Source organism: Clostridium sp. UBA2485 (assembly GCF_002341865.1).
Taxonomy (GTDB): domain Bacteria; phylum Bacillota; class Clostridia; order Clostridiales; family Clostridiaceae; genus Clostridium_J.
In genome coordinates this window covers 1-43,441 of record NZ_DDOV01000040.1, presented here as the reverse complement: position 1 = coordinate 43,441, position 43,441 = coordinate 1, and the positions used below count along the sequence as shown (strand labels likewise).

Genomic DNA, 43,441 nt, shown 5'->3' with positions numbered 1-43,441 from the left:
GATGCTTTTAGTATTATAATTAGAACTATTAAATTCACAACTTTTTTCAATTCATAATTCACAATTGTGGATATTTCTCAGCAAAAGCTGAGAAATTTAAAATTATTTATTTTTGAAGTTATGCAGTAACTAACTAATAGTTGTAGCTTCTCCATAGTATTAGTTAAAAATCAGTTTAAGAAATTAATTCATAAAGAATTAATTTCCACCATAATTGTGAATTTTGCATTGTGAATTGTGAATTGAAATACTTAAGGATGTAGCTATATTGAGCTATACATTAATTTTTAAAGTAGTTTATCTATATATACGGAGGTATAAAATGGGGATATTTTCATTTTTAAAAAGAAGTAAAGAAGTACAAAAAGAGAAAAAGTCAAACTTTAATATTATAATATCACCTACAGTATTAAATGATGTTATAATCCTCTTAAACAAGCAGAATAAAACTGCTATAAGACTTGTAGCTACTGGCTTCTGCTGAAGTGGGAGTAAATTCGATGTTGTTCTGGATGAACAAAAAGAAAATGATTTAATAGTAGAACAGGATGGAGTAAAATTTGTTATCAATAATAACTATAAAAATATTATAGGAACTGCAGAAATAGTAAAAGTAGGCAATAAAATTACTGTGAAAAATCATTAATAAATATATCCAATATATATTTTACTTAGCCTAATTGAAAGAGTAATTTGTTAAAGAATTGCTTTTTTATTCTTTTATAAACATCATATTTACCATATGATAAATATGTATTATGTAATTTTTGAGACATTTTATTTATATAAAGAAGAAGTTTATATATTAGCATTTTTATTTTAAAGATAGTATATAAATAAGATATATCACAAGATACCATATTAATATATAGATTATTAACGTGGTATCTTGATTTATAACAATAGTTTTTATTTTATAAAAAAATGTTATTGGATATTCATATGTTTTTTTATAGATAAACTTTATTCAATGGAGAATTGTGGTGGAAATTAGTTTTGATCAAACTAATTTCTTTAATAGATTTTTTAAATACAAGTGACTGTGTCACATGAAAAGAAATCAATTGAGAACTTCTCTTATAAAAGAGAAGTATCAATAATTGTCCATTGTTAATCGTCAATTCTCAATTTCATATTAATGTAAACTCAAATAATTTAATAGCACAATTTTATGAATTCATAGATTAAATTTGGAACTGGTATATATAGTTCTAATATCAATGAGTTATATAACAATTTTCTTTAGAATGAAATTATCTTTCATTTATTTTTTTAAATACATGATTTTTAATTTCCTCTACATCCTTTTTTACATCTTCAACTATGTTCAATTTATCTGTCAATTTAGAAATTATCTCCTGATAACTTTTTTCCCGCTCTTCTTGTTTCAAATCTCTTTTTTCTTGCATTTTTAATATATAAAAAATAAGAACTATGCTTAAAGCACTCCATATTCCTTGTGTTGAAGCTAATTTTATAAAATCATCCATTTTTAACCTCCTATTTTATGCACTTAAATACTTTCTTAATGTTACTAAAGCTCTATTTTTAGCTCTATTTACAGACTGCCTAGATACATCCAAAATATTAGAAATTTCAGTTTCACTATAGTTTTGTATAAATTTTAATATTAATATGTTTTTTTGCAATTCAGTAACTTGACTTAGTAAATCTTTTATAAAAATAGAATTATGCAAGTCATACGACATTATAGGATCTTCACATATAGTTAAGTTTAACTCATCACTTTCTTTTAATAAAATTGATTGTTTTTTAGATAAGTATATATACTTATTTTTTAATGAGGAATGAATGTAAGATACAATGTATTTATCAGGAGATTTGCTACAAATTGTACTTAATGGGAGCTTGTACACTATTTCAATAAGAGATACTATTAGATCTTGTTCAGCATCATCATAGTTTAACAAGTTACTGTACTTTCTTATTAGGGGATTAAACTTATTAATTATTTCTAAAATACATTTAGAATCCCTATTTTTACATCTCCTTAATAATTCATATAGATTATTGTTCATGATTTATTCACCTACTTTATAGTCTTTTAAAATAAAAAGAGTAATAAAGTAGATTTTTGTAACTGTTTTCAACTGAAGTTTTTTAAAACAAAAAATGAAATTAAATTGCAAATACTACTATTAATATACAAAATATTATTTATTATTTGTAAAAAAGGTTAATAGATGATTAATAAAATGTCACAAAATCAAAGAAAGTATAGAAAATTTATGAATATAACAAGTGTTATATTCATAAAAAAATTAATAACTTTGGTATTAATTTAGAAAATATTTTTTAAATTTATATTAAAGTTATTAACAATATTACCCCTACAGTACAGAGGTTTCTTAGTGGATTTCCTTCATTTATGAATATCCTAGATAAATATGGAAAAACTATTTTAATATAAGTGGAATTTTATTTGTTAAAGATTTATATAAAGGAGAGAATCACATGGAGTATATATCGAGAATTGGAGTAAATACCCTTAGGAAAGAAGCATGGGATAAAGTTACTGGTGCTGCAAAATATAATGGTGATATAGCAACTCCTAATATTTTGCATGCTAAAATGCTTACAAGTCCTCATGCCCATGCCATTATAAAATCAATTGATACTTCAGAAGCATCAAAAGCTACTGGCGTTCAAGCTATAATCACTGGTGAGTATCATCCTGTACTAAGTGGTTCCGTAATTGAAGACAGGCCTCCTATTGCAAAAGACAAGGTAAGATATTTTGGTGAACCTGTAGCTGTGGTAGTGGCAAATAGTGAGGACGAGGCAATGAAAGCTGTAAAGCTTATAAAGGTTGTTTATGAGCCATTGCCTGTAGTAAATTCAATAGGCGATTCTATAGAACCATCTGCTACACTAATACATGAAAATCTGGGACAATACCATTGTACAGTTGAGGATGTATATCCTAAGCCTAATTCAAATATTGCTGACCATGTGAAGATTAGAAAAGGAAATATGAGCGCAGGATGGGAAGAAAGCGATGTTATTATAGAATCAAGTTTTTCACTTCCCCAATCTGACCATGTTGCTATGGAAACTCGAAATGCTAAAGCTCAAATACTACCAGATGGAAATGTAATAATATATACCTCTTCTCAAGCACCTTTTTCAGTGAAAAAGAGATTAAGTAAACTTTACAATATACCGGAAGGGAATATTATTGTTCGAGTTCCCTTAGTTGGAGGAGCTTTCGGTGGAAAAGCTACTGCTCAACTTGAATTTATAGCATATCTTGCCTCAAAAGCTGCTGGAGGAAGGATGGTTAAAATAGCGAACTCTCGAGAAGAAGATATAACTACATCACCATCTAAAATAGGAATTGAAGCTAAACTTAAAATAGGTACTACTAAAGATGGTTTAATAAAAGTTTTAGAGTGTACTTATCATGTAGATTGTGGTGCTTATGCTGATACTGGGCCACGTATGGCAAAAGCAATAGCTGTTGATTGTAGTGGTCCATATAACATTGAAAATGTATGGTGTGATGCATTCACAGTATATACTAATCATACATATGTTACATCTTATAGGGGCTTCGGTCATGCAGAATTCACTTTTTGTATTGAAAGAATGTTAGATAAAGTAGCAGCTTCAATAGGAATAGATCCTTTAGAATTGAGAATGAAGAATGCTATATATCCTGGAAATTTTTCACCAACTCAGGATAAAATTACATTAAGTAATACAGGAAATTTACCTAGTTGTATATCAAAATTAAAAGAGCTGATTAATTGGCAGGAAGGTACAAAGATAGAATTAGATAATGGCGTGATAAGAGCCAAAGGAGTGAGTTGCTTTTGGAAAACATCTGACTCACCAACCAATGCCTCATCCGGTGTGATTATTACTCTAAATACTGATGGTAGTGTAAATCTTAATTTCTCCGCTGTGGAAATTGGACCTGGAATGAAAACTACCATAGCTCAGATATTTGCAGAAAAGATGAAAATGGATATCAACAAAGTTTATGTAGTCATGAATGTAGATACTCAAACTTCACCCAAGCATTGGAAGACAGTTGCAAGTATGACAACTTTTATGGTAGGAAATGCAGCTATTGATGCTGCAGAAGATTTAATACGGCAATTACGAGAACTTGGAGCTATAGTGCTTAAATGTACTCCAAAAGACTTAGAGGTCGAAAATGAAAGGGTATATTTAAGAGATGATCCTGAAATATATGTGACATTTAAAGATTTAGTTTACGGATATGAATATCCTGGAGGAACATCTATAGGAGGACAAATGATTGGACGCGGTAGTTACATTATGAAACATTTGACCAAATTAGATAAAGAGACAGGAAAAGGTAAAGCTGGGGTATCATGGACGGTAGGTGCTCAAGCCGTTGAAATAGAATATGATCCTAAGAAATACACTTATAGATTATTAAAAGCTGCAACTGTTATTGATGTAGGCAAGGTAATTAATCCTAAAACTGCTAGGGGACTTATAATGGGTGGTATGAGTATGGGGCTAGGATTGGCTACTAGAGAAGAATTTTTATACAATGATGCTGGGATATTAGAAAATACTTCTTTACGAACTTATAAACCAATTCATTATGGAGAAAATCCCCAATATATAGTCGACTTTGTAGAAACTCCTCAAGTAGATGCTCCTTTTGGTGCTCGTGGTATGGGAGAGCATGGTATTCTAGGAGTATCAGCTGCTTTTGCTAATGCTATATCATTAGCAGCACAATCGGATTTTGATAAATTGCCAATATCGCCTGAACTAATATGGAAAACTAAGACTGGAGGTAAATATGATCCCCTTTGATTTTGAATATTATAAACCAGAAACCGTAGAAGAAGCTGCTAATTTATTTCATAAATTAAATTCTATAGGGAAAGAACCAATATATTATGGTGGAGGAACTGAATTTATTAGCATGGCAAGAGTGCATAATGTATATGCAGGAGCAGTCATTGATATTAAAGGTATTTTAGAATGTAATAAACAAGAATTGAAAAATGACGAATTAATAATTGGTTCTGCTGTAACACTTACTAATATTGCAGAATCAAATCTTTTTCCATTACTTAGTTTGACAGTTAAAAGGATAGCTGACCATACAATACAGGATAAGATAACATTAGGAGGAAACTTAGCTGGAACTATTATATATAAAGAAGCTATACTACCTCTTATGGTATCGGACAGTGAGATAGTAGTAGCAAGTATTAGTGGAAAAAGGCGTATTCCTCTAAAAGACATATTTAATAAAAGAATTGAACTTGCTAAAGGGGAGATTATTGTACAAGTAATTATAAAATCTAAATTTCTTTCGCTTCCGTGCATACATGTAAAAAGAACAAAAAATGAAAAGATAGACTATCCTTTAATTACAATAGCAGCATTAAAAAATAATAATAGAATCAATATTGCTTTTAGTGGATTACGCGAATATCCATTTAGAAATTACCTAATAGAAGACATTTTGAATAATAACTTGATTTCTGCAAATGAAAGAATAAATAAAATTATTAATAGCATATCTGATAGTATAATAAATGATCTTAGTGGTTCTTCTGAGTATAGAAAGTTTATGCTCCATACAATGCTATGTGAAGTATTAGAAGAGTTTAAGGAGAGTTAGTAAAAATGCTTGAGATATTAAATAATACTGTTTTAACACTGAATATAAATGGAGAAGATAGGCAAGTGATTGCTAAACCTTCGGATATTTTATTACATACTTTACGTCAAGAACTTGGTCTTACTAGTGTAAAGCCTGGCTGCGAAAATGGAGATTGTGGTACTTGTACTGTTCTGGTAGATAATTGGCTAATAAAAGCTTGTCTAATGCTTACTGTGGAAGCTGTAGGAAAGAGTATTCTTACTGTTGGAGGACTAAAAGATGCTCCTATTCAAAAAGCCTTTGTTGAAAATTGGGGATTTCAATGTGGTTATTGCACTTCTGGATTTTTAATGGTTTGCCATTCACTCTCAAAGATTCATCCCAATGCTGATGATACTGTAATAGAACAATGGCTTGAATCTAATCTATGTAGATGTACAGGATATGAAGAAATTGAAAGTGCCATAAAATCAATTTTAAATGGTAAAGTTTAAAAAATAGAAAGGAATTTATAAGAAGTAATTAAATATGAAAGTTGAGGGAATAATTTTAGCTGCTGGTTTATCAACGAGAGCTGGTACAAATAAGCTAATATTAGACATAGGTGGAAAGACTGTAATTGAAAGATGTATTTATGGAATGTATAGTTTATGTTCTAAAATTATAGTAATAGGTGGTAATAGGATAGAAGAAATAGAGGACATACTTAACAAATATCCTAAAGTAGAACTAATCTATAATTCTGATTATTTAGATGGAATGTTTAGCTCAGTAAAAAAAGGATTAATGAATATTAAAGAGGAGAAATTTTTTTTAATTCCTGGAGATTATCCGGTTATTAATAAAGAAATATATGAAGATATGCTAAAACTAGATGAAGATATAGTTATTCCAATGTATAAAGAAAAAAAAGGCCACCCACTATTAATGAAAAGTTATCTAATAGAGGAACTAATAAAATCTAAACATTATAATACATTAAGAGACTTTGTTAATATTAAAGGCTTTAAATCTATAAATGTTGAAGAACCTGGAGTATTAATGGATATAGACACCATGGAAGATTATAAAGAAATTCTTCTATATTTTCAAACAAGATATCAAAACTTTAGAGATATAATTTAAAAAATTAACTAGTGTAATAGATTTATCTAATCTATTACACTAGTTAATTTCATTGACATTAATATATTAATATCATGTAAGTACAACATATGAAGTTTTAAAAAGAATTTATTAAGTTATCTATTGGTGATTTTAAGTCTAAGTTTTTTAAAATATTAATATTTTCTTCGTTATTTGAAGAAGTGGTAATCAATAGATGAAAAGTTTTACCCTTTATCTTTATTGATTTGTATAATGCTTTTGGAGAATTATCTTTTAAGCATAAATAATAACTTTCTCCATTTATATTTTTTGTATCATTGCTAATTTTATATTTATTTATAGGATATTCTTGTGATATATCCATATTGTTTGAAGGAGTTTCTATAAATAAATTAACTTTTAATTGATCTTCATTTTTATCTTTAAAGAGTAACTCTAAGTTATCGATATCATCAATATTATAATCTCTAAAATATATTTTATTTGGTTCAAGAGAATTTCTATCTATATTAGACCAATATTCAGAAATGTTTAGAGAGGTTAATTTGAAATTACCTATACTAGTATCTACATTTAGATTAGGATAGTATTTGTTTAATGTACTTATACTATTATCAGTATTTGGATTACTATCTAATACTATATTGGATTTCATTATAACTCCTTTGTTATTATTTGGATCAAGCATATACTGATGATACTTTAAGATATCGAAAACTTTATTAAGCTTTTTTATATCCTCAGGGGAAGGAGTTGAAACTACATTATTTTCATTAGAATTAGAAATTTTATAAGTTGATTTTTTATTATTTATTATAAAATCAAAAAGTACATTGCTAGTATTTTTTAAATATTTAAAGTCTATTTCATCTAAAGTATCTTCTAAAGTGTGAACTTTATCCATACTCTCATTAGAAATATTTGTTGCTACAATATTCTTCCTTATAAAAGCATCATGATCACTTGAAGAATAAGAAGTACCAATTTTAGATTTATAACCATTTTTATCAAAATGATTTTTCAAATCTACCATTAATTCATTTTCTCTATTATCTGTAGTTGAAAAAATAGTATTAACATCATCTTTTATTCCTATAGATGTAATATTAATATTATATAATTCACTATAATCTTTAACTAAGGTATTAACGAAGGCGCTACTACCTTGAAGATTAGATTCTTCACCATTGAAAAAACAAATAACTATATCATGCTCAGGAGGATTTTCGCTATAATGTTCTTTTAGCTTTTTACTTAGATCAAGTAAGAGCGAAGTTCCGCTGGCATTATCTATAGCACCTTTAAATACTTTATCATCTACATTACCAATATGATCGAAATGGGCAGATAGAACTAATGCTTTACTACTATCTTTTCCTTTAATCATTCCAACTATATTATTAGCATGTACATCTTCCTTTAAAGATTTAAAGTTAATTTCAATCTTACTATCTCTATTCTTTTCTAAAAGCTCATAAGTTTTAGGGGAAATTTGTATTAGATTTATATTAGTATCATCTAGACTTTCAGAAGTATTGATGTTTCTCTTAAATACATTTGTTTTAAGAAATATTATCCCTTCATTGGACTGTATATCTTTAAGATTATTTACATTATTAACAACTAAAATTTTGTCATCATTATCATCAACATCAAAGGTAAAATCCAAATTTTTTTTCATATCGCTATAAATATTCTCTAGAAAGTCTTCTCCTCGTTTAAGAGAAAGCCTTTTACCATCTTTGAGGATTAGGTCTATATTATAAGTTTGTCCTTCTGGAGGATAATATACATGATTATAGGGAATGGCATAATTAGTATTGTCTTTATACCTTTCTACACCTATATTCTCTAGTAAAATACTTAAATGATCCTCAATTTTTTTATTTTCTTTTGTTCCCGTAAGTCTTCCTTTAAATTTAGAATTTGTTAAGTATTTAATACTTTTTTCAATTGAATAATATCTATTGTTTAAGGCTTTTAACCCCCATGTGGTTCCTAATGATATGGCTATAATTAATAAAATAAATGAAATATGTTTACCTTTCATCTATTGTCCTCCTTTTGTATATTTAAATATATTTTAACATTAAAAAGGCTAAATTTGATGAAGAATAAAAAATTAAAGTGGATTTATATACATAGAATAAATTTAATTGAAATTGAAAGTATAAAGCATAAAAATATTTAAAAGTACTTTTATTGGTATAGGAAAAAGAAATTGTATCTATTTGATTTACAAATAGTAAAAGGTAAGTTCATAGAAAGTTAATATAATAGTCATAAAACATTGAATTTTCAGTAAATTTTTAATAGAATTCTATATGGAGATATGGGGTAAATTAAATACCTTTTATTTATGGGGGGAAAGTTATGAAAAGCAAAAAGTTTTTATGTACAGCCCTTTCAATAGTTTTAACTTTAGGATTAATAGGTTGTGGGGCAAATACATCAACAGATAACAATACAACAGGAAAAAAAGTAGAACAAACAGAAGAGGTAGTTAAAAAGGATGGAAGTACAATGGTGTTTTCTGCTAATACAGATCCTACTTGTTTAAATCCATTTTTTCAACAAAATAGAATTACGTTCACTGTGAATAATGCCTTGTTTGATCCATTATTCATTGTAGATAAAGACGAGACAAGATATTATCTTGCAGAAAAGATGGAAGCGTCAGAAGATAAACTTACATATACAGTTAAATTAAAAGATAATTTAAAATGGCATGACGGGCAAAAAATCACTGCCGATGACATAGTTTTTACGGTTCAAGCTGTACAAGATGAAAAGAATGGTATTGCTGATAGAGAGTCTTTTGTAGTAGATGGAAAAAATATTGATGTAGTTAAAAAAGATGAATTAACCGTTGAATTTAAACTACCTCAAGTATTTGCTCCTTTTGATGCCAATTTAGGCTCATTAAGACCAATACCTAAGCACATATTTGAAGGAGAAAAAGATTTTGCAAAATCAGAGAAAAATAATATTCCTGTAGGTTCAGGTCCCTTCAAATTTAAAGAGTGGAAAAAAGGTGAGAGTTTAACCTTAGAAAGATTTACAGATTATCATGGAGGTAATCCTCATCTTGAAAGCATAGTTTATAGAATAATTCCAGATAAAAATATTTCTAAAATTGCTTTTGAAAATGGAGAAGTTAATGCAGCTTATGTAACAGAAGAAGAACTTGAAAAATTCTCTAATGATGATAGATTTAGTACAACTTCTTTTGAAGAAGGTATGTTAAGTTATATGATTTTTAATGAAAAAAATGAGAATCTAAAGAAAAAAGAAGTTAGACAAGCTATTAGCTATGCACTTAATAAAGAAGAAATATTAAAAGGGCAATTTAAGAATTTAGAAAATACAGCAGTGGCAGATTCAATTCTAGCACCTAGCACTAAATATTATACTGAAGATGTACCTAAATATGAACATAATATAGAAAAAGCAAAAGAGCTTATGAGAAGTGCTGGTGTTGAGAAAATGAAATTAAATTTTCAATATGATCGTGATAAAGATACGGTTATGATTATCCAACAACAATTAAAAGAAATAGGTATTGAGGTTGAACCAGTGCTTATAGATGGAAATGCTTTCTTTGGTAAGCTTGTAGGTGAACAAGAGAGAGATTTTGATTTAATATTAAATGGATATGTTATGGGGGTAGACCCTAACGGATATGCTAGTGCCTATACTACTGGTGCAATGTTTAATGCCATGAGTTATTCAAATAAAGAAATGGATGATTTATGGAAAGAAGGGGCAAAAGAAGCAGACGAAGGTAAAAGAAAAGAAATATATGAAAAAATACAAAAGGGTATAGCAGAAGATGCAACAATATACCCAATACAATATACAAAGTCATTAATTGCTATAAGTTCTGATTTTGGAGGAGTAGAAGAAGCTAAAACAGTACCTATATATATGTTTGAAGATTTATCTAAGCTTTACATGATAGAAAAATAATCTAAATAAACTTAGAATTAACGATGGACAATTGAGAAAAAATTAATTTTAATGGAATTACTCTTTTATACAGACTTTTTATTGACAGAAGTTATGAAGTAATTAAAGAATAACTATAATTTCTATATACTAAAAACATAAATAACTATAATTGTCCATTGTTAATTGAATAAAGAGATGGAGGAAAATACTATGAAGAAACATATATTCAAAAGAGTATTAGAAGCTATTCCTATGCTATTATTTATTTCCTTCATATCGTACATATTGATGAATTTAGCTCCAGGTGACCCAGCGCAGGGGTTTAGAACACCTCAAATGTCAGAAGAACAAGTAGCTATAATTAGGGCAAGCTTAGGATTAGATAAACCAGTTTTTATTAGATATTTTTATTGGCTTAAAAGCACTTTAAGCGGAAACTTAGGTTATTCTCTTATAACTCATCAGCCAGTAGCAAAGGAAATTTTATCAAGACTTCCTGCTACATTAGGTCTTATGGGAGCATCAATGGTTTTATCTATATTAATATCAATTCCGTTAGGAATGTATACAGCTCTTAATAAAAATAAATTTGTAGATAATTTTGTTAGTACTTTAAGCTATATAGGTATATCTATACCAAGCTTCTGGTTTTCAATGATACTTATAACTATATTTGCGTTAAAGCTTCGATCGCTTCCTAGTGTAGGTATGAGAACTATAGGTGTTAATTCTTTTTTAGATGTTTTAAAACACGGTATATTACCTACTGTAGTATTAAGTTTTCCTAATATAGCAGTTTTAACTAGATATGTAAGGTCAGCTACTATAGGAGAGCTTCAAGAAGATTATATTGTTACAGCTATGGCTAAAGGATTATCAAAGAGGGGAATTTTATTTAAACATGTTATGAAAAACTCGTTAATTCCTATAATAACTATATTAGGCATGAGCTTACCATCATTAGTATCTGGTGCTTTTATCACAGAAACAGTTTTTGGATGGCCTGGTATGGGAAGACTTGGAATTAATTCAATATTTTCAATGGATTATCCAGTAATTATGGCAATAACTATGATGACATCTATTATGGTGATTTTAGGTAATTTAATAGCAGATTTATTGTATATAGTAGTTGACCCTAGGATTAAGGTGGTGGGGCATAAGTGGTAAAAAGCAGATTTAAAACTAATTTTAAAATGCAAATGAGAAAAAATAAATTAGCACAGTTTTCACTTATATCTCTTTGTGTAATTTTTATATTTTCAATATTTGCCTTTTTATCTCCTTATGATCCCAATGAAATAGATATAGCAATTAAGTTTCAAGGTCCAAGTATTAATCACATATTTGGAACAGATGAACTTGGGAGAGATTATTTTACAAGGGCATTATATGGAGGACGAGTATCCATTATTGTGGGTATACTATCTATGGTTGTGTCTGTAATAATTGGCACTGTTGTAGGTGCTATAAGTGGATATGTAGGAGGTATTTTAGATTCAATTATAATGAGGCTAATTGATATGCTTATGTGTATTCCTGTATTTTTCTTAATATTAATTGCTAATGCTTATTTAAAGCCAAGCATAGTAAATACAATAGTGATAATAGGAGCTTTTGGATGGATGGGTATAGCGAGAATAGTAAGATCAGAAACTTTGTCTTATAAAGAAAGAGATTATGTTCTTGTTTCAAAATCCCTAGGAGCAAGTAATTGGTATATAATTAAAACCCATATTATACCTAATGTATTACCAACAGTTATAGTGGCATCAAGTATTAATATAGCTGACGCAATATTAACAGAGTCTGCACTTAGTTTTTTAGGTTTAGGAGTACAACAACCTATGGCTTCATGGGGGAGTATGCTTCAAGCAGCACAGGCTAGAATGTCAGATAAAGCCTATCTTGCAGTATTTCCAGGACTTTTAATATTGATAACTGTACTTAGTTTTAATGTTTTAGGAGATGTGCTAAGGTTAGCACTTGAACCTAAAATGAATGATATATAATTTACGTACAATTAAATATAGCAAAATAGCGTAACTAAAACATCATTAATCCCTCTGACAATAAAATAGTTAGTACAAAAATTAAGATTACTTAAAACCTTAAATAACCTCTTATATAGTAAAGCATAATCCCTAATGCTTTACTGTATCCTAAGAATTCTTAATTTGATTAATATATTTGTCATTTATGAATTTTAGATTACGCTTATTTACCCTAGATATAAAATTTTATATCTAGGGTTTTATATATATGTATATAAAACCTTAAAATATACTGTGGAAAATAAATTTTCTATAGAAATAGCTTAAATCCTTAGAAATTTGGCATTAATAATTAAGAGTACGAATTTAGGATGAAAATCACCTTTAGTGAATTTTTTTAAATAAAATTTATTCTAAAAAACTCCAAAGGTTTTGACTATGAAGTTTTAACCATAATTTGTATTTTTCATTCTTAAATTTCAATTCATAGAAAAGATTTTTGATATAATTTAGTTGTAGTTTAAGTTTTATATTCTAAAACTCATAAAGGAGAGATTATCATGGGTAATATGGGAATTAGAAGATATGGAATTGTTATAGGAGAGTTAAAAACAGGTAGAAATAATTTAATTACTGATGTTGAAGGAGTAAAAGTAGGACATGTTACTTTAAACAAGGATAGAATTAAGACGGGAATTACTGCTATTCTTCCACATGAAGGTAATATTTTTAGGGAGAAAGTTATGGCTTCTTCCTATATTATAAATGGATTCGGTAAAACTATAGGAACTATTCAAATAGAGGAACTTGGTAATATTGAAACTCCAATATTGCTTACTAATACTTTAAGTGTAGGAGCAGTATGTGAAGCTTTAATAAAATATATGCTTAATAACAATGCTGATATAGGAGACACAACGGGTACAATAAATCCAGTAGTTTGTGAATGTAACGATGGATATTTAAATGATATACGACAATTAGCAATTAAAAGTGACCATGCTCTAGAAGCTATAAAAAATGCTGATGTAATTTTTGAAGAAGGTGCTGTAGGAGCAGGAACAGGTATGAGTTGTTATGGATTAAAAGGGGGAATAGGCTCAGCATCAAGAATTGTAGAATTAGATGACAAGGAATATACTTTAGGAGTATTAGTGCTTTCTAATTTTGGAAGAAAAAAAGATTTAATAATTAATTATAGAGAACTAGGAAAAGAAATCTATGACCTTGAAGAAACAGAACAAACAGATAAGGGATCAATAATAACAATAATTGCTACTGATATACCTTTAAATGAAAGACAACTTAAAAGAGTTTCTAAACGCGCAGTTATAGGATTAGCGAGAACTGGTTCTTATGTTGGAAATGGAAGTGGAGATGTAGTAATTTCCTTTACAACTGCTAATAAAATAAATCATTATGAGGAAAAACTTATAACTTCCTTTGAAGCGATAAATGAAGAGAAGATGGATTTAGTTTTTAGAGCAGCGGTAGAAGCTGTTGAAGAAAGTGTTTTAAATTCTATGGTTTATGCAGAAACAACAGAGGGAAGAGATGGGCATAAGAGAGTTTCAATAAAAGAATACTTAGGATAACTAATGATTAAAGTTAATAAAAAATTCGTAATAGCAAAGTGAACTAGTTCACTTTGCTATTAACTTTGCATTTTAGAAAGTATTTCCTTTATGCCATCAAAGTGATGGGATAATTCTTTTAATTCTTCTTCATCAAATTGAGAAAATTTTTCCTTTAACTTTGATGCTATAAGTGCTTTATGATTTTCCACGAATCCAACACCTTTTTCCGTAAGTGAAATCTGTATGATTCTGCGATCTTTTTCTCCAGGTATTCTTTCTACTAAGTTTTCACTTATCAATTTATCTATAAGTGGTGTTAAATTAGATTTATTTATGGATAGTCTTTTTGATATTTCAGACATAGTTAATATTCCTAAAGTATGTAGTAAAAATAATATATTGCATTGAGAAATTGGTAAACATTGATTATTCTCAAAGTCTCCAATTTTAGAAAATTTTTTTATAAGTAGTGGAAAAATTGAAAGCATATTTTCTGCAATGACAGTTAGTTCTTTGTCATCCATAAACATTACTCCTAACTATAAGATAATTACACTTAAATTATAACACGAATTTATAAAATTGTTAGTTGAATTTATTAAAAATGATGGTAAAATAGTTATGAAAACATAACAAAATAAATTATCAATTGATGGAAAAAATAAAATATCTTGATAACTTTATATTACGGGAGGATAAGGAATGAAAAGAAAAACTATAATAGGTATTTTGGTAGTAGCCTTAGCTTTAGTGGCTGTGTCATTACCTATAGCAAAGACAAAAGAAGGAAAAGTTCCAGAAGTTAAAACTATATCAGCGGAAAAAGGAGAAGTTAAATCTTATTTAAGTACTACAGGGGTTATAACTTCAAAGAAAGTCAAAGAATACTATGGTCCTCAATCAAAGGTTTCAGAAGTTAATTTTAAAGTAGGCGATAAAGTAAAAGATGGAGATATAATAGTATCTTATGATATGGGAAGTATTGATGCAGAATTTAATGGTACTATTACAGAAATAAATGTTTTAGAAGGTACTATAGGAAATATGAATCAACCTGCAGTAGTAGTACAAGATTTAGATAACTTAAAAATAGAAGTTGGTCTTGGTAAATTTGATGCACACAAAGTTAAAGTAGGGCAAAGTGCCGAAGTAAAATTTAATGGAAAGAGTTATAAAGCGAAAGTAGAACATGTAGATCCTATAGCTAAACAGCCGATGTCTGCTATGGGAAGTGGAGAAACTACACTAAAAGTAGAACTAAGTATCTTAGATAATATACAGGGATTAATGGCAGGATTTGATGTAGATGTAAATATACTTTTGGGAGAGAAAAAAGAAGTTATAAAAATACCAGCAGAGGCTATAAAAGCAGATAAGTCAGGTAAAAACTTTATCTATATATTAGAAGATAATAAAGCAGTAGAAAAAGAAATTCAATTAGGATTAGAGTCTGATATGGAATCTGAAGTTCTATCAGGTGTAGAAGGGGGAGAAAAAATAATATTAAATCCTAATAACATTAATAATGGGGATGAGGTAAAGGCAGATGTAGAGGAGGTTAAATAATGCTAGAAGTAAAGAATGTTGAAAAAACCTATGCTCAAGGTGATATTAGCTTTAAGGCCTTAAGGGGAGTTACTTTAAAGGTTGGAAAAGGTGAGTTCACTTCAATTATGGGACCTTCTGGATCAGGTAAATCTACCTTTATGAATATACTAGGCTGTTTGGATAGGATGGATTGTGGTACTTATTTGTTAAATGGGAAAAATGTATCCAATTTGAGTGATAACGAATTAGCAATTACACGAAATAAAGAAATAGGTTTTGTCTTTCAAGCCTTCAACTTACTTCCTCGTATGACAATATTAGAAAATGTAGAACTTCCTATGGTTTATGCAGGAGTGTCATTTAACGAAAGAAGAGAAAAATCATTAATAGCACTTGAGAGAGTAGGGCTGTTAGATAGAATTAAACATAAACCTACTGAAATTTCAGGTGGACAAAAACAGAGAGTTGCAATTGCACGTGCAATAGTTAATAGTCCAGCAGTGATTATGGCAGATGAACCTACAGGAAATCTTGATTCTAATTCTACCGATGATATTATAAAAATATTTCAAGATTTAAATGATGAAGGTTCAACTATAATAATGGTAACTCATGAACCAGATGTAGCTAAACATACTAAGAGAATTGTAAGGTTTAAAGATGGTTTAATTGTAGATGATGAGATAGTAAATAATAGAATAATACTTAATAAATCTAGAATCATAAAGATAAATGGAGAGGAGGCTTAATATGAACTTTATAGAAAATTTTAAAATGGCTATGGATAGCATAAAGGCTAATAAGCTAAGATCTTTTCTAACTATGTTAGGGATAATTATAGGAATAAGTTCAGTTATAGCTATTCTGTCCTTAGGGGAAGGTGGAAAATCCTCTATAACCGGTGAATTTGAAAAAATAGGATCATCCACAGTAAGTATAAAAGTAAATTCAAATGAGGCTACTATGTCTGATTATTTTAATGAGAATGATATTAAGCAAATAGGTGAGAGAGTTAATTCAGTAAAATATATAACTCCTTCTTCCTATAAAATGGGTGACATATCTTCAGAAACAAAATCTAAAAAAGCATCAATTTCAGCAGGAAATCAGGATTTAGCTTTTATTCAAAGTGTAGAAATGGTTCATGGACGATTTTTTAATGAGATAGAGGCTAATGAAGGAAAAGCAGTGATTGTCTTAGATGAAATAGGAGCTAAATCTCTTTTTGGATATACGGATGTAGTAGGGGAGTATGTTACTGTAGGTCCTAAAGCAGTTGCTAAGAAAGCAAGAATAATTGGAGTTACAAAAAGTTCACAGATGATGTTTATGGCAGAAAATGAGGATATGCCTATTATGAGTATGGTTCCTTTGTCATTTTTAGAAAGTTTATATCCTACAGATTTTGTCGTAGATACCTTATATATTATGGCTGATACAAAGGAGAATATTGAACTAGCAGGAAATAGTGCAATTAATGTTTTAAAAAGTAGACATAATAATCGAGATAGAGAAGTTTATACTGCGGAAAGTCTTATGAAGCAATTAGATCAAGTAAATGAAGTGTTAGGAATATTTACAGGATTTATATCAGCAGTAGCAGCTATTTCATTATTAGTAGGTGGTATAGGAGTTATGAATATAATGCTTGTATCTGTTACTGAAAGAACTAGAGAAATAGGTATAAGAAAAGCAATAGGTGCTACAACTAATACTATACTCCTTCAATTTCTAACAGAGTCTGTTATAATATCACTTTTGGGTGGAATTATAGGAATGATATTAGGAATTGTAGCAGCCTATGGACTAGGAAGTTTTGCAGGAATAACTCCTGTATTATCGATAACATCCATAATAGCAGTTATAATATTTTCTTCCTCAGTAGGAATTTTCTTTGGAATTTATCCTGCAAGAAAGGCAGCAAAATTAGATCCTATTGAAGCATTAAGATATGAATAATGTAGAGAATTAAGAATATGAATTAAGAATGAAATTAGGCATCTGAAATAAAATAGACTAGCATATAAACTAGTTATTTTTTAAAGATGCCTTAATTACTTTTAATTTTAAATTATAAAACCGTGACTATCAGTCACGGTTTTATTTATAGATCTAGTGACAACCAAATCTGCCACTTTTGCTTAAAGATCCTCTATTCATAATTTTATTACATTCGTCTATTCTATATTGAAGGTTTTCTTTTATTTTATTTCCTTCTTCTTCAGAAATTTTACCATCTTCTATAGCTTTATCTACAGCTTTAGCTTTTTCTTCTAGAATTTGTTTTCTATATTTTACATCTACGTTGTCAAACTCGTTAAGTAAATCATCATTATAAACATCTTCTTTTGTTGATGAATCTTGAGAAGTTGAGCTATTAACCTTAGGAATATCATAATCTTTATTTGATAAATTACTTGCATAAGCAATGGATGTAATTCCTAGTGATAGTGTTAAAGCTGTTATTACTAAAATTTTTTTGTTCATAAACAATCTCTCCTTTTACTATAAGCTTTGAGTACATCATATCAGTAAGTTGTGGAGAAGTTATGTAGATAATAAAATTACATAATATTACCTAAAAGCTTAATGTAAACAGTATAATTTTTATCTTTAAAGAAACTAAGCTATGAACTTAAAGAATGTTAAGAGAACTTACAATAATAATATATAAATAAAATTTTAAAGAGATAATATAAAAAAATTAAAAATAAAGGTATGTCCAATTAAATATAGAATTAATTAATGTTCTATATTTAAAAAAATACTAAGGGTATTGGTAAAAAAAATATTATAGATATGCAAATGAAGAATAGTTCATAAAATAGTAAAAATGAATATTAGCTATAATGAGAGGAGGGTATACTATGAGAAGAAAAAATGCAATTATTTTATTTATAATATTGATATCTTTATTTAACATTTTTCAGTTTTATTCTAATACGGTAATTAAATTATGTTTTAGAGACTTATGGCTTGAAAATCATAAGTATGTTAATCCTGTAGATGGCTCTGAAAATATTTATATAATTATTGATAATAAAGGTTTACTTAAATTTCATCAATATAATATTAATAATAATGATAGCATTAACATTACAATACCAAAGAATTCTAAATTCATTATATCTCTATATGAAAATTCAACTATAACTGCTAAGTGGGATATTATTAATGAGTTAAATCCTAATGTAATAAAATTTATAGAGTATAAAAAAATAAATCCATTTGAAATTAATCCTAAAAAAAGAGATGGACAATCGAATAGCAGAAATTTTATGTACTTTCAATCAGGAAATGAAGGGGAAGGGATTATAAATTTAGGATATAGACATATAGATGAAAATGAAGATGATTATTTTACTAAGTTGAGATTAAATATAAAATTAAATTAGTAATATTAAAATATAATATTTTTTATAGTAGAAAAAATATTTAAATTTATCTATGGAAAAAGTCGTGACTTTATCACGACTTTGATTTATATGCACCTTTTTTTAGTATATCTATATAAGATTTTAATTCTTCAAGTAACATATCTATTTGACTCAATCCTTTATCTGGCTTGCTCTTAAAAGAATCTATGTGCTTATTAATCATTGCTTCTATGAATACATAAATTAGATATATAGCTTTTTCATATTCAATATCATCTCTAAATTTAGAGGTATCTATTTTGTCTTTAAGCATAGTTATAGTTGAGCTTTTAATATTAACTGATTTATTATTAAATTCCTCCTTAACTTCATCTGGAGTATTATAGAAAGCATCGAAAATAAGCATATACATTTTGGGATGCTCACATGCAATTTTTACTTTTCTTATAAGAATATCTGTTATTAATTCAAAGACATCATATTTACCTTTAAGTGTATTTAAAGATAAAAATTGAGACATATAATCACAAGTATATTGTACTATATAAATATATAGATTTTTTTTATTACCAAAATAATGAAATATAAGGCCTTTAGAAACTCCTGCATTTTTCATTATTGTATTAGTAGAAGCTTTGCTATAACCCTTTTCACTAAATTCATCAATTGAAGCATAGATTATATTATGCTTTTTATCTTCCGATAGACTTGTTTCTCTCAATACCATCATTCCTTTAATAAATTAGTTATATCTTTTTTAATTATAAATAAGATATATGAAAGTAACAAGGAGTATAGAAAATAAAGACATTAAAGAATACATATACTAATAATTAAGTAACTTAAATTGTAATTTATAATAAGAATTATATTTGTGATAAAAATATTTTATTTAGGGTATTATTAATATTTAAATACTAAAGATTTATCATTTAAAAATTATGCTGAAAATAGCGAATTAAAAAAATTTTCAATTTATATATTGAAATTTAATAGTTTTTCTAATAAACTATTATAAAAGTTTCACTTTTGTTTAATGTTTTCGCGTTGGGCTTAAATACAACAAATTTGGGACTTTTTAACATAGTTTTTTATTTAATTTTTATATAAAAATTTTAAATTATTTAAAAAACCCCCAAAAATAACTAAGTACTATTTTAATATTTTTAAAAAATAATTCATAAATAGGATTTAAAGAATATAATTTAATATAGAATGTATTTGAAATTGTTTACATTTATGTTAAAGTTAATTTATACATTTAAAGCATAATATTTTGCATATTAATTCAAAATAAATATACTTAATAGCAAAAAAATATTTAAAAAATTTATAATATTATAAATTTAAATATTCTAATTTATATTCAGAAAATTTAATATTATTAAGGGGAGGTAGTTGAGATATGAGAGTGTTTAATGTTTTTAATTATAATAAATATGGATAACATTATTTATATTTATGTAATAAAAAAGTTTTGGTTTTAAAATATTTTAAAAAATTTATCCTGTATATCATGGGATAAATTAGTCCAATTGAAGGAATTTAATTAAAGGAAAAGGATAAAAATATAATTTTATTTAGTATTTTAATGAAATATTAAAAAATTATATTTGGGTGATATTATGGAACAAGCATATTTATTAGGAATTGTAGGCGGAGTGCTTGCAATAATTTTCGCATTTTATTTAAGTAAAACAATCGTTAAAGAGGAAAAAGGAAATGAAAGGATGTCAGAAATAGCATCCTATATAAAAGAGGGCTCAATGGCTTTCTTAAGAAAAGAATATACTTATTTAAGTGTTTTTATAGTTATAGTCGTAATTTTACTTAGCATATTTATAAATTTTCAAACTGGTATATCTTTCCTTTGTGGAGCTGTATTTTCAATTTTAGCTGGATATTTTGGAATGAAGATAGCCACATCAGCTAATGTGAGAACTGCAGAAGCAGCAAAGCATGGCATAGGAAAGGCATTATCTATTGCGTTCTCTGGTGGAGCAGTAATGGGAATGAGTGTTGTAGGGTTAGGAACACTAGGAATTTCAGTAATATATTTAGTCTTTAATGGAGATACAAGTATATTAACAGGATTTGGATTAGGTGCATCTTCAATAGCATTATTTGCAAGAGTCGGCGGGGGTATATATACTAAAGCTGCTGACGTAGGTGCAGATATTGTTGGTAAAGTTGAGGCAGGAATACCAGAAGATGATCCAAGAAATCCAGCAGTTATTGCAGATAATGTTGGAGATAACGTTGGAGACGTTGCAGGCATGGGAGCTGACTTATTTGAGTCTTATGTTGGATCTATTATTTCAGCAATAACTTTAGGAGCTGTGGTTTATAAAGATAGTTTAAATGGAGTAGCTTATCCTATAATTCTAGTGTCTTTAGGTATAGTAGCCTCTATTTTAGGGACCATATATGTTAAAGTTTCAAAAAGTCAAAATCCACAGAAGTCTTTAAACTCAGGTACTTATATTGCTGGTGGACTGTTCTTAATAGGAGCATTATTTGCTAGTAAGATGACTTTTGGTACGCTGAACAGTTTCTTTGCTGTTGGTAGTGGAATGATTNNAATTAACAGAAGTTTATACTTCAGCGGATTACAAGAGTGTAAAAAAAATAGCTGATCAATCACAAACCGGAGCAGGAACTAACATTATTTCTGGTATGGCAGTTGGTATGAAATCCACTATGGGAACAATATTATTAATAGCTCTTGAAATACTAATAGCTTACTTTGTGATGGATGGAAGTAGTAACAGTTCAATGGGGCTATATGGAATTGCACTTTCAGCAGTAGGAATGTTATCAATAACTGGGCTTATTGTCGCTGTTGATGCTTATGGTCCAATTGCTGATAATGCAGGTGGAATAGCTCAAATGTCAGATTTACCTGAAGAAATTAGAGAAATTACAGATAAGCTAGACTCTGTAGGAAATACTACAGCTGCAAAAGGTAAAGGATTTGCTATAGGGTCTGCTGCATTAACATCACTAGCATTATTTGCTTCTTTTGCAGAAGCTTCTAAGCTTATTGAGATAAATATATTAAATCCAGTCACTTTAGTTGGAGTACTTGTAGGAGTAATGCTTCCATTCTTATTTAGTGCTTTAACAATGGAATCAGTAGGTAAGGCAGCAAATGACATGGTTAAAGAGGTAGGAAGACAATTTAAAGAAATAGATGGAATAATGGAAGGAAAGAATACTCCAGAATATTCAAAATGTGTTGAAATATCAACTCATGCTGCATTAAGAGAAATGATACTTCCAGGCGTATTAGCTATAGTAGTTCCTATATTAACTGGATTTTTATTTGGTGTAGAGGCTTTAGGAGGATTACTAAGTGGCGCAGTTGCCAGTGGAGTTCTAATGGCTATAATGATGGCTAACGCTGGTGGAGCTTGGGATAATGCTAAGAAATATGTTGAGGAAGGACATTTTGGAGGAAAGGGCAGTGAAACTCATAAGGCAGCAGTAGTTGGAGACACTGTAGGAGATCCGTTTAAAGATACTTCAGGTCCATCAATGAATATATTAGTTAAACTTATGACTATAATATCATTAGTATTTGCTCCATTAATAGCCGAATATGGTGGAGTATTATTAAAATTTTTAATTAAATAACCAAGGCATCTTCAAAAAATAATAAACCAGTATGTTAGCCTATTTTCTATTATACTGCGTCGTCATAACTTCATAATAGATAGACTATCATGAAAATCTGTCAACCTGTCTGATGCAAAATATATTTCGCATTTTTGACTAGTTATTTTATTTCATATGCCTAAAATATACTAACATCTTTGGTTTATTATTTTCTTTCAGATGCCTGCTAACAGCCCCGATATAATTTCGGGGCTTTAATTTGTATTTTATTATTAAAAGAAATATTTATAAATTGCTGGATAATCTTTAGATATATAAGTTACAAAATTACTAATTTTGAATATTTGTTAGCGATGGCTAAGAAATTTAAAATTAATCTATTAAAAAATCTATTAAAGAAATCAGTTTGATTAAAACTAATTTCTATGATAATTATCAACTGTCAATTCTCAATTATTTTATATATTGTTTTATTGTATAAAAAATAGCTTGCATTAAAATACAAGCTATAAGTGTAGGAGAACATTAAGAAAACAGCTTTTGAAAAGCTTTTTCTAATCTCGTTCATTTTTCATAGGAAAATATAGACTTAATTTATAATCATCATTTATACTATATCAAAAATAAAAATAAATAAGTATAGATATTATGAATTAGAATAGTACTATACGTATTTATTAAATAGATTTATATTGAAAAAAGAAGGTAATTTACAGTTAAAGTACAAATATATATAGATATGCCAGCTCTAAGGTCGATATGTATTTAGAAATAATTTTTTGAAATGATACAATCACTTTTATAAAAAATTAACAGCTGTAGTTTCTTCATAGTGTTAGTTAAATTTACTAGTGTTCTTCCGAACTATACTGCACCTCAAGGGAACCCTAAAGGGCTTCACTGCTGTTCCCCAGAGGTGGAAAAACTAGCAATTGTATTGCTAGTTAAAAAATCCATTAAAGAAATTATTTTGATCAAAAATAATTTCCACCATAATTGTGAATTTTGCATTGTGAATTGTGAATTGTGAATTGTGAATTGAAATACTGAAGGGTGTAATTATATTGAACTATATATTGAACTATATATTAAATTTAGAATGAGTATATATAATAAAATGGTTAAGGGGGATAAAAGTGAAGGAGAGAAACTTTAAGAAATTGTTAGCTATATTTATTTGCACTACTTTTATTATTACTTTAAGTGGTAGCAAAATAATAATGGCACAAGAATATTGGGAGACGTTAAATAACAATGCAGAATCAGCTGAAGAAGTACTAAAGTTAGATGAGGATATAAATTTAAATAGTAATGAGAAAGTAAAAGTGATTGTTCAGTTTGATGAAAAAAATCCGTATGAATATAGAAGTACTATTAGTAACTTTAAAAATGATGAGGCTAATGAAGATTTCATTAAAGAAGTTAATAAAAAGAAAATTCCTGAGGTTCAAGTTACAAATTCTTATGAAAAGGTATTTAATGGAGCAGCAGTAAGTATTTCCGCTAATAAGATAGAAGAATTGTCGAAAATACCTATGATTAAGAGTATCTATAGTGATTGTGAAGTAAAAATAAAACCTATTAAAGCTGAAGCAAATTTGAGTGAAAATTCAAAGCTAATTAGTTCAGTGCCTTTAAAGAATATTGATAAATTACATGAAGAAGGGATTAAAGGAAAAAATATAAAGATAGGAATTTTAGATACGGGAATTGATTATAATCATCCAGCAATAAAAGATGTTTATAAAGGTGGATATGATTTTATTGATAAGGATAATGATCCTATGGAGACTACATATGAACAGTGGAAAAATTCTAAAGCGCCTGAATATGATGAAAAGGGCGAGAGTACTTATTACACTACTCATGGTACTCATGTAGCAGGAATAATAGCTGGACAAGGTATTGAAGGAAATAGTAGCTTAGGGGCCTTAGGAGTAGCACCTGAAGCGGAGATATATGTATATAGAGTTTTAGGGCCTTATGGAATTGGGACTATGGAGAGTATTATAAGCGGAGTAGAAAAGGCTGTTGAGGATGGTATGGATATTTTAAATTTATCACTAGGAATAGATGTAAATGATCCACTATATCCTACATCGATAGCTATAAACAATGCGATGAATTTAGGAGTTATGGTAGTAGCGGCATCAGGAAATAATGGTTCAGAGCCATATACAATATCTACACCGGGAACAGCTTCCTTAGGAATAACTGTAGGTGCTAGTAATAATCATATGATAATACCTACTATAAAAGGAAATTCTAGTTCCTTAGATGAAAGTTATACTTTAAGATTATTACTAAAAGATAAAATGCAAAATTTACAGCTTTATAATAATAGGGATCTTAAAGTTATTTATTGTGGATATGGAATGAAAGAAGATTTTAAAGATAAGAAACTAAATGATTCTATAGCTTTGGTCAGTAGAGGAAAAAATCCTTTACTGGAAAAAGGAAAAAATGCAAAAGAAAAAGGAGCGGTTTTTATTATAGTAATTAATGATAATGAAGAACAAGGATATATACCTATGTACTTTGGAGAGCATAAAGATTATCCTACTGTATTTACTTTGCCGTTTAAAGAAGGACAAGCTATTTTATCTACACTTAAAGAAAGAGAAATACAATTTAAAATTAATAGTTTTTCTGAATTAGAAATAACTAAAGGAGTATTATTAGATTTTAGCTCTCGTGGACCAGTGAATGAAACGTATATAATAAAACCTGAAATAATTGCACCAGGAGCTAACATACTATCTTCTGTACCTAGCTATTTTAAAGGAGAAGAAGGAATAGGAAATTATGATAAAGCATATGAAAGGCAATCAGGTACTTCTATGGCAACTGCCTATGTAACTGGAGTTGTTGCTTTAATATTAGAGAAGAATAAGGGCTATAGTCCTTCTGATATAAAATCAGCTTTAATGAATACTGCTGATGACTTAGAATATGATTATAGTGTATATGAAATTGGAGCAGGAATGATAGATGCTTACGAAGCAGTATATTCAAAAGTTAAATTTCAAGTTTTAGATAAGACAGCCTCTTTAAATAAAAACTACGAAAAAATAGAGATAGATAATATAACATCCTGTTTAAATTTTAATGAAAATACGAGTAATCAAATAGTGAAAACTAAAAGTCTTAAAATAAGTAATAATTCAGTATTAAATAAGGATTTTAAGATAGATGTTAAATATTTAAAGAGCCAAATAGGAAATAATGCTATTGAAAATAATGTGACAATTGATATTAATGAGAGTGTAACTATAGATAGTATGAACAGTAAATTAATTACTGTTAGGATAACTGTACCTGAAAATTCAGCATTAGGTTATTATGAGGGATACATTATTTTTACCAATAAAAATGATTTAAGTGAGAGATATCAGATACCTTTTGCTTATAGAAAAATTTAAAAGAGAAATAGATAATTTATGCCTATGTATATAGTTATTAACTAAAAGCATAATAAAAACAAAATACTTATTTTAATAAAAAAAGCATGGATTACCATGCTTTTTCTTACGGGATAGGGAATGAAAGGCTATAGAGTATGCTATAGCCTATATTAATATAATTTATTTTATTTATTATTTTCCAAAATATCTGTTTAATAATCCGTTGAATGCAGCTCCATGTCTAGCTTCATCTTTACACATTTCATGAACTGTATCATGTATTGCATCTAAGTTTAAATTCTTAGCTAATGTAGCTAAATCTTTTTTACCTTGGCAAGCTCCATGCTCAGCATCAACTCTTGCTTGTAGGTTAGCTTTTGTATCAGCAACTACAACTTCTCCTAATAATTCAGCAAATTTAGAAGCGTGTTCTGCTTCTTCCCAAGCTATTCTTTTATAAGCTTCAGCAACTTCTGGATATCCTTCTCTATCAGCTTGACGGCTCATTGCTAAGTACATTCCAACCTCTGTACATTCTCCTACAAAGTTAGCTCTTAATCCTTCTATAACTTCTGGATCTACGTCCTTAGCTATTCCTATTCTATGCTCATCAGCCCAAGCCATTTGTCCTTCAACTTTTTCTATAAATTTGTCAGCTGGCGCTTTACAAATTGGGCAAAACTCTGGTGCTGAATCTCCTTCGTGAATATATCCACATACTGTACAAACAAACTTTTTCATAATAAAAAAATCCTCCTTAATAATAAATAAAAATATTTTTTAGTTTATAGTGTAATATGATTTACTAATTTAATGAATTATTTTGTTTAATTGTTTTAATCTTCCTTACAAATTTATTATATACTATCGGATAATAATTATCAAGAGAAAATTATTATTTTTTAACGAAATTTTTAGAAATTTTTAAGTTGAAGTGATAACTTGTTGAAATATAAAGCTTTAGCTAATAATTAATATATATCAATATATTGTTGAAGTCTATCTAAGTCTAAAATTTCTATGATATTCTTGTTAGAATTAATTAATTTATCATTTTTCATATTAATTAATTCTCTCGAAAGAGAAGGTCGTTGGACACCAAAATATTCTGATAAACTTTTTTTAGACATAGGAATAGTTAATTTTAAGTTTTTTTGTTTTTTATATTCTTGTAATAGGTAGAAACAAAGCTTTTGTCTTAAAGTTTCTAAAGATAGTTCAGTGATTTTTTTATTTAAATTAAGTATCTTACTAGATAGAAGCTCCATGAAATTGTTTAAAATTAATGTATTGCCACTACACATTGATATGATATCTTCTTTTAAAATATACATAACTATTGAGTTTTTATTACTGATAATCGTAGCAGGATATTTATGATGTGTAGAAAAAACAATGGCTTCCCCAAATATATTTCCTGTTTTTAATGTACTAAGTGATACTATTTTACCATTAGGATATTGCTTTTGAATTTCTATTGTTCCTTCAAGTACAATACCTAAGGAAGTACAATCATCACCCTCAAGTGCTAAAACACAAGTTTTGCAATTAACACAATTTTTACATTGATTATATATAGTATATCTGGCTGTGGATAGAGTTTTTTTAATTTCTTCTTCTGATAAGTTTTTAAAAAGAATGCATTTTTTAAGTGCTTTTATTATATAATCCATAATACACCTCTGCAATTTTATAAGTATTTAGTTAATTATATTTTATATTATATTAAACTTCAAAGGTATTTACATAATTTACATATAAATTATTTTACTACAAATTACACATTTAGACAAATGTTAATAAAGCCTATTTATGATTCATAGTGTTTACTTTATTTTTATTTCATAAGATTTTTGAGATTACTTACAAAATATTATTAAATAAAATCAATTAACTAAAATAATTTATGAAATTCTATTTAGCGTTTAATAGTGAATTAAAAGTAGTTAATATTATAGCGATTTAAGATGAAAACTGAAAATACGTGACTTTATTATAGTTTTTTTATATAATAAGGTAGAATACATATTAATTTTTGAGGGGATTTTATGAAGCGAATAGATAAACATAATTATTATTTAGATATATGTGAAACAGTTTTGGAGAGAGGAACTTGTTTAAGAAGAAACTTTGCAGCGTTGATAGTAAAAAACGATGAGATAATGGCTACCGGATATTCAGGAGCACCTCGTGGAAGAAAAAATTGTAGTGATATTGGTGTTTGTAGAAGAGAAGAATTAAAAGTTCCTAGGGGAACTAGGTATGAGCTCTGTAGATCAGTTCATGCAGAACAAAATGCCATAATTTCTGCAAGACGACATGATATGATAGGATCAACGTTGTATCTAGTGGGAAAAGAGCAATCTACGGGAAATTTAGTTGAAAATGCATCTCCTTGTGCACTTTGTAAAAGATTTATAATAAACGCTGGTATAGAAAAGGTTATAATAAGAGATAGCAAGACAGATTATAGGGAAGTGTATGTTAACAAATGGATTGAAAATGATGACTCTCTTACAGAAGAAGAAGGATATTAAAACTAAGATAATATTTTAGAAAAAGTTTCGTATTTAAATAACAAAAATATATTTTTTTAGTTAGTTAGGAATTGAGTTAACTAATGAGCATTTATATTTATTATTATAAGTATGGACTTAATTAATAAATTTAAAAAAATAATACTTAATTATAATTATGTAAATTATTGAGTTTTAGTAGTTGTAACATTAAACAACATTATTTTAGTTTAGAAACTAAAGCGAATAAAATTTCATAGGAAGGTTTTATATGGATAGTATAGTTTTATTGGTGATTATTACAGCAATTATATCAGGAGTAGTAACACCATTAGTTAGAAAATTAGCCATTAAGTTAAAGGCAATAGATATTCCAAGTGATTCAAGAAGAATACATAACAAGCCTACTCCTCTTATGGGTGGAGTAGCAATTTATATTGCTTTTATCGTAGGAGTAGTTCTAAACATAAGTAATTTTTCTATTCAAGATTTAGGACTTCTTATTGGTGCTACTGTAATTGTAATTGGTGGAATAATTGATGATATTAAAGAATTAAGACCAAAATATAAGTTAGTTTTTCAAATAGTAGCAGCAATTATTTTAATAGTATTTGGGCTTAAGATAACATTAGTTACAAATCCATTAAATAGTGGAGGTAGCTTTTTAAATCTAGGGTTGTTAGGAATTCCATTAACTATTATTTGGGTTATAGGTATAACAAATGCTTTTAATTTAATAGATGGAGTTGACGGTTTAGCTGCTGGAGTAGGATTTATATCTTCTGTAACTTTATTTATAGTTTCTATCATAAATGGAAGAGTAGATGCAGCTTTTTTAACTGCTATATTAAGTGGCGCAATTATTGGATTCTTACCTTATAATTTTAATCCTGCAAGTATATTTATGGGAGATACAGGTTCACAGCTTTTAGGATTTTTATTAGCTGCTATTTCTATCGATGGAGCAATTAAATCTGCTACAGCTTTGGTTATAGCTGTTCCACTTTTAGCCTTAGGTCTTCCAATTTACGATACACTATTTGCCATGATAAGAAGAAAGGTAAATGGTAAACCTATAATGCAAGGAGATAAAGGACATCTTCACCATAGATTATTAGGACTTGGCTTAACACAAAGACAAGTTGTTTTAATAATGTATTTAATTAGTGCAATATTAGGTGGTATAGCTATAATTGCAATGCAAATAAGCAGTAAGAAAGCATATTTTTTATTGGCATCAGTAGTTACTTTTATTGCCTTTATAGCTTGGGAACTTGGTTTATTTGATGGAGAACAATAGTTAAGGAGTGAAACCTATGGAAAAAATTAAGGTCTTGTCTGTTTTTGGAACAAGACCAGAAGCAGTTAAAATGGCACCACTTGTTAAAGAGCTTGAAAAAAGAAAAGAATTTGATTCAATAGTATGTGTAACTGCACAACATAGAGAAATGCTAGATCAGGTATTAGAAATTTTCTCTATAAAACCAGATTATGACTTAAATATCATGGTTGAAAAGCAAAGTTTAAGTAGAATAACCTGTAGAGCACTCGAAGGTATAGGTGAGATTATACAAAAGGAAAAACCACATATAGTATTAGTACATGGAGATACAACTACTACATTTGTAGCTTCGTTAGCTGCTTTTTATAATAAAACAAAAGTGGGACATGTAGAAGCTGGGCTTAGGACTTTTAATAAATATTTTCCTTTCCCTGAGGAAATGAATAGAAAGTTAGCAGGTTCTATAGCAGATTTACATTTTGCACCTACTAATCTTACAAAAGAAAATTTATTAAGAGAAAATGTTAGAGAAGATAGTGTTTTTGTTACGGGTAATACTGTAATTGATGCTATGAATTATACTGTTAAGAAAAGCTATAAATTTAAAACTGAAGAATTAAATAGCATTGATTTTGAAAATAAAAAGGTAATTATGGTAACTGCCCATAGAAGGGAAAATTGGGGAGAAGGAATAGAAAATATATGTACATCTTTAAAAAAAATAGTTAATGAAAATGAAGATGTAGAAATAATATATTTAGTTCATTTAAATCCTATAGTTAAAGAAGATGTAGAAAAACATTTAGGTGGAATTAAAAGAATACATTTATTAAATCCATTAGATACTGAAGAAGCTCATAATCTTATGAATAAATGTTATATGATTATGACAGATTCAGGAGGAATTCAAGAAGAGGCTCCTCATTTAGGTAAACCTGTACTAGTATTGAGAAATGTTACCGAAAGACAAGAAGCACTACAGGCAGGTACTATTAAACTAGTAGGAACAGATATAAACACGATTGTTTTTGAAGCTAACAAACTTCTTAGAGATGAGAATGCTTATGAACATATGAGTAATCTTTCAAATCCTTATGGGAATGGAAAAACTTCTATTGAAATATGCAATATATTAAAAGCTTACTTTTCCAATTAATGTGTAAAATTATAGAGCATTAGAATTAACTTTCATAATTCTAATGCTTTTACTTTTTTTGAATTAGTGAGAAAATAAGAGTAAATAAAAGTATAAAGCAGATTAAACTTGAATATTTTCAGATGTTAATTCACAAAATACTATATAAATATAATAAAAAATGAATAAAGTTCAATTTGGATTATTCATATTATTAAAAGTGATAAACAATAACGTCTATAGAGTTTTCAGTAAAATGAAACTTTGAAAAGTAATAAATTCATAAAATCGTTTAATTTTTAATGAGCTATTAATTTATTGAATTATATTATGAAGCGTTATTCATAACCATTATGAACTAATCAGTCAGAAAATTCCACGTTGTTAAAGAATTGAATAACAATTGAAGGAAATATCTGATGGCTCAGAAAAATAGATTAAAAGAGAGTAAAACATATCCACAATGAAATATTTAGGTATATTGAACTGCAATTCACAAAAACGAGCTAATTTAGTCAAATTACAATGTTTATTAATATTATGTCTAAGCATATAATTTATTGTAGCTTAATGAGCGTATATCTTAGTAAGCCCATAGAGAGAGGAATTTCAAGTGTATAATGAGAATACATCACTTTTAAAACAAGTAGCAAGCTTTGATTTGATTTTATCATTAATATTTATATCCATAGGATATTTTATATTTGGAAAAGCCTGCTTATTTTTTATGTTAGGAATAGGAATTGCACTAATTAACTTATTAGTAAATAGCTTAGTGTTAAATATATCGGTGAAAGAAAATAACTCAATGTCAAAAATGATTTTAATACTGAGTCAAATTTATAGAATAGTTATAGTTTCATTAGTTGCAGCTTATATAGTTAATAGAAGCACTATTAACTTTTTCATATTTATTGCTGGATATACTTCTCAAATTATTTCATTAATATTATATGGTTTTAAAGCTAAACAATAAGAAAGGGGTGTTTACATGGAGGAAGTTTTACCTATATTTACGTTAAATATATTTGGGTTTCCGTTTGATATTACATTAAGTTTAGTAATTCAATGGATTTTTATTGGCGTAACAGCAATATTATCTATTCTTTATAGTAAGACAGTTAAAAGGATTCCAGGAAAGATTCAAAGTGCCATAGAGATAATAATTGAAAAGCTTAGTGGAATAGTTAGTGAAAATATGGGAGAAGATAAACTAGCCTTTGTTCCTTATATTGGAGCATTAGCATTATATATATTTTCATTAAATATGATAGGTATGTTTGGATTAAAGCCACCGACATCAGAGCTGAGTGTAACCATAGGGTTGGCACTTACAACATTTTTAGTAATCCAAGGTTATACAATTAAGAAGTTAGGATTAAAAGGGTATTTTAAAGGGTATGCTAGCCCTATAGCACTATTATTACCAATAAATATATTGGAAAGAGTAATGTTACCAGTATCATTAAGTTTAAGATTATTTGGTAATGTATTTGCTGCAACAATGGTTATGGAGCTTTTATATGAAGCACTAGGTCATATTCATTTTATTGCAACTATAGGAATTCCAGTTCCCTTTGCTTTTTATTTTGACTTCTTTGATGGGATAATTCAGACCATAATATTTGTAATGTTAACTATGATTCATATCAAGATAACATCAGAACACTAAAAAATTATAAATAAATTAAAGTATTTTAAGGAGGATTTTAATTATGAATATAGATTCAGGTGCATTTATAGCAGGTATGTCAGCAGTAGGTGCTGGAATAGCAGCATTATCAGTTATTGGTGGAGGTATAGGAACAGGAAACGCAACTGCTAAAGCTGTTGAAAGTATAGCAAAACAACCAGATGCAAGCGGAAAAATAATGAACGCATTAATCATAGGGGGAGCTTTCTCAGAAGTTACAGCTATATATGGTTTCCTTATAGGATTATTACTAGTTCTATTTGGCGTAAAAGGCTAAAAATTTATTAAGAAGGGTAGGTGAAAATCCTGGTCTAGGATATAGAACCAGGATTTTATATGGATATAAATTTAAGTATAGTTTTAGCTGGAACAATAAACTTTTTTATATTCTTTTTTATACTAAGAAAATTTGTTTTTAAGCCAACAATGGAAATGATAGAATCAAGGAAGCAAGAAGTTGAGGGCTCTTTTGCAAAGGCTAAGCTTGAAGAAAGTAGAGTCGAAAGCTTAAAAGCAGAGCAAGAAGAAAAAATTAAGAGATATAGAGAAGATGGTCAGAAGCTAATAGAAACTTATAAGGTTAAGGCTGAAAGAGTTTATGACGAAATGATTGAAGAAGCTAAAAAAGAAGCAGATATAGTTCGTGCAAGGGCTAAGCAGGACATTGAAAGAGAAAAACGTAAAGCTGAAGGTGAAATTAAATCACAAGTTATTGATTTATCTTTAGTTTTAGCTGAGAAAGCATTAGAGAAGAAAATTGATGAGGATGAGCATAAAAGACTTATTGATGAGTTTATCTCCAAGGTAGGTAATTAAAATGTATGAATTTCTAGACAGAAGATACGCATTAGCATTATATGATGTTTGTGAAAAGCGAGGAACTTTAGAACAAACTTTAGAGGACCTAAGTATCATTGTCGAAAGTATGGAAACTGGTGATGAACTTATTAAAATAATAGAACATCCTCAAATACACAGAGCAGCTAAAAAGGAAATTTTCACAAAACTTTTTAAAGATCAAGTTAGTGAGGAGCTTTTGGATTTCTTAATTTTATTAATTGAGAAAGATAGAATATTATATTTAAAAGAAAAATATAACCAAATGAGACTTATTTATTTTGAACGTCATAATATGATTGAAGCTGAAGTTAGAACTGCTGTAAAACTAAGTGATGAACAAAAATTAAGTTTAAAAGAAAAACTAGAAAAAAAATATAATAAAGAGATTGTAATTTCAGAAAAAGTTGATGAAAATTTATTAGGCGGTATGTTTATAAAAGTTGGAGATGACGTTATAGATGGAACTGTAAGGAATAGATTTGAAGCAATGAAAGGACTTATGGAAGAAAAGAGAACAGATAAAGTTTATTTGGAAGATAAGTTTAAAGTATTAACAGGAATAGTTAAAACCGTTAATCCACTTACTGAAATTCAAAGAAAAAATCTAATAGCTAATCTTGAAAAGTTCTATGAAAGAAAGTTCGTTATTGAGGAAGTTATAGATAGTAGTATTTTAGGTGGAATTCATGTAACTGTAGGTGAGGATGTAATTGATGCTACAGTAAAAGGAAAGCTTAGTAACTTTAAGCATAGAGGAATTTTATTTAAAGGACCATTATCAGACAGAAGTTTTGAAGAACTTGATGAAAGTATAGACGAACAACAAAAATTAAGAAACTATGATAATAAAAAGAAAACTATTGAGGCTGAAGTTAGAACAGCAACTTCTTTAAATGATACTCAAAGAAAAGACCTAGAAAAGAGATTGTCAGAATTCTATAGCGTTAATGTTGTTATAAGAGAAGTTATTGATGAAAATATTTTAGGTGGAGTTTATATCAAAATAGGAGAAGATATAATAGACGGTACCGTTAAAGGTAAGATAAAGAATATGAGACAATCCGTACATTAAAAGTAGATATGTCTTTATATAGGATTGAGGTGAAATAATGCATATTAAACCAGGAGAGATAACAGCTCTTCTAAAAAAAGAATTAGATAAATACGAAAATAAGATTAATACCGTAGATGCAGGCACCATAATTCAAATAGGTGATGGTATAGCTAGAGTATATGGATTAGATGATTGTTTAGAGGGAGAGCTTTTAGAATTCTCTAATAAAGTATATGGTATGGCTCTAAATTTAGAGCAAGACAATGTAGGGTGTGTTTTACTTGGTTCAGAAAAAGGAATCAAGGAAGGCGATATAGTACACAGAACTGGTAAGATTGTAGAAGTACCAGTAGGTGAAGAACTGATAGGTAGAGTTGTAGATTCATTAGGAATGCCTATTGATGGTAAGGGACCAATAAATACAACAGAATTTAGACCAGTTGAAGTAAATGCGCCAGGTGTTATTGAGCGTCAATCAGTTAAACAACCATTACAAACAGGTATTAAGGCAATTGACTCAATGATTCCGATAGGAAAAGGTCAGAGAGAGTTAATTATAGGAGATAGACAAACAGGAAAAACAGCTTTAGCTTTAGATGCAATATTAAATCAAAAAGGTAAAGATGTTATTTGTATTTATGTTGCAATAGGTCAAAAACAATCAACGGTTGCACATATAGTTAACACTTTAAAAGAAATGGGTGCATTAGATTATACAATTGTAGTAGCTTCTACTGCTTCACAATCAGCACCACTACAATATTTAGCACCTTTTGCAGGTTGTAGTATGGGTGAGTATTTCATGAATAAAGGTAAAGACGTTTTAGTGGTATATGATGACTTATCTAAGCACGCTGTTGCTTATAGAACAATGGCATTACTACTTAGAAGACCACCAGGAAGAGAAGCCTATCCAGGAGATGTTTTCTATTTACATTCAAGATTATTAGAAAGAGCTGCAAAACTTTCTGATAAGTTAGGTGGAGGGTCATTAACAGCTCTTCCAATAATAGAAACTTTAGCAGGTGATGTTACAGCATATATACCTACTAATGTCATTTCTATTACTGATGGTCAGATTTTCTTAGAAACAGAGCTATTTTACTCAGGACAGAGACCAGCAGTTAATGCAGGTATATCAGTTTCTAGGGTAGGAGGAAATGCTCAGATAAAAGCTATGAAGCAAGTATCAGGAACGTTAAGATTAGAACTTGCTCAATATAGAGAGTTAGCATCTTTTGCTCAATTTGGCTCTGATCTTGATAAAGAAACTAAAAGAAGACTTGAAAAAGGTAGAAGATTAGTTGAAATACTAAAGCAAGATCAATACGTTCCTATGCCAGTTGAAAAGCAAATTATGATTTTATATGCAGGTGTTCATGGACATCTAATGGATATACCTGTATCTAAAATTAAGGATTTTGAAAGAGATTTCTTAGAATTTATGAGTACACATTATAAGGAAGTTGGAGAACTTATATTAAAAAGAAAAGAATTAGATAAAGAAATTGAGGATAAACTTGTAGCTGCTATAGAAGAGTTTAAAAGTGAATTCTCATTAGAACTATAGGGGTGTAGAAAATGAGTGCAACAGGACTTATAGTAATTAAGAGAAGAATTAAATCTATAAAAAACACTAGGAAAATTACAAAGGCATTAGGACTAGTTGCTACCTCAAAGCTTAAAAAGACGAGACAAAAATTGTCCGCTAATAACTACTATTTTAAAGAGTGTGAAGAAGTATATAATGAGGTTTTAAAAAGCTATGAAGATGAGAGTATTTACACCGTCAAAAACAATAGTTCTAAAAAATTATATATTGTACTTACTTCTGATATGGGTTTATGTGGTTCCTTTAATGGTTCTATAGTAAATTATGTTATAGATGAAATTGAAAATAATAGAGAAGATAGTTTAGTACTAGTTGTAGGAGCAAGAGGAAAAACATTGTTCAATAGATATAAGGTTGACACAGTGGCAGAATATGTTGACGTAGGTGATGTACCTACAGTTAAAGAATCCTCAGCTATATACAATCATGCCTTTGATTTATACAGAAAAGGAGAAGTTTCAGAAGTTCATATTGTTTATACAGAGTTTATTTCTCAACTCAAAAAACAGGTTAGAATGGAAAAAATACTGCCAATTAATATGGAGAATTTTACTCATTCTAATGGAACTTTGGAGTTTAACACTAATTCAGAAACTTTAACTGAAAATGTAATAGATTTATATTTAAATGGAAAAGTGCTAAATTCTATGCTTCATTCTAAGGTTTGTGAACAAAGTTACAGAATGGAAGCTATGGATGGAGCAACTCGTAATTCAGATACCTTATTGGATGAACTTAACTTAAAGTATAATAGAATAAGGCAAAGTGCCATAACTCAAGAGCTTTCAGAAATAGTAGGTGGAGCACAGGCACAAGAATAATTTTAAAAAGACTGATGAATTTGGAGGGGTAATATGTCACAGCGAATAGGAAAGGTCGTACAAATTATAGGACCTGTTATAGATATAAAGTTTGAATCAGGATCACTTCCAAATATATACAATGCTATAGAAATAAAAATGGATGGTAAAACTATAATTGCAGAAGTTGAACAACATATAGGTGATGATATAGTAAGAACTATAGCGATGGAAAGCACAGAAGGTTTAAAAAGAGGAGTTAAGGCAGTAGATACAGGAAGAGCAATTGCAATCCCTGTAGGTAACCCTGTACTTGGAAGACTTTTTAATGTACTAGGAAAGCCAATTGATGATCAAGGTGAATTTAATGGAGAAAGCTATTACACAATTCACAGACCAGCACCTTCCTTTGAAGAACAATCTGTAGAACCTGAGGTTTTTGAAACTGGAATTAAGGTTATTGACCTTATAGCACCATACCAACGTGGAGGAAAAATAGGCCTATTTGGTGGTGCAGGAGTAGGAAAAACTGTATTGATTCAAGAGCTTATAAATAATATTGCAAAAGAACACGGTGGACTTTCTGTTTTCACTGGTGTTGGAGAAAGAACAAGAGAAGGTAATGACCTTTATAACGAAATGAAGGAATCTGGAGTTATTAACAAGACAGCTTTAGTTTTTGGGCAGATGAATGAACCGCCTGGAGCGAGAATGAGAGTTGCGTTGACAGGTCTTACAATGTCTGAATACTTTAGAGATCAAGGTCAGGATGTTTTGTTATTTATAGATAATATATTTAGATTTACACAAGCAGGCTCTGAGGTTTCAGCATTACTTGGAAGGATTCCAAGTGCTGTTGGATATCAACCAACACTTGCTACGGAAATGGGAGCACTTCAGGAGAGAATTACCTCTACTAAAAACGGTTCTATAACTTCTGTTCAAGCAGTATATGTTCCAGCAGACGACTTAACAGACCCAGCACCAGCAACAACATTTTCACACTTAGATGCAACAACAGTTCTTTCAAGATCCATAGTTGAGCTAGGAATATATCCAGCAGTAGATCCGCTGGAATCAAGCTCAAGAATGCTTGATCCTAGAATTGTTGGAGAAGAACATTATGAGGTAGCTACTAATGTTAAACATATATTAGAAAGATATAAAGAACTTCAAGATATAATTGCTATATTAGGAGTAGATGAGCTTTCAGAAGAAGATAAACTTGTAGTTGGTAGAGCAAGAAAAATTCAGAGATTTTTGTCTCAACCATTTACTGTAGGAGAACAGTTTACAGGAATTAAAGGTAAATATGTGCCTATAAAGGATACTATAAGAGGTTTTAAGGAAATCCTAGAAGGTAAACATGATGGGTTACCTGAATCTGCATTTTTATTCGTTGGAACTATTGACGAAGCAGTAGAAAAGGCTAAAACTTTAGAATAAAATTTATGAAAGAGGAAAGCTATGGAGAAGAGTTTCAAACTTATAATAATGACTCCAGATAAAGAATTTTATAAAGGTGAAGTTGTGAAATTAAACTCAGAAAGTAGTGAAGGAAGATTTGGAATACTTCCTAACCATATATCTATGGCATCTGACTTAGTACCAACTATAACTACCTTTCAAGATATAAATGATAGAGAATTTCATGGCTTTACATCTAACGGAGTTATAAAAGTAAAAAATAATGTAGTGACAATGTTATGTAGTGTGGCTGAGTGGCCAGAAGACATAGATGAAGAAAGAGCTAAAGCTGCTAAAGAAAGAGCAGAAGAACGGTTAAAAAATAAAGATAATATAGACATTAAAAGAGCAGAAAGAGCTCTTAGAAGATCTTTAATGAGACTTAAAATATCTTCAATAAAATAATTAATCAGTATTTTGATATATTGTATATAAATACTGAAATGTAAGCTTCCACAGATAGTATTACTATTTGTGGAAGCTTATTTTTTGTCTAATATAAATATCTTTAGAATTTTTAACTAGCTATTTTTAGAGAAGGCTTAAATTGCGGTTAAAAGAACTTTGAAAAAGATATCTTTTTTATTAGACAATGTGTTAAATATAAAATGTATAATCTTGTCGATTTCCTAGGAAATATATATTTAAGGATAAAAATTTCTACTTTAATACATACTATGTATATATTATCTTAGAAAGGAAGAGGAAAATGGAGAATAATAGAATTAAAGTGCCGGATTCTTCTGTAGTTAATATTGAATACGAGTATGAGGAAGCAGTAAAGCAGTTTATGAATAATAGCATAGAATTAGATGGAGAGAAGTATATTGATTTAAATACTGCCATTAAACTATTAAAAAATGTTTCTACTTTTTCTTCGTTATTTAATTAGTATTAAATAAAGCTACAATTATGGATTTTTATTATGATTTTTAGGAAAAGTGCCTAGTCACTTTTCTTTTTTTATGTAATTGATAAATATATTTTGAGATTTTCTTTAAACTTAAAATAGTATTATATTTAATTTTTATAATATTTATTATCTTAAATCTTTAATTATATATGTGAAAAGTTATGATAATTAATAATATTTTTTTATTTTTCTACATTATTAAACAATAATGCACAATTTTGATGCTTTGGTTATATATTAATAATATATAATATATCAATTCCCTAATTATTAACCCTCTTCTTAGTTGAGGAGGGATAATTTATTATTTTCCTGAATAAGGGAATAAAATTTTATACCCAAGTCAATAATTTAAGTGAATGGGGGAATTGATATGATTAAGAGAAAAAGAGCAGTAATTTTTTTGATAATGACTATAGTTATAATTAATTTTAATATATTTTTCTTTCAGGCTAAAGAGAGGACAGACGTATTTAATGAAATCTTATCTACAACAAATAGTAATATAGTGGAAGTTTCTATTACGACCACCTTTAAGGCAGATAAAAACTATGATTACTACTATGAAAACTTGTTACTATTATTAAGAGAATACACAACTTCAATAGAAGAGAAAACAATATATGATAACTCTAATTATAGAGAATTTAAGTTTGATAAGATTTATGGTTATATTGAGAAAACTTGCTATAAAGACGAAACTTTAATAACTATAAATTTAGTAGAAAAGACCAATGAAAATAAATTAGAAGATTTAAAAGGGGTATTAGATAAAGTATTATCAGAACATGCTTATAATGTACAATATTATCGTCAAGTTAAGTCTATGCTTGAAGAAAAGAATTTGAAAACTATTAATTATAGTATAATAAACGCTTTAGAAAACAAGAAAGCTATAGGTTTAAATACTGTAAAATTGAATAATGGTTATAGCACTATTTGTAATACTAAAAATTATGTTGCTAAAAGAGTAAATAATGAATTAATAGACTTCCAATTTGCTGTTGTAAGATACTCTTCAGGTAATTATTTAATTATGGGTACCCCAGAAATAACCTTAGCGTTTTAAATCAGCACTATTGATGGAGGATTAACATGGATAAATTTATTTTAAAAGGTGGTAAAACATTAAGAGGAGAAGTGAACATAAGTTCAGCTAAAAATTCAGTGTTGCCTATATTAGCAGCGACCATATTAAGCGGCGGACAGTGTACTTTGAAAAATGCACCTATGCTAGAAGATGTTTATGTGCTTTGCGATGTGTTAAGGTCACTTTATGCAGACGTAGATATAGATTCCAAAAGTAATATTGTAACAATAAATACTTCAAGATTAAATGATAGTAATGTTGATCATGAATTAGTGAGAAAGATGAGAGCTTCCTTTTTAATAATGGGAGCAATGATTGGACGATTTGGAAGGTTTAAAATTTCTCTTCCAGGAGGATGTAATATAGGATCAAGACCTATAGATTTACACTTGAAAGGATTATCGGCCTTAGGAGCGGATATTACTATGGGTCATGGATATGTAGAGGCTACGGCAAGAAAGCTAATAGGCAAAAAAATATATTTAGATTTTCCTTCTGTAGGAGCAACAGAAAATATAATGATGGCGGCGGTTTTAGCAGAGGGAGAAACCATTATTGAAAACGCAGCGGAAGAACCAGAAATTGTTGACTTAGCTACTTTCCTAAGAAAAATGGGTGCAGATATCCAAGGGGAAGGAACAGACACCATAATAATAAAAGGTGTAGATGCATTAGATGGAGTAAGTCACACGCCTATATTTGATAGAATTGAGGCAGGAACGTTTATGATAGCCGCTGCTATTACTAAGAGCAGAATAAAGATAAATAATATTAATGAAGAGTGCTTAAAACCAATTATTGCAAAATTAAAGGAAATGGGAGTTACAATTGAATGTGATAGTAATAGTTTAATTGTTGATGGCAATAGTATATTGAAACCTATAGATATAAAAACTATGCCATATCCAGGGTTTCCAACAGATATGCAGTCTCAAATGATGAGCCTCTTATGTACGGTAAAAGGAACTAGTCTAATAACAGAAACTATATTTGAAAATAGATTTATGCAGGTTGGAGAGCTTATAAGAATGGGAGCAAATATTAAAATAGATGGAAGGTGTGCGGTAGTAGAAGGCGTAGATATTCTCACAGGTGCAGAAATAAAAGCAACAGACTTACGTGCAGGTGCGGCGTTAGTATTGGCAGGACTTTGTGCTAAAGGGGAAACTATAGTTTCAGATGTATTCCATATAGATAGAGGATACGTTTCTATAGAAAATAAATTGAGAGAACTTGGAGCAGATATTGAAAGAATTAAAGTATAGATAAAAGAGATTATGGATTTTATTCATAGTCTCTTCTTATTTTGCTTAAAAAAATTCTTTTATTTTCTTACTTAAAGGTATTAATTATATTACTGTAAACATCAATTTTAAATTTAATATTACTATAATAATTTTTAAAATAAATTAGTGGTTATATTATTAGATATTTATTAATAAATATCTAATAACTTTAATAATATCTTAATGACAATATTATAAACATATATAGCAAATTAACATTAAAGCTTATGAAATACTGAGTGGGAGGAGAATAAAATGAGATCTACAAATAACTATAAAAATATAAACAAATGTAAAGGGATAGTCTCTGAGGATTTAGCTTCACAAATTATTAGAGTGTTAATATTTTTAGCTTTAGGATTTGTATTTTTATTATTATCAACTTATTTCATTTTAGGAGATAATAAGGAAGAGACCACTAATCCCTTCGAAATAAAAGAACAGGAAGTCAAAATAAAGGATGGTAAGAGTGAAAAGGGGACAGCAACTACTTATAATATTAACGTACCTGTAGTAAAAATTTATCTTAGTAAAGAGAATAGAGTTGTAGAACTACCATTAGAAGAGTATATAAAAGGAGTAATCAGTAGTGAAATGCCTATAAATTTTGAAGTAGAGGCTTTAAAGGCACAAGCAGTAGCTGCAAGAACATATACCATCGCACATACTAAAGTATTAGGAGGAGGATGCTCAAAAGGAAATGGGGCAGATCTTTGTGATACTATTCATTGTCAAGTTTATATGAATAAGGAAAAAAGAATGGAACTTTGGGGAGATTCGGCAAATGAAAATTGGAAGAAAGTTGAGGAAATTGTGAAAGCAACAGAAGGTCAAGTTATTACTTATAATAATGAATTAGCAAGAGGCGCATATTATTTTTCAACTAGTAGTGGAAGAACAGAAAATTCCGAGGATGTATTTGTTAATGCTCTTCCATATTTAAGAAGTGTTGAAAGTGAAGGCGAGGAACAGGCACCTAGATATAAAAGCACTGTGAAAGTACCTTATGGCCAGTTAGTAGATAAAGTGAATAATGAATATAATGCCAATATGGTAGTAAGCAATATTAAAAGTCAAATTAAAATACTAGGACGAACTGAGGGGGGAAGTGTCAAGGAAATAAAGTTAGGAGATACCGTTATAGCAGGAACTAAATTTAGAGCCTTATATAATTTAAATTCCGCTAATTTTAATTTGAATTTTTTAGATAGTGAATTAGAAATAAGCTGCAGCGGTTTTGGACATGGTGTAGGTATGAGTCAGTGGGGTGCAAACGCTATGGCTAAAGATGGTAAAGATTATAAACAAATATTAAGTCATTATTATAAAGGTGTAGAAGTAACTAAAATTAATAGGTAAATTTAAAAATAAAAATTAGTTATCTTTAAAAATTAACTAATCAGCATACTATAGATAAACTACCTAAAAAGTTAATGTATAGCTAATATAGTTAAACTGTTGCATACTTTAATCCACAACTCACAATGCAAAATTCACAATTATGATTGAAATTAATTCTTTATAAATTAATTTCTTAAACTAATTTTTTACTAG

General features: G+C 28.7%; 38 protein-coding genes and 1 pseudogene. 31 read left to right on the top strand and 8 right to left on the bottom strand.

Annotation, left to right across the window (positions count from 1 at the left end; all coding sequences use genetic code 11):
• The first annotated feature begins 322 nt into the window (after positions 1-322).
• Positions 323-484: a hypothetical protein gene (locus B3603_RS07615; protein WP_291562759.1), complete on the top strand. Its 162-nt coding sequence runs from the start codon at positions 323-325 to the stop codon at positions 482-484.
• Positions 485-1,253: 769 nt separating this feature from the next.
• On the opposite strand, the gene B3603_RS07610 is transcribed toward B3603_RS07615, so the two are convergent.
• On the bottom strand, positions 1,254-1,490 hold the full coding sequence (locus tag B3603_RS07610) for a BhlA/UviB family holin-like peptide (RefSeq protein ID WP_291562757.1): 237 nt from the start codon (positions 1,488-1,490) through the stop codon (positions 1,254-1,256).
• Positions 1,491-1,505: 15 nt separating this feature from the next.
• A complete protein-coding gene (locus B3603_RS07605) occupies positions 1,506-2,039 on the bottom strand; it encodes an RNA polymerase sigma factor (RefSeq protein WP_291562754.1) in 534 nt (177 codons plus the stop codon).
• Between the two features lie 436 nt (positions 2,040-2,475).
• Here B3603_RS07605 and B3603_RS07600 point away from each other — a divergent pair, with 436 nt between their 5' ends.
• Genes B3603_RS07600 through B3603_RS07585 form a run of 4 tightly spaced genes read left to right on the top strand, consistent with a single transcriptional unit; the run spans position 2,476 to position 6,748 of the window.
• On the top strand, positions 2,476-4,821 hold the full coding sequence (locus B3603_RS07600) for a xanthine dehydrogenase family protein molybdopterin-binding subunit (protein ID WP_291562751.1): 2,346 nt from the start codon (positions 2,476-2,478) through the stop codon (positions 4,819-4,821).
• The gene (locus tag B3603_RS07595) at positions 4,808-5,641 is read left to right on the top strand and encodes an FAD binding domain-containing protein (RefSeq protein ID WP_291562749.1); all 834 of its coding nucleotides are present in this window, start codon (positions 4,808-4,810) and stop codon (positions 5,639-5,641) included. The genes B3603_RS07600 and B3603_RS07595 overlap by 14 nt, the downstream gene beginning before the upstream one ends.
• A gap of 5 nt (positions 5,642-5,646) precedes the next feature.
• Complete coding sequence (locus tag B3603_RS07590) at positions 5,647-6,117, top strand: (2Fe-2S)-binding protein (RefSeq protein WP_291562745.1); 471 nt, start codon at positions 5,647-5,649, stop codon at positions 6,115-6,117.
• Between the two features lie 34 nt (positions 6,118-6,151).
• Positions 6,152-6,748 (top strand): nucleotidyltransferase family protein, encoded by a 597-nt coding sequence (locus B3603_RS07585; protein WP_291562741.1) that lies wholly within the window; start codon positions 6,152-6,154, stop codon positions 6,746-6,748.
• Between the two features lie 97 nt (positions 6,749-6,845).
• Here B3603_RS07585 and B3603_RS07580 read toward each other — a convergent pair whose 3' ends face one another.
• A complete protein-coding gene (locus B3603_RS07580) occupies positions 6,846-8,780 on the bottom strand; it encodes a M28 family metallopeptidase (protein ID WP_291562738.1) in 1,935 nt (644 codons plus the stop codon).
• Positions 8,781-9,103: 323 nt separating this feature from the next.
• Here B3603_RS07580 and B3603_RS07575 point away from each other — a divergent pair, with 323 nt between their 5' ends.
• The 4 genes from B3603_RS07575 to B3603_RS07560 all read left to right on the top strand — a co-directional run bounded on the left by B3603_RS07575 (position 9,104) and on the right by B3603_RS07560 (position 14,270).
• The gene (locus B3603_RS07575; RefSeq protein WP_291562734.1) at positions 9,104-10,699 is read left to right on the top strand and encodes an ABC transporter substrate-binding protein; all 1,596 of its coding nucleotides are present in this window, start codon (positions 9,104-9,106) and stop codon (positions 10,697-10,699) included.
• Positions 10,700-10,891: 192 nt separating this feature from the next.
• Entirely contained in the window at positions 10,892-11,851 is a 960-nt protein-coding gene (locus tag B3603_RS07570; RefSeq protein ID WP_291562731.1) for an ABC transporter permease, read from the top strand.
• 26 nt (positions 11,852-11,877) lie between these two features.
• Positions 11,878-12,693 carry an ABC transporter permease gene (locus tag B3603_RS07565; RefSeq protein WP_291562766.1) on the top strand — a complete coding sequence of 272 codons (816 nt, stop codon included), beginning with the start codon at positions 11,878-11,880 and terminating at the stop codon, positions 12,691-12,693.
• A 551-nt stretch (positions 12,694-13,244) separates the two neighbouring features.
• Positions 13,245-14,270: a P1 family peptidase gene (locus tag B3603_RS07560; protein ID WP_291562763.1), complete on the top strand. Its 1,026-nt coding sequence runs from the start codon at positions 13,245-13,247 to the stop codon at positions 14,268-14,270.
• Positions 14,271-14,329: 59 nt separating this feature from the next.
• Here B3603_RS07560 and B3603_RS07555 read toward each other — a convergent pair whose 3' ends face one another.
• Positions 14,330-14,776 (bottom strand): MarR family winged helix-turn-helix transcriptional regulator, encoded by a 447-nt coding sequence (locus tag B3603_RS07555; RefSeq protein WP_291562728.1) that lies wholly within the window; start codon positions 14,774-14,776, stop codon positions 14,330-14,332.
• A gap of 178 nt (positions 14,777-14,954) precedes the next feature.
• Here B3603_RS07555 and B3603_RS07550 point away from each other — a divergent pair, with 178 nt between their 5' ends.
• The 3 genes from B3603_RS07550 to B3603_RS07540 are packed head-to-tail and all read left to right on the top strand — an operon-like array spanning position 14,955 to position 17,759.
• Complete coding sequence (locus B3603_RS07550; RefSeq protein ID WP_291562725.1) at positions 14,955-15,818, top strand: efflux RND transporter periplasmic adaptor subunit; 864 nt, start codon at positions 14,955-14,957, stop codon at positions 15,816-15,818.
• Positions 15,818-16,549 carry an ABC transporter ATP-binding protein gene (locus B3603_RS07545; RefSeq protein ID WP_291562722.1) on the top strand — a complete coding sequence of 244 codons (732 nt, stop codon included), beginning with the start codon at positions 15,818-15,820 and terminating at the stop codon, positions 16,547-16,549. Before B3603_RS07550 ends, B3603_RS07545 begins: the two co-directional genes overlap by 1 nt.
• Before the next feature lies 1 nt (position 16,550).
• Positions 16,551-17,759: an ABC transporter permease gene (locus B3603_RS07540; RefSeq protein WP_291562719.1), complete on the top strand. Its 1,209-nt coding sequence runs from the start codon at positions 16,551-16,553 to the stop codon at positions 17,757-17,759.
• A 153-nt stretch (positions 17,760-17,912) separates the two neighbouring features.
• On the opposite strand, the gene B3603_RS07535 is transcribed toward B3603_RS07540, so the two are convergent.
• Positions 17,913-18,287, bottom strand: coding sequence for a DUF2680 domain-containing protein (locus B3603_RS07535; RefSeq protein ID WP_291562716.1), 375 nt, complete (start codon positions 18,285-18,287; stop codon positions 17,913-17,915).
• Positions 18,288-18,667: 380 nt separating this feature from the next.
• Between B3603_RS07535 and B3603_RS07530 the strand changes: the two genes are divergently transcribed.
• A complete protein-coding gene (locus B3603_RS07530; RefSeq protein WP_291562713.1) occupies positions 18,668-19,195 on the top strand; it encodes a hypothetical protein in 528 nt (175 codons plus the stop codon).
• A gap of 73 nt (positions 19,196-19,268) precedes the next feature.
• Here the strand turns inward: B3603_RS07530 and B3603_RS07525 are convergent, their stop codons facing one another.
• Positions 19,269-19,898 (bottom strand): TetR/AcrR family transcriptional regulator, encoded by a 630-nt coding sequence (locus tag B3603_RS07525; RefSeq protein ID WP_291562710.1) that lies wholly within the window; start codon positions 19,896-19,898, stop codon positions 19,269-19,271.
• Between the two features lie 904 nt (positions 19,899-20,802).
• Here B3603_RS07525 and B3603_RS07520 point away from each other — a divergent pair.
• Together B3603_RS07520 and B3603_RS07515 are read left to right on the top strand one after the other, a co-directional pair.
• A pseudogene (locus B3603_RS07520) lies at positions 20,803-22,813 on the top strand (sodium-translocating pyrophosphatase).
• A gap of 1,118 nt (positions 22,814-23,931) precedes the next feature.
• The gene (locus B3603_RS07515; protein WP_291562707.1) at positions 23,932-26,217 is read left to right on the top strand and encodes a S8 family serine peptidase; all 2,286 of its coding nucleotides are present in this window, start codon (positions 23,932-23,934) and stop codon (positions 26,215-26,217) included.
• A 174-nt stretch (positions 26,218-26,391) separates the two neighbouring features.
• Here the strand turns inward: B3603_RS07515 and B3603_RS07510 are convergent, their stop codons facing one another.
• A complete protein-coding gene (locus B3603_RS07510) occupies positions 26,392-26,940 on the bottom strand; it encodes an NADH peroxidase (RefSeq protein WP_291562705.1) in 549 nt (182 codons plus the stop codon).
• Positions 26,941-27,170: 230 nt separating this feature from the next.
• Positions 27,171-27,872 carry a Crp/Fnr family transcriptional regulator gene (locus tag B3603_RS07505; RefSeq protein WP_291562703.1) on the bottom strand — a complete coding sequence of 234 codons (702 nt, stop codon included), beginning with the start codon at positions 27,870-27,872 and terminating at the stop codon, positions 27,171-27,173.
• A 375-nt stretch (positions 27,873-28,247) separates the two neighbouring features.
• On the opposite strand from B3603_RS07505, the gene B3603_RS07500 reads away from it, so the two are divergent.
• From B3603_RS07500 to spoIID, 16 genes are all read left to right on the top strand, one after another.
• Complete coding sequence (locus B3603_RS07500) at positions 28,248-28,736, top strand: deoxycytidylate deaminase (protein ID WP_291562700.1); 489 nt, start codon at positions 28,248-28,250, stop codon at positions 28,734-28,736.
• Between the two features lie 250 nt (positions 28,737-28,986).
• Positions 28,987-30,015 (top strand): MraY family glycosyltransferase, encoded by a 1,029-nt coding sequence (locus B3603_RS07495; protein WP_291562697.1) that lies wholly within the window; start codon positions 28,987-28,989, stop codon positions 30,013-30,015.
• Positions 30,016-30,031: 16 nt separating this feature from the next.
• Positions 30,032-31,153: a non-hydrolyzing UDP-N-acetylglucosamine 2-epimerase gene (wecB, locus tag B3603_RS07490; protein ID WP_291562694.1), complete on the top strand. Its 1,122-nt coding sequence runs from the start codon at positions 30,032-30,034 to the stop codon at positions 31,151-31,153.
• Between the two features lie 592 nt (positions 31,154-31,745).
• Complete coding sequence (locus tag B3603_RS07485) at positions 31,746-32,108, top strand: hypothetical protein (protein ID WP_291562691.1); 363 nt, start codon at positions 31,746-31,748, stop codon at positions 32,106-32,108.
• Positions 32,109-32,123: 15 nt separating this feature from the next.
• Positions 32,124-32,804 (top strand): F0F1 ATP synthase subunit A, encoded by a 681-nt coding sequence (locus B3603_RS07480; protein ID WP_039635222.1) that lies wholly within the window; start codon positions 32,124-32,126, stop codon positions 32,802-32,804.
• A 43-nt stretch (positions 32,805-32,847) separates the two neighbouring features.
• Entirely contained in the window at positions 32,848-33,102 is a 255-nt protein-coding gene (atpE, locus tag B3603_RS07475) for an ATP synthase F0 subunit C (RefSeq protein ID WP_039635224.1), read from the top strand.
• Between the two features lie 59 nt (positions 33,103-33,161).
• On the top strand, positions 33,162-33,641 hold the full coding sequence (locus B3603_RS07470; RefSeq protein ID WP_291562683.1) for a F0F1 ATP synthase subunit B: 480 nt from the start codon (positions 33,162-33,164) through the stop codon (positions 33,639-33,641).
• 1 nt (position 33,642) lies between these two features.
• Entirely contained in the window at positions 33,643-34,737 is a 1,095-nt protein-coding gene (locus B3603_RS07465; protein WP_291562682.1) for a F0F1 ATP synthase subunit delta, read from the top strand.
• A 37-nt stretch (positions 34,738-34,774) separates the two neighbouring features.
• Entirely contained in the window at positions 34,775-36,289 is a 1,515-nt protein-coding gene (atpA, locus tag B3603_RS07460; RefSeq protein ID WP_291562681.1) for a F0F1 ATP synthase subunit alpha, read from the top strand.
• 11 nt (positions 36,290-36,300) lie between these two features.
• On the top strand, positions 36,301-37,152 hold the full coding sequence (atpG, locus tag B3603_RS07455) for an ATP synthase F1 subunit gamma (RefSeq protein ID WP_291562679.1): 852 nt from the start codon (positions 36,301-36,303) through the stop codon (positions 37,150-37,152).
• A 33-nt stretch (positions 37,153-37,185) separates the two neighbouring features.
• A complete protein-coding gene (gene atpD / locus B3603_RS07450) occupies positions 37,186-38,577 on the top strand; it encodes a F0F1 ATP synthase subunit beta (RefSeq protein ID WP_291562677.1) in 1,392 nt (463 codons plus the stop codon).
• 21 nt (positions 38,578-38,598) lie between these two features.
• Positions 38,599-39,003 carry a F0F1 ATP synthase subunit epsilon gene (locus B3603_RS07445; protein WP_291562675.1) on the top strand — a complete coding sequence of 135 codons (405 nt, stop codon included), beginning with the start codon at positions 38,599-38,601 and terminating at the stop codon, positions 39,001-39,003.
• A 304-nt stretch (positions 39,004-39,307) separates the two neighbouring features.
• On the top strand, positions 39,308-39,490 hold the full coding sequence (locus B3603_RS07440) for a hypothetical protein (protein WP_291562673.1): 183 nt from the start codon (positions 39,308-39,310) through the stop codon (positions 39,488-39,490).
• Between the two features lie 394 nt (positions 39,491-39,884).
• Positions 39,885-40,580, top strand: coding sequence for a hypothetical protein (locus B3603_RS07435; RefSeq protein WP_291562671.1), 696 nt, complete (start codon positions 39,885-39,887; stop codon positions 40,578-40,580).
• 26 nt (positions 40,581-40,606) lie between these two features.
• On the top strand, positions 40,607-41,866 hold the full coding sequence (murA, locus tag B3603_RS07430) for a UDP-N-acetylglucosamine 1-carboxyvinyltransferase (RefSeq protein ID WP_291562669.1): 1,260 nt from the start codon (positions 40,607-40,609) through the stop codon (positions 41,864-41,866).
• 276 nt (positions 41,867-42,142) lie between these two features.
• On the top strand, positions 42,143-43,246 hold the full coding sequence (gene spoIID, locus B3603_RS07425; protein ID WP_291562667.1) for a stage II sporulation protein D: 1,104 nt from the start codon (positions 42,143-42,145) through the stop codon (positions 43,244-43,246).
• The last annotated feature ends 195 nt before the right edge of the window (positions 43,247-43,441 follow it).

Bases quoted from the DNA above. Each gene is read 5' to 3' on its own strand.
- B3603_RS07615 (WP_291562759.1), top strand. From the start codon at position 323: ATGGGGATATTTTCATTTTTAAAAAGAAGTAAAGAAGTACAAAAAGAG.
- B3603_RS07610 (WP_291562757.1), bottom strand. From the start codon at position 1,490: ATGGATGATTTTATAAAATTAGCTTCAACACAAGGAATATGGAGTGCT.
- B3603_RS07605 (WP_291562754.1), bottom strand. From the start codon at position 2,039: ATGAACAATAATCTATATGAATTATTAAGGAGATGTAAAAATAGGGAT.
- B3603_RS07600 (WP_291562751.1), top strand. From the start codon at position 2,476: ATGGAGTATATATCGAGAATTGGAGTAAATACCCTTAGGAAAGAAGCA.
- B3603_RS07595 (WP_291562749.1), top strand. From the start codon at position 4,808: ATGATCCCCTTTGATTTTGAATATTATAAACCAGAAACCGTAGAAGAA.
- B3603_RS07590 (WP_291562745.1), top strand. From the start codon at position 5,647: ATGCTTGAGATATTAAATAATACTGTTTTAACACTGAATATAAATGGA.
- B3603_RS07585 (WP_291562741.1), top strand. From the start codon at position 6,152: ATGAAAGTTGAGGGAATAATTTTAGCTGCTGGTTTATCAACGAGAGCT.
- B3603_RS07580 (WP_291562738.1), bottom strand. From the start codon at position 8,780: ATGAAAGGTAAACATATTTCATTTATTTTATTAATTATAGCCATATCA.
- B3603_RS07575 (WP_291562734.1), top strand. From the start codon at position 9,104: ATGAAAAGCAAAAAGTTTTTATGTACAGCCCTTTCAATAGTTTTAACT.
- B3603_RS07570 (WP_291562731.1), top strand. From the start codon at position 10,892: ATGAAGAAACATATATTCAAAAGAGTATTAGAAGCTATTCCTATGCTA.
- B3603_RS07565 (WP_291562766.1), top strand. From the start codon at position 11,878: ATGCAAATGAGAAAAAATAAATTAGCACAGTTTTCACTTATATCTCTT.
- B3603_RS07560 (WP_291562763.1), top strand. From the start codon at position 13,245: ATGGGAATTAGAAGATATGGAATTGTTATAGGAGAGTTAAAAACAGGT.
- B3603_RS07555 (WP_291562728.1), bottom strand. From the start codon at position 14,776: ATGGATGACAAAGAACTAACTGTCATTGCAGAAAATATGCTTTCAATT.
- B3603_RS07550 (WP_291562725.1), top strand. From the start codon at position 14,955: ATGAAAAGAAAAACTATAATAGGTATTTTGGTAGTAGCCTTAGCTTTA.
- B3603_RS07545 (WP_291562722.1), top strand. From the start codon at position 15,818: ATGCTAGAAGTAAAGAATGTTGAAAAAACCTATGCTCAAGGTGATATT.
- B3603_RS07540 (WP_291562719.1), top strand. From the start codon at position 16,551: ATGAACTTTATAGAAAATTTTAAAATGGCTATGGATAGCATAAAGGCT.
- B3603_RS07535 (WP_291562716.1), bottom strand. From the start codon at position 18,287: ATGAACAAAAAAATTTTAGTAATAACAGCTTTAACACTATCACTAGGA.
- B3603_RS07530 (WP_291562713.1), top strand. From the start codon at position 18,668: ATGAGAAGAAAAAATGCAATTATTTTATTTATAATATTGATATCTTTA.
- B3603_RS07510 (WP_291562705.1), bottom strand. From the start codon at position 26,940: ATGAAAAAGTTTGTTTGTACAGTATGTGGATATATTCACGAAGGAGAT.
- B3603_RS07505 (WP_291562703.1), bottom strand. From the start codon at position 27,872: ATGGATTATATAATAAAAGCACTTAAAAAATGCATTCTTTTTAAAAAC.
- B3603_RS07500 (WP_291562700.1), top strand. From the start codon at position 28,248: ATGAAGCGAATAGATAAACATAATTATTATTTAGATATATGTGAAACA.
- B3603_RS07495 (WP_291562697.1), top strand. From the start codon at position 28,987: ATGGATAGTATAGTTTTATTGGTGATTATTACAGCAATTATATCAGGA.
- wecB (WP_291562694.1), top strand. From the start codon at position 30,032: ATGGAAAAAATTAAGGTCTTGTCTGTTTTTGGAACAAGACCAGAAGCA.
- B3603_RS07480 (WP_039635222.1), top strand. From the start codon at position 32,124: ATGGAGGAAGTTTTACCTATATTTACGTTAAATATATTTGGGTTTCCG.
- atpE (WP_039635224.1), top strand. From the start codon at position 32,848: ATGAATATAGATTCAGGTGCATTTATAGCAGGTATGTCAGCAGTAGGT.
- B3603_RS07470 (WP_291562683.1), top strand. From the start codon at position 33,162: ATGGATATAAATTTAAGTATAGTTTTAGCTGGAACAATAAACTTTTTT.
- B3603_RS07465 (WP_291562682.1), top strand. From the start codon at position 33,643: ATGTATGAATTTCTAGACAGAAGATACGCATTAGCATTATATGATGTT.
- atpA (WP_291562681.1), top strand. From the start codon at position 34,775: ATGCATATTAAACCAGGAGAGATAACAGCTCTTCTAAAAAAAGAATTA.
- atpG (WP_291562679.1), top strand. From the start codon at position 36,301: ATGAGTGCAACAGGACTTATAGTAATTAAGAGAAGAATTAAATCTATA.
- atpD (WP_291562677.1), top strand. From the start codon at position 37,186: ATGTCACAGCGAATAGGAAAGGTCGTACAAATTATAGGACCTGTTATA.
- B3603_RS07445 (WP_291562675.1), top strand. From the start codon at position 38,599: ATGGAGAAGAGTTTCAAACTTATAATAATGACTCCAGATAAAGAATTT.
- B3603_RS07440 (WP_291562673.1), top strand. From the start codon at position 39,308: ATGGAGAATAATAGAATTAAAGTGCCGGATTCTTCTGTAGTTAATATT.
- B3603_RS07435 (WP_291562671.1), top strand. From the start codon at position 39,885: ATGATTAAGAGAAAAAGAGCAGTAATTTTTTTGATAATGACTATAGTT.
- murA (WP_291562669.1), top strand. From the start codon at position 40,607: ATGGATAAATTTATTTTAAAAGGTGGTAAAACATTAAGAGGAGAAGTG.
- spoIID (WP_291562667.1), top strand. From the start codon at position 42,143: ATGAGATCTACAAATAACTATAAAAATATAAACAAATGTAAAGGGATA.